Source organism: Streptomyces sp. NPDC046977 (assembly GCF_040644455.1).
In the GTDB taxonomy this organism is placed as follows: domain Bacteria; phylum Actinomycetota; class Actinomycetes; order Streptomycetales; family Streptomycetaceae; genus Actinacidiphila.
On the sequence record NZ_JBEYWO010000013.1, the window covers coordinates 55,446 to 111,934 of the forward strand.

At 70.8% G+C, this 56,489-nt stretch carries 53 protein-coding genes (2 of these 53 cut by a window edge); 21 read left to right on the forward strand and 32 right to left on the reverse strand.

The features are described 5' to 3' along the window. Positions 1–72, reverse strand: partial view of a M56 family metallopeptidase gene (locus tag ABZ883_RS20740; RefSeq protein ID WP_360907966.1) — the beginning only. Its footprint begins 888 nt before the window's first position; the window shows 72 of its 960 coding nt (coding positions 1–72); it begins with the start codon at positions 70–72; its stop codon lies off the left edge, out of view. Next, on the reverse strand, positions 69–440 hold the full coding sequence (locus ABZ883_RS20745) for a BlaI/MecI/CopY family transcriptional regulator (RefSeq protein ID WP_360907968.1): 372 nt from the start codon (positions 438–440) through the stop codon (positions 69–71). Before ABZ883_RS20745 ends, ABZ883_RS20740 begins: the two co-directional genes overlap by 4 nt. Before the next feature lie 106 nt (positions 441–546). Between ABZ883_RS20745 and ABZ883_RS20750 the strand changes: the two genes are divergently transcribed. Together ABZ883_RS20750 and ABZ883_RS20755 are read left to right on the forward strand one after the other, a co-directional pair. Next, entirely contained in the window at positions 547–1,221 is a 675-nt protein-coding gene (locus ABZ883_RS20750; RefSeq protein ID WP_360907970.1) for a DedA family protein, read from the forward strand. Then, positions 1,218–1,976, forward strand: a complete 759-nt coding sequence (locus ABZ883_RS20755) for a phosphatase PAP2 family protein (RefSeq protein ID WP_360907972.1) — start codon at positions 1,218–1,220, stop codon at positions 1,974–1,976. The genes ABZ883_RS20750 and ABZ883_RS20755 overlap by 4 nt, the downstream gene beginning before the upstream one ends. 13 nt (positions 1,977–1,989) lie before the next feature. Here ABZ883_RS20755 and ABZ883_RS20760 read toward each other — a convergent pair whose 3' ends face one another. The 3 genes from ABZ883_RS20760 to ABZ883_RS20770 form a co-directional block, all read right to left on the reverse strand. Continuing rightward, positions 1,990–4,128: a bifunctional polysaccharide deacetylase/glycosyltransferase family 2 protein gene (locus tag ABZ883_RS20760; RefSeq protein WP_360907974.1), complete on the reverse strand. Its 2,139-nt coding sequence runs from the start codon at positions 4,126–4,128 to the stop codon at positions 1,990–1,992. Continuing rightward, on the reverse strand, positions 4,125–4,364 hold the full coding sequence (locus ABZ883_RS20765) for a hypothetical protein (RefSeq protein ID WP_360907976.1): 240 nt from the start codon (positions 4,362–4,364) through the stop codon (positions 4,125–4,127). Before ABZ883_RS20765 ends, ABZ883_RS20760 begins: the two co-directional genes overlap by 4 nt. A gap of 238 nt (positions 4,365–4,602) precedes the next feature. Beyond that, positions 4,603–5,349, reverse strand: coding sequence for a hypothetical protein (locus ABZ883_RS20770; protein WP_360907978.1), 747 nt, complete (start codon positions 5,347–5,349; stop codon positions 4,603–4,605). Positions 5,350–5,561: 212 nt separating this feature from the next. On the opposite strand from ABZ883_RS20770, the gene ABZ883_RS20775 reads away from it, so the two are divergent. Next, the gene (locus tag ABZ883_RS20775) at positions 5,562–6,806 is read left to right on the forward strand and encodes a hypothetical protein (RefSeq protein WP_360907980.1); all 1,245 of its coding nucleotides are present in this window, start codon (positions 5,562–5,564) and stop codon (positions 6,804–6,806) included. A 185-nt stretch (positions 6,807–6,991) separates the two neighbouring features. Here the strand turns inward: ABZ883_RS20775 and ABZ883_RS20780 are convergent, their stop codons facing one another. The 6 genes from ABZ883_RS20780 to ABZ883_RS20805 form a co-directional block, all read right to left on the reverse strand. Further along, a complete protein-coding gene (locus ABZ883_RS20780) occupies positions 6,992–7,534 on the reverse strand; it encodes a hypothetical protein (RefSeq protein WP_360907983.1) in 543 nt (180 codons plus the stop codon). Between the two features lie 77 nt (positions 7,535–7,611). Then, complete coding sequence (locus ABZ883_RS20785) at positions 7,612–8,121, reverse strand: helix-turn-helix domain-containing protein (RefSeq protein WP_360907986.1); 510 nt, start codon at positions 8,119–8,121, stop codon at positions 7,612–7,614. Between the two features lie 91 nt (positions 8,122–8,212). Then, positions 8,213–9,619: an amidase gene (locus ABZ883_RS20790; protein ID WP_360907988.1), complete on the reverse strand. Its 1,407-nt coding sequence runs from the start codon at positions 9,617–9,619 to the stop codon at positions 8,213–8,215. A 276-nt stretch (positions 9,620–9,895) separates the two neighbouring features. Continuing rightward, positions 9,896–11,089: a hypothetical protein gene (locus ABZ883_RS20795; RefSeq protein ID WP_360907990.1), complete on the reverse strand. Its 1,194-nt coding sequence runs from the start codon at positions 11,087–11,089 to the stop codon at positions 9,896–9,898. A 343-nt stretch (positions 11,090–11,432) separates the two neighbouring features. Continuing rightward, positions 11,433–12,383 (reverse strand): SDR family NAD(P)-dependent oxidoreductase, encoded by a 951-nt coding sequence (locus ABZ883_RS20800; RefSeq protein WP_360907992.1) that lies wholly within the window; start codon positions 12,381–12,383, stop codon positions 11,433–11,435. Between the two features lie 56 nt (positions 12,384–12,439). Beyond that, on the reverse strand, positions 12,440–13,288 hold the full coding sequence (locus ABZ883_RS20805; RefSeq protein ID WP_360907994.1) for an SDR family NAD(P)-dependent oxidoreductase: 849 nt from the start codon (positions 13,286–13,288) through the stop codon (positions 12,440–12,442). Positions 13,289–13,432: 144 nt separating this feature from the next. Between ABZ883_RS20805 and ABZ883_RS20810 the strand changes: the two genes are divergently transcribed. From ABZ883_RS20810 to ABZ883_RS20835, 6 genes are all read left to right on the forward strand, one after another. Next, a complete protein-coding gene (locus ABZ883_RS20810; RefSeq protein WP_360907996.1) occupies positions 13,433–14,278 on the forward strand; it encodes a helix-turn-helix transcriptional regulator in 846 nt (281 codons plus the stop codon). Positions 14,279–14,346: 68 nt separating this feature from the next. Beyond that, complete coding sequence (locus tag ABZ883_RS20815) at positions 14,347–14,526, forward strand: hypothetical protein (RefSeq protein ID WP_360907998.1); 180 nt, start codon at positions 14,347–14,349, stop codon at positions 14,524–14,526. Between the two features lie 206 nt (positions 14,527–14,732). Further along, the gene (locus tag ABZ883_RS20820) at positions 14,733–15,752 is read left to right on the forward strand and encodes a DUF4331 family protein (RefSeq protein WP_360908001.1); all 1,020 of its coding nucleotides are present in this window, start codon (positions 14,733–14,735) and stop codon (positions 15,750–15,752) included. Between the two features lie 77 nt (positions 15,753–15,829). Then, positions 15,830–16,549, forward strand: coding sequence for a hypothetical protein (locus ABZ883_RS20825; RefSeq protein WP_360908003.1), 720 nt, complete (start codon positions 15,830–15,832; stop codon positions 16,547–16,549). 88 nt (positions 16,550–16,637) lie between these two features. Then, positions 16,638–17,357 (forward strand): SMI1/KNR4 family protein, encoded by a 720-nt coding sequence (locus ABZ883_RS20830; protein WP_360908005.1) that lies wholly within the window; start codon positions 16,638–16,640, stop codon positions 17,355–17,357. Between the two features lie 144 nt (positions 17,358–17,501). Beyond that, positions 17,502–18,176 (forward strand): class I SAM-dependent methyltransferase, encoded by a 675-nt coding sequence (locus ABZ883_RS20835; protein ID WP_360908007.1) that lies wholly within the window; start codon positions 17,502–17,504, stop codon positions 18,174–18,176. 30 nt (positions 18,177–18,206) lie between these two features. Here ABZ883_RS20835 and ABZ883_RS20840 read toward each other — a convergent pair whose 3' ends face one another. From ABZ883_RS20840 to ABZ883_RS20855, 4 genes are all read right to left on the reverse strand, one after another. Continuing rightward, entirely contained in the window at positions 18,207–19,373 is a 1,167-nt protein-coding gene (locus tag ABZ883_RS20840; RefSeq protein ID WP_360908009.1) for an ROK family protein, read from the reverse strand. A 285-nt stretch (positions 19,374–19,658) separates the two neighbouring features. Beyond that, entirely contained in the window at positions 19,659–22,955 is a 3,297-nt protein-coding gene (locus tag ABZ883_RS20845; protein ID WP_360908011.1) for a PQQ-dependent sugar dehydrogenase, read from the reverse strand. A gap of 140 nt (positions 22,956–23,095) precedes the next feature. Continuing rightward, positions 23,096–24,064: a sugar phosphate isomerase/epimerase gene (locus ABZ883_RS20850; RefSeq protein WP_360908013.1), complete on the reverse strand. Its 969-nt coding sequence runs from the start codon at positions 24,062–24,064 to the stop codon at positions 23,096–23,098. Between the two features lie 94 nt (positions 24,065–24,158). Next, complete coding sequence (locus ABZ883_RS20855) at positions 24,159–25,109, reverse strand: hypothetical protein (RefSeq protein WP_360908015.1); 951 nt, start codon at positions 25,107–25,109, stop codon at positions 24,159–24,161. A gap of 502 nt (positions 25,110–25,611) precedes the next feature. Here ABZ883_RS20855 and ABZ883_RS20860 point away from each other — a divergent pair. The 3 genes from ABZ883_RS20860 to ABZ883_RS20870 are packed head-to-tail and all read left to right on the forward strand — an operon-like array spanning position 25,612 to position 26,622. Beyond that, positions 25,612–25,977: a metalloregulator ArsR/SmtB family transcription factor gene (locus tag ABZ883_RS20860; protein WP_360908017.1), complete on the forward strand. Its 366-nt coding sequence runs from the start codon at positions 25,612–25,614 to the stop codon at positions 25,975–25,977. Beyond that, the gene (locus ABZ883_RS20865; RefSeq protein ID WP_360908020.1) at positions 25,958–26,461 is read left to right on the forward strand and encodes an SRPBCC family protein; all 504 of its coding nucleotides are present in this window, start codon (positions 25,958–25,960) and stop codon (positions 26,459–26,461) included. Before ABZ883_RS20860 ends, ABZ883_RS20865 begins: the two co-directional genes overlap by 20 nt. Positions 26,462–26,484: 23 nt before the next feature. Further along, positions 26,485–26,622, forward strand: a complete 138-nt coding sequence (locus ABZ883_RS20870) for a hypothetical protein (RefSeq protein ID WP_360908022.1) — start codon at positions 26,485–26,487, stop codon at positions 26,620–26,622. Here ABZ883_RS20870 and ABZ883_RS20875 read toward each other — a convergent pair. Beyond that, a complete protein-coding gene (locus ABZ883_RS20875) occupies positions 26,606–27,232 on the reverse strand; it encodes a hypothetical protein (RefSeq protein ID WP_360908024.1) in 627 nt (208 codons plus the stop codon). The genes ABZ883_RS20870 and ABZ883_RS20875 overlap by 17 nt on opposite strands. Before the next feature lie 243 nt (positions 27,233–27,475). Here ABZ883_RS20875 and ABZ883_RS20880 point away from each other — a divergent pair, with 243 nt between their 5' ends. The 3 genes from ABZ883_RS20880 (at position 27,476) to ABZ883_RS20890 (ending at position 31,441) form a co-directional block, all read left to right on the forward strand. Then, on the forward strand, positions 27,476–28,153 hold the full coding sequence (locus tag ABZ883_RS20880) for a helix-turn-helix domain-containing protein (protein WP_360908026.1): 678 nt from the start codon (positions 27,476–27,478) through the stop codon (positions 28,151–28,153). 172 nt (positions 28,154–28,325) lie between these two features. Beyond that, positions 28,326–29,849, forward strand: coding sequence for a GMC family oxidoreductase N-terminal domain-containing protein (locus ABZ883_RS20885; RefSeq protein WP_360908028.1), 1,524 nt, complete (start codon positions 28,326–28,328; stop codon positions 29,847–29,849). A gap of 110 nt (positions 29,850–29,959) precedes the next feature. After that, positions 29,960–31,441, forward strand: a complete 1,482-nt coding sequence (locus ABZ883_RS20890) for an aldehyde dehydrogenase family protein (protein WP_360908030.1) — start codon at positions 29,960–29,962, stop codon at positions 31,439–31,441. A 71-nt stretch (positions 31,442–31,512) separates the two neighbouring features. On the opposite strand, the gene ABZ883_RS20895 is transcribed toward ABZ883_RS20890, so the two are convergent. From ABZ883_RS20895 to ABZ883_RS20905, 3 genes are all read right to left on the reverse strand, one after another. Then, positions 31,513–32,019 (reverse strand): hypothetical protein, encoded by a 507-nt coding sequence (locus tag ABZ883_RS20895; protein WP_360908032.1) that lies wholly within the window; start codon positions 32,017–32,019, stop codon positions 31,513–31,515. A 341-nt stretch (positions 32,020–32,360) separates the two neighbouring features. Next, the gene (locus ABZ883_RS20900; RefSeq protein ID WP_360908034.1) at positions 32,361–32,720 is read right to left on the reverse strand and encodes a DoxX family protein; all 360 of its coding nucleotides are present in this window, start codon (positions 32,718–32,720) and stop codon (positions 32,361–32,363) included. A 22-nt stretch (positions 32,721–32,742) separates the two neighbouring features. Next, a complete protein-coding gene (locus ABZ883_RS20905) occupies positions 32,743–33,225 on the reverse strand; it encodes a cupin domain-containing protein (RefSeq protein ID WP_360908036.1) in 483 nt (160 codons plus the stop codon). Between the two features lie 81 nt (positions 33,226–33,306). Between ABZ883_RS20905 and ABZ883_RS20910 the strand changes: the two genes are divergently transcribed. Continuing rightward, entirely contained in the window at positions 33,307–34,194 is an 888-nt protein-coding gene (locus ABZ883_RS20910) for a LysR substrate-binding domain-containing protein (protein WP_360908038.1), read from the forward strand. A 67-nt stretch (positions 34,195–34,261) separates the two neighbouring features. After that, the gene (locus tag ABZ883_RS20915; RefSeq protein ID WP_360908040.1) at positions 34,262–35,560 is read left to right on the forward strand and encodes an amidohydrolase family protein; all 1,299 of its coding nucleotides are present in this window, start codon (positions 34,262–34,264) and stop codon (positions 35,558–35,560) included. Here the strand turns inward: ABZ883_RS20915 and ABZ883_RS20920 are convergent. The 5 genes from ABZ883_RS20920 to ABZ883_RS20940 all read right to left on the reverse strand — a co-directional run bounded on the left by ABZ883_RS20920 (position 35,533) and on the right by ABZ883_RS20940 (position 41,489). Beyond that, on the reverse strand, positions 35,533–38,304 hold the full coding sequence (locus ABZ883_RS20920; protein WP_360908042.1) for an AAA family ATPase: 2,772 nt from the start codon (positions 38,302–38,304) through the stop codon (positions 35,533–35,535). The two genes, ABZ883_RS20915 and ABZ883_RS20920, sit on opposite strands and share 28 nt — an antisense overlap. Before the next feature lie 108 nt (positions 38,305–38,412). Continuing rightward, positions 38,413–39,069: a YoaK family protein gene (locus ABZ883_RS20925; RefSeq protein WP_360908044.1), complete on the reverse strand. Its 657-nt coding sequence runs from the start codon at positions 39,067–39,069 to the stop codon at positions 38,413–38,415. A 37-nt stretch (positions 39,070–39,106) separates the two neighbouring features. Next, positions 39,107–39,943 (reverse strand): fumarylacetoacetate hydrolase family protein, encoded by an 837-nt coding sequence (locus ABZ883_RS20930; RefSeq protein ID WP_360908047.1) that lies wholly within the window; start codon positions 39,941–39,943, stop codon positions 39,107–39,109. 110 nt (positions 39,944–40,053) lie between these two features. Continuing rightward, positions 40,054–40,617 (reverse strand): GNAT family N-acetyltransferase, encoded by a 564-nt coding sequence (locus ABZ883_RS20935; protein ID WP_360908049.1) that lies wholly within the window; start codon positions 40,615–40,617, stop codon positions 40,054–40,056. Positions 40,618–40,781: 164 nt separating this feature from the next. Next, on the reverse strand, positions 40,782–41,489 hold the full coding sequence (locus tag ABZ883_RS20940) for an SMI1/KNR4 family protein (RefSeq protein ID WP_360908051.1): 708 nt from the start codon (positions 41,487–41,489) through the stop codon (positions 40,782–40,784). Between the two features lie 268 nt (positions 41,490–41,757). Between ABZ883_RS20940 and alsS the strand changes: the two genes are divergently transcribed. Both alsS and ABZ883_RS20950 read left to right on the forward strand, forming a co-directional pair. Then, positions 41,758–43,443, forward strand: a complete 1,686-nt coding sequence (alsS, locus tag ABZ883_RS20945; protein WP_360908053.1) for an acetolactate synthase AlsS — start codon at positions 41,758–41,760, stop codon at positions 43,441–43,443. An 83-nt stretch (positions 43,444–43,526) separates the two neighbouring features. Further along, positions 43,527–44,582, forward strand: coding sequence for an NAD(P)/FAD-dependent oxidoreductase (locus ABZ883_RS20950; protein WP_360908056.1), 1,056 nt, complete (start codon positions 43,527–43,529; stop codon positions 44,580–44,582). A 73-nt stretch (positions 44,583–44,655) separates the two neighbouring features. On the opposite strand, the gene ABZ883_RS20955 is transcribed toward ABZ883_RS20950, so the two are convergent. The 6 genes from ABZ883_RS20955 to mmsA all read right to left on the reverse strand — a co-directional run bounded on the left by ABZ883_RS20955 (position 44,656) and on the right by mmsA (position 53,464). Next, complete coding sequence (locus ABZ883_RS20955; protein ID WP_360908058.1) at positions 44,656–48,135, reverse strand: phosphodiester glycosidase family protein; 3,480 nt, start codon at positions 48,133–48,135, stop codon at positions 44,656–44,658. A gap of 235 nt (positions 48,136–48,370) precedes the next feature. Continuing rightward, positions 48,371–48,799 carry a pyridoxamine 5'-phosphate oxidase family protein gene (locus ABZ883_RS20960; protein ID WP_360908060.1) on the reverse strand — a complete coding sequence of 143 codons (429 nt, stop codon included), beginning with the start codon at positions 48,797–48,799 and terminating at the stop codon, positions 48,371–48,373. A gap of 133 nt (positions 48,800–48,932) precedes the next feature. Then, positions 48,933–49,316, reverse strand: coding sequence for a VOC family protein (locus ABZ883_RS20965; RefSeq protein WP_360908062.1), 384 nt, complete (start codon positions 49,314–49,316; stop codon positions 48,933–48,935). Between the two features lie 109 nt (positions 49,317–49,425). Continuing rightward, positions 49,426–50,541 (reverse strand): sugar-binding protein, encoded by a 1,116-nt coding sequence (locus tag ABZ883_RS20970; RefSeq protein WP_360908064.1) that lies wholly within the window; start codon positions 50,539–50,541, stop codon positions 49,426–49,428. 80 nt (positions 50,542–50,621) lie between these two features. Further along, positions 50,622–51,920, reverse strand: coding sequence for a multiple monosaccharide ABC transporter permease (gene mmsB / locus ABZ883_RS20975; protein ID WP_360908066.1), 1,299 nt, complete (start codon positions 51,918–51,920; stop codon positions 50,622–50,624). After that, positions 51,917–53,464 carry a multiple monosaccharide ABC transporter ATP-binding protein gene (mmsA, locus tag ABZ883_RS20980; RefSeq protein ID WP_360908068.1) on the reverse strand — a complete coding sequence of 516 codons (1,548 nt, stop codon included), beginning with the start codon at positions 53,462–53,464 and terminating at the stop codon, positions 51,917–51,919. The genes mmsB and mmsA overlap by 4 nt, the downstream gene beginning before the upstream one ends. A 268-nt stretch (positions 53,465–53,732) precedes the next feature. Here mmsA and ABZ883_RS20985 point away from each other — a divergent pair, with 268 nt between their 5' ends. Then, positions 53,733–54,929, forward strand: a complete 1,197-nt coding sequence (locus ABZ883_RS20985; protein WP_360908070.1) for an ROK family transcriptional regulator — start codon at positions 53,733–53,735, stop codon at positions 54,927–54,929. 163 nt (positions 54,930–55,092) lie between these two features. Beyond that, positions 55,093–55,314 carry a hypothetical protein gene (locus ABZ883_RS20990; protein ID WP_360908072.1) on the forward strand — a complete coding sequence of 74 codons (222 nt, stop codon included), beginning with the start codon at positions 55,093–55,095 and terminating at the stop codon, positions 55,312–55,314. Between the two features lie 228 nt (positions 55,315–55,542). Here ABZ883_RS20990 and ABZ883_RS20995 read toward each other — a convergent pair whose 3' ends face one another. Further along, positions 55,543–55,821 carry a VOC family protein gene (locus ABZ883_RS20995; protein WP_360908075.1) on the reverse strand — a complete coding sequence of 93 codons (279 nt, stop codon included), beginning with the start codon at positions 55,819–55,821 and terminating at the stop codon, positions 55,543–55,545. Between the two features lie 82 nt (positions 55,822–55,903). Beyond that, on the reverse strand, positions 55,904–56,489 hold the 3' portion of the coding sequence (locus ABZ883_RS21000; RefSeq protein ID WP_360908077.1) for a nucleotidyl transferase AbiEii/AbiGii toxin family protein. The gene runs 419 nt beyond the window's last position; only the last 586 of its 1,005 coding nucleotides appear in the window; its start codon lies off the right edge, out of view; it ends in the stop codon at positions 55,904–55,906.

Genomic DNA, 56,489 nt, shown 5'->3' on the forward strand with positions numbered 1-56,489 from the left:
GAGCACGGCCCGCCGTGCCAGCGGCAGCAGGGCAAACGGAAGTACCAGCGGAATCAGCAGCAGCGAGATCACCGGTCGCCCTCCTCGAGCAGCCTGCGGAGCTCGGCCTCGTCCGCCGGGCTGAGGCCTTCCACGAACCGGGCCAGCACCCGGCCGTGGTCCTTGTCCTGGTCGAGCTCCCGGTGCATCCGGCGAGCGGTGAGGCCGTGGGAGTCCTCCACCGGGAAGTAGGCGAATCCGCGTCCCCCCGGGCTGCGGTCGACTACTCCCTTCTCGTGAAGGCGCGCCAGCAGGGTCGCCACCGTGGTGCGGGCGAGCTCCTGCGGGATCGCCTCTCTGACCTGGGCCGCCGTCTGCGGTTTTCCCGCCGCCCACAGTGCCGCGAGCACGCTGGCCTCCAACTCGCCGGCCGGTCGCCGCTCGCTGTCCGCGTCCGCCATGCAACTGCCCTCTCCCCAGGATCGTCTACAGTGCTGTAGACGACTACTTCTTTGTAGACGCACGTGTGTTGCCGCCCCGACGCCATTATCAAAGGGACCCGCACCGATGATCCTTCACCATCCCGCTTCACCGCAGGCAATGGACCTGGCCGTGAACGTGCTGGACGCCCAGTCCCTCCTCGCCGCCTTCGGCACGCTCGGCATCGCGATCGTCCTGTTCGCCGAGACCGGCCTGCTCGTCGGATTCTTCCTGCCCGGCGACTCGCTGCTGTTCACCGCCGGGCTGCTGTGCGCCGGTTCCGCGACCACCCCGGGGCACCTCTCGCTGCCCTGGGTCCTCGCCGCCGCCGCGGCCGGGGCACTCACCGGAGCCCAGACCGGATACCTCCTCGGACGGCGCGCCGGGCCGGCCTTCCTGAACCGCGTGAAGTCCCGCAAGATCCACGAAGGAGCCGACAGGGCCGGGGAGATCCTCCAGCGCTACGGCTACGCGAAGGCGATCGTCCTCGCGCGCTTCCTCCCGATCGTACGCACGGTCCTCAACCCGCTTGCCGGCATCCTCGACGTCCCCGCACGCACCTTCGCCCTCTGGCAGATCCTCGGCGGCCTGCTGTGGACCGTCGGCCTGGTCCTCGGCGGCTGGGCGCTCGGCGCGTCCGTCCCGAACGTCGACCGCTACCTCCTGCCGATCATCGCCGTCATCGTCGTGATCTCGCTGATCCCCGTCGGCCTGGAGCTGACCCGCTCCCGGCGCACCCGCCGCGCCGAAGGCGGTGCATGAGCCGTCCCATGACCGGCCGCACCAACCCCACCCCCGCACTGAGCGATGCAGAACCGGCCGCATCCGGCAGGCCGGTTCTCCGCTACGGCGTCACGGCGGCGACCGCCTTCGCGGCACTCGCCGCAACCGTCCTGATCTCCGGCGCCCGAGCGCTCCCCGCGGATCTGGACGTTCACCGGTTCCTGCTGGAACACCGCACCACACCGGTCGTGACGGCTCTGCGCGCCGTGACCGCCACCGGCACCGGCGGCTGGCCCTACCTGCCGGCCGCGGCCGGTGGCCTGCTGGCGGCACCTGCCGTACGTCTTCCGGTCTCGCGCGGGCGAGCGGTGCGGACCCTGCTGCTCTGCCTCGCCCTCACCGGGTGGCTGGCTCTCGGGCAGACGGTGAGGTTCGCCCTCATGACGGCCATCGCCCGGCCGCGGCCCCCCGGTGAGGACTGGGTCACCCATGCCTCCCGCTGGTCCTTCCCCTCCGGGCACGCCACCACATCGGCGATGGCGGCAGGACTCCTTGTAGCCGCGCTCGCCGTCCGCCGCCCACCCGCCTGGCGGCAGTGGGCCATCCTGCCGCTGTGCTGGGCCGTTGTGGTCGGGATCAGCCGCTTGTGGCTCGGCGTGCACTGGGCCAGCGACGTGGTGGGCGGATGGCTGCTGGCGACCGCGTGGGTTCTCCTCGGCGTCGCGATCGCGGCAGCCTTGGGCCTCCTGACCACACGAACGCGGGGCCGCGGTGACGAACAGGGCGAGAGCTGATCGCCACGGTTTCTCAGACCGCGGCCAGCGGTGATTCCACGGCGCCGGTGCGGCGGAGTTTCTGCCAGCGCAGGCGGCCGCCGGTCAGCGCCGTGATCCAGGACTGCAGCAGGACCAGGTACATCAACTGCCGGTACAGGATCTGCTGCAGCGGCAGCCACACGAGGTGGCGCGGCGACTCGCGGTCCAGCCGGAAGGCGTACGCCGCGCAGCCCGCCTGGAGGACGAGCATGAGGCACCACGCCGCCGCGGTGCGCAGGGTGGGCCCGAACACCAGCCCGTAGAGGAGGAAGATGTCGACCAGCGGCGCCAGCAGCGGGGCGACGACCATGAACAGCGACACCAGCGGCAGACCGAGCCGCCCGAAACGCCCCGAGTGCCCGCCCTCCCGGACGGCCCGGCGGTGCTTCCAGATCGCCTGCATGGTGCCGTAGCTCCAGCGGTAGCGCTGCGACCACAACTGCCGCACGGTCTCGGGGACTTCGGTCCACGCGCGGGCGTCCTCCGCGTACACCACACGCCACCCCGCCCGGTGCAGGGCGATGGTGACGTCGGTGTCCTCGGCGAGCGTGTCGTCGCTCATGCCCCCGACGTCGCGCAGCGCCGCACGGCGGAAGGCGCCGACCGCCCCGGGGATGGTCGGCATGCAGCCGAGCACGTCGTACATGCGGCGGTCGAGGTTGAACCCCATGACGTACTCGATGTGCTGCCAGGCGCCGAGCACGGTCCCGCGGTTGCCGACCTTGGCGTTGCCCGCCACGGCCCCCACGGCGGGGTCTGTGAACGGCTGCACCAGGGCGCGGACGGTGCCGGGTTCGAAGACCGTGTCCCCGTCCATCATCACCACGATGTCGCCGGAGGCGTGCGCCACCCCGTTGTCGAGCGCCACGGGCTTGCCCCCGTTGGACTGCCGGATCACCCGCACCCCGGGCAGCGCGAGGTCCTCCACGATCCCGGCCGTCCCGTCGGACGATCCGTCGTCGACGACCACGATCTCCAGCGGATAGTCGCTCGCCACCAGCGAGCGCACCGTGTTGGCGATGCACGCCGCCTCGTTGTAGGCCGGCACGACGACGGTGACGGGCTCGGTGAACTCCTCGGTCCGCCGCGCGTCGCGCTTCCGCGCGCGCCGGGCGTGGACGGCCGAGAGCAGCACCATCAGCCCGAACCGCGCCAGGACGAGCACACCCACCGCGGCCAGGAGGACCGTGAGCACGCCCATGGTGTGCTCGGAGAGCGTGACGGCCAGGACGAAGGCCTTGCCCTCCCACAGGCGCGGTCCACTGACCGGGATGTTCGCGCTCGGCGCGCTCAGTGCCTGCGTGAGGGTGGGGAACGCGTACCCCTGGGCGGCCATCTCCGGCAGCAGCCGGTCCAGTGCCGCCACGGTCTGAGAACGGTCGCCGCCCGCGTCGTGCAGGAGGACGATCTCCCCGGCGCCCGGTTCGGCGGGCTCGGCCGCGCGCACGATGGCGTCGACCCCGGGGCGTGCCCAGTCCTCGGTGTCGGCGTCGATGAACACCGTGAGGTATCCGCGCTCGCCCACGTATCTGGTCACGGGCCACGACAGGTCGTCCAGCGCGTTCGCCGTCGACGAGTACGGGGGGCGGAACAGGGAGGAGTGGATGCCGGCGGCGCCGGCCAGGGCCAGCTGGTTCGCGGCGAGTTCGTGGTCGACGCGGTCCTTCGACTGGTACACCAGGTCAGGGTGGTCGAAGGTGTGCAGGCCGACCTCGTGGCCCTCGGCGACGATCCGGCGGACGAGGTCCGGGTGGCGCGAGGCCATGGTGCCCGTCACGAAGAACACCGCATGGGCGTGGTATTCGGCGAGTTTGTCGAGGACCTCCGGTGTCCACCGCGGGTCGGGCCCGTCGTCGAACGTGAGGACCATGGTGCCGCGCGGGACGGACAGGGTCCGCGGCACGGCACCGCGGGCGTCGACGATCGGGCCGCCGTCAAGGACGGACTCCGGCACCCGGGCGGTGGCGACGGGCGGGTGGACCCGGTGGTCGGCGCCGATCTCGCTGTGGACCACACCGCGCAGGACCAGCATGCCGAGCACCGTCGCCAGCAACAGGGCCGGCAGGACGAACCGCAGCGGGACCGCTGTACGACGCCTTGGCCGAGGCGTTGCGGCCGGGGCGCCGGTCACCCGCCGCCTCCGGTCGTACCGGGGGAGGGGGCAGGTCGCACCGGATGGCCTTCGGCCGGGATCGTGAGCCGGGGAGCACGGGGGTCCGCGTCGGCCAGGCCGATCGCCAGCGTCACGGCGCAGCCGGCCCACAGCCCGCCGACGACCCAGCCGATGCCGCGCAGCGCACGGCGCCGCCGCCCGCTGGGGTCGACGAACACCGGCCGGTCCGTGGCTTCGGGTGTACGTGATTGCACCGCTTCTGGCCTTTCCGCGCGAAGCAACCTGACTGCGCGGAAGGGGACATGCGTGAGCAGTGGTCCGCCGGACGGCGGACCACGAACCCCCGTCGGTGGATCACCTGAGCGCTCTTGGAGCGGTGAATCTACCGGATCCTTGGCCAATTGTGTGCGGCCGGTGAACGATACGTGGGTTAACTGTGGTGCTCTGTCCGGCGTGGCTGCGTGGCTGCGTGTCTGCGTGCGGCGACGCGGCTTATGCGCGCGCGGCGGACGATTCCGGTGCGTCGGCCGGCTCGGGCACCCGCTGGACGTCCTGGACGTCCGCCTTGGTCACCGCCAGGTAGCCGACCACCAGGACGATCAGGGTCAGCAGGACCAGGGTCACCGGCCCGTCGCCGAGGCCGAGGCCCCCGACGGAGCGGGGCTTGCCCAGGCCGTCCGCGATCGACGCGCCGAGCGGGCGCGTGATCACGTAGGCGGACCAGAAGCAGAACACGGGATCCCAGCGCAGCAGCCGGTAGCCGGCGGCCGGAACGAGGATCAGCACCGCGAAGACGAGTGCGGAGGTGAAGTAACCCAGGTGCAGCGTGAAGGCGGTGAAGTCGCCGAGCGCGGTACCCATGGCGAACGTGGCGACGACGGTCGCCCAGTAGAACGCCTCGCGGCGCGGGGAGTCGATGGTGTGGATGGACAAAGTGCCCTCGGTGCGCCGCCACAGCCAGAACACGGCCAGCAGCAGTGCTCCGTACAGCAGGCTGGAGAGGGTGTACGGCACGCCGATGGCGACGTGCATCACGTCGGCCGCCATCGTCCCGAAGACACCGACCATGGCGACGGCGAACCAGTAGGTCCAGGCCCGGTAGCGGGCCTGGCGGAACTGGAGCATCAGCGCGAGGAGGAATCCGGCGAATCCGAGTACGACCGCGAGTTCAGGCGCCATGGCCTGGACGAGATAGTCCGAGGCGCCCTCGCCCAGCGCCGTCGACAACCCCTTTCCCACCCAGAAGGCCGTGACGATCGCGGGAACGCGAACCGCGCTTGAGGAGACGCTTGCGGCAGTGCCGCCTGAATGAGCATGACGCGCTGTCGAAATCACGTGAGCACCCTAGGGATCAAGACCGCGCTTGTCTACACGGGTGTAGATGGTCTAGCGTTCCGCGGACGAGAGGGATGCCCTCTTCGTACCGTTACCCGTTGTACGTGAGGGGTTCCATGACGACCACGACGACGCCGGAACATCGGACGCCCGCCCGGGAACTGCTGAACAAGGTTCCCGAGGTCACCGTCTGGTTCTGGGTGATCAAGATCCTGTGCACCACGGTCGGCGAGAGCTTCGCCGACTGGATCAACATGAACCTCGGTGTCGGGCTGATCAACACCGCGCTGATCTTCACCGCCGTTCTGGCCGGCGTCCTGTGCTGGCAGCTCGGCGCCACACGCTACATCCCGTTCGTGTACTGGCTCACCGTGGTGGTGGTGAGCGTGACGGGCACGCTCTACACCGACATCCTCACCGACAGCCAGGGTGTCCCCCTCGCGCTGAGCAGCAGTGTGTTCGCCTGCGTTCTCGCTCTCGTCTTCGGGATCTGGTTCGCCCGCGAGCGGACCCTGTCGGTGCACACCATCACCACCCGGCCCCGGGAACTGTTCTACTGGCTCGCGGTCCTGGTGACCTTCGCGCTGGGCACCGCGACCGGTGACTGGACCCTGGAACTGACCGGCTGGACCCCGGACGTCTCCGTGCTGCTCCCGCTCGGGCTGATCGTCGCGATCGTCCTCGCGTGGCGCCTCGGCGCCAACGCGGTGCTCTCCTTCTGGCTGGCGTACATCCTCACCCGCCCGCTCGGCGCCAACCTCGGTGACTGGCTCGGCTCACCCAGCGGCGATGGCGGACTGGGCCTGGGGACCGCGGCGACCAGCGTGATCTTCCTGGCCGCGATCCTCGCCACGGTGCTGTACCTCACGTTCAGCCGCAGCGACGTCATCGAGAAAACCGACCCGACGCCGCGCGCGGCGGACCCGGTGCGTGAGCGGATGATGCTCGGCTACTACGCCGTCGTGGCGGTCGCGGCCGGGGCGCTGCTCGTCTGGGCACACCAGCAGCCCCACGCCGCCGTGGCCGGCGAGGGCGACGCCCCGGCTCCCACGACCGTCCATCTCACCCCGGCGCAGGCGACGTCGTCCTTCCCTCCGGCCGAGATCGCGAAGTTCCGTACCGTCGCGTCGGACACGTTGGCGAAGCTCAACTCGGGTGACCAGGCGGCCGCGACCACCCGGGTGAGCGACCTCGAGACCGCGTGGGACGACGACCAGGCCACCCTGGAGCCCAAGAACGAGCAGGCCTGGGGCTTCCTCGACAGTGAGATCGACCAGGTCCTGACCGCGCTGCGTGATCCCCACCCGGACAAGGCCACCGAGGTCAAGGCACTCGACACGCTGCTCACGTCGCTCAACTGACCCGGCCACCCGGGTCGCTTGTCCCGAGGCCGGCACGCGGTGGCGGTGAAGGCGTGCCGCGGCCGGTCCCGGAGGCCGTCGGACCGGACGAGTCGGGCCGCCGCCTCCTGGGACGCCGCCGCGGCGACCAGGACGTTCACGCAGGTCCGCTGAGGTCACCGGCTCGTGCTGAAGTAACGCCCAGGTCAGGTCAGTTCGTCGGGCACGGGGACGCCGAGGTGTGCGAGAAGCGCGCCGACCTTGCGGTCGAGCTCGCGTCCGACGTCCGTGATCTCCGGCCGGCCGAGCACGGAGACCGTGTCGCTCGGGCGGTCGATCGCGAACACCGCCTCGCCGTACGGGGCTTCGTGGATCGTGACGCGCAGCGGGGCGTACATCAGGGCCCCGGCGTCGTGCCGGTACATGCGCTCGGCGATGGTGTGATTGCCCATCAGGTACTCGGTGCACCGGGCCTGATCGTCGGCCATGCCGAACAGCGGCTGGGCGTCGAACTTCCAATAGATCATGAAGCCCAGTGGGGCGTTCTCGTCCGCGAGCGCGAGTACGGCGCTCCACGGAGCGTGCTCGGTGACCAGCTCGAAGGTGCGCTGGTAGTCCAGCGGGGGGACGGCCTGCTCGAAGCGGGCGCGGAACTGCTCGTAGTCCGCTCCGACCGGGATCTCCAGTCGTGTGACGGAACGGGGGAGTGCGTGGATCGCGGGGTGCGTCGTCGTGGTGTGGTGGGCCATGACCTGCTCCCTTCTGGCTTGCCTTACAAGAGCCAGTCTAGGACGCGAAACGAACATTTGTCGCGGAAGCGTGCATATCAGACATGGGCGGTTGTGGCGGTGCCCAGCATCTGGGCGAGGTCGCTCTGCCAGGGCCTCACCCAGGCGGCCTCGGAGCGCGGTACCCGCCTGCGGCAACGCGGGCATCGGCGGCCGGGTTCGAACGACTCCCCGCAGGTCGTGTGCACCAGGCGCATCGGCTGCGTCGGTGACGCGGACGCGCTGTGCGTGTTGCCCCACACCATCAGGGCGTGCAGGACGGGAAGCAGGTCCTCACCTGCGCTGGTCAGCCGGTACTCGTCACGGGTTCGCCCGCCGCCCTCCGGCCGGTACGCGACCCGTGCGAGCAGCCCCGCCTCGACGAGCTGCCGCAGACGGCCGGAGAGGACGTTGTCCGCGATGTCCAGTCCGGCCTTGAACTCGTCGAAGCGCGTCATCCCGACGGTGGCGTTGCGCATGATCAGCAAGGTCCACCGGTCGCCGAGGATGTCGGCGGCCCGTCCGATCGGACACGGTCCGTCGGCGGTTCCGCGGCGGGGCCCTGGCATGTCGTACCTCCAGGCTTGCTCAACGCAAGCCTACGTCCGGCGCCGCCGGCCGGGTGACGGAGGTGGCCGGGCCCGCGTCGTCGTGGGCGCGTCAGAGGGCAGGGTGCTGGTCGCGCACCTCGCTCAGTGTCTCCAGCAGCGAGGCGAGGTGCAGGATCGTCGACTCCGCGTGCCAGGCGGCGACCAGTTGGACGCCGATGGGCATGCCGTCGCGGGTCGTGCCGAACCGCATGGACAAGGCCGGGAGCCCCGTCAGGCTGAACGGGACGGTCGTCGAGCTGACGTGGAACGGGCCCACCGTCCGGCCGTCGAGGACGAAGTCCCCGAGCCCGTGGTCGTGGGCGGGGATCGTCGTCACCGGCAGCAGCAGCGCGTCATGCCGCTGGAAGTACTCCGCGAAGCCGTCCCTGAGCCGCTCGACACCCTGCTCGGCCCGGACGTAGTCCGCCACGGACGTGTCGGGTGTGCCGAGCAGCGTCTTGGAGTAGGTGAACATCTGGTCCTCGTGACCTGCGGTGACCTCGCGGACGGCAGGCTTCATCTCCATGACGTGCTGCCGTGCGAAGAGGTCCAGGGGGTTGTCCCGTTCCAGGGCCGGGACGCTGACCGCCTCGACCCGGACCCCCGCACCCTGCAGGGCGTCGGCGGCCTTCCGCACGGTCGCCGCGACCTCGGCGTCGACCGGGCCGAGCCCCGAGTCGACCAGCCAGCCGAGCCGTACGGGCCGGTCCGGCGACGCGCCCAGCCCGGAGTCGAACCCGGGCGGGACCACGGAGAAACCGTCGGCGCCGTCCGGACCGGCCAGCAGCGAATACGCCAGCGCGACGTCCCGGACGGTGCGGGCCATGGGTCCGGCGTGCCAGTCACGGCGCGGGGCCCGCGGCCAGAACCCCGTCATCGGGATGCGCCCGTGCGTCGGCTTGAGGGACGTGATGCCGGTGTCGGCGGCCGGACCGCGCACCGAGATGGACAGGTCGCTGCCAAGACCGAGCGGCGACATGCCGGCCGCGATGGCGGCGGACTCCCCGCCGCTCGAACCGCCGGCCGAGCGGTTGAGGTCCCAGGGGTTGTTCGTCCTGCCGGTGAGGAGGTTGTCGGACTCGACCCAGTACGAGAACTCCGGAAGGTTGGTCTTCGCCAGAAGGATCCCGCCGGCCTTCTTCAAGCGCGCCACGGCGGTGGCGTCCGTGTCCGGGATGCGCCCGGCGAAGATCGGCGAACCGCGCTGGGTGAGCACACCCGCGGTGTCGTAGGCGTCCTTGACCGTGAAGGGCACGCCGTGCAGCGGCCCCACGTCCCCGCCCGCCGCGAGTTTCCCGTCCGCCGCCCGCGCGGCCTCCAGCGCACCGTCGGCGAGCGTGACGACGGCGTTGATCCTCGGGTTGGTGGCCTCGACGCGGTCGAGGTGCGCCTGAACCACCTCGACGGAGGACACCTTCCCGGTCCGGATCAGCTCGGCCAGTTCGCTCGCGTCGGCGTGAATGAGATCGGTGGGCATGGTGACTCCTGTCCTGGACCGGTCCACTGCTCGGGGTGCTGCCCGGCCTCGGTGACCCCGGGGGCAGCGGGGGGCGGGGCTCGTCAGACGTGCGGTCGTCTGTGGCGGCCGCCCGGGAGTCGCCGTCGGCCGCGACGCACACGGCCCGTGACAGGACGGAGATCTCCGCACCCAGTGTGACGACCGGACATCCGCCTGGGCGGTTCTCCGCGGCCTGCGTGTCGCGGAAGCGGTGTCAGGGAGTGCGGGCGGGGGCGTGACGACCCGGCGTTTCCCTTACTGGAGTACGACCGTGACGCCGTACTCGCGGAGGAGGTTCACGGTCACCTCGAAGTAGGACAGGCCGCCGAGGTGGTACATGATGTGTCCGGCGAGGGCGCGGCGGGCGATGTCGGCGTGGTGCCAGACGAGGGTGAACGGGGGGACGACCGAGGGGCCGCCGGCCAGGCAGTCCGTCACCGAGTCAAGGCAAGTCCCATAGTTCGCACCGGGGCCGAGCAGTGCCTCGCCGAGCGCCAGCAGCATGCTGGTCCTGCCGGTGACGTGCCGTCCGTCCAGGTCGTACGTCCCGCCGGAGAGGCCGCCCGGCCCGTATGAGCCGATGCGGGTGAGGTCCAGCCACTCGGACTGGCCCTTGGCGTCGAACTGGGCCCACTGGTTGCGCAGGTCGGGAACGCCGTCGGACCAGATCTCCCAGACGGGGCGGGCGGCCGGGGTGGGGCGGTCGTCCCCGGGGTCGGAGAGGGTGATGTCGATCAGGATTCCGCCGAGGACGGACGGCCGAGCCTCGACGATGTCCAGGTCGAGGCGGTGCCAGGCCATCGTTCGGCCATGGCGGTCGAGGCGCCGGAGCGCGATCGGATCACCCGTCTGCGGAAGGGGACGGCGCAGCAGAGCCAGCAGCGGTTCGGCCGGTTCGCAGCCGATCAGGTGCACGGGCTCGCCCGGCCGCCGGGGGCGCGGGGTGAGCAGGCCGGAAATGGAGCGGCAGTTGCCCGAAGGACCGTTTTCCAACAGCGACGGGAGCCACAGCTCGAACCGAGGGCTCGCAGGCAGCTGCTTGCTGCCCGAGAAGTCGTCCTCCCTGACGCCGGTGCCTACGACGATGTCCACACACTTGGGATCGCCGGGCGTGGGCCAGTGGGCCAGGACGGCCGCGTCCTCCAGGTCCCAGATCCGGAACGGCCCGCCGCCCGCGGGGTCCGTCGGCTCGATCGAGAGCGTCCCGTTCCCCAGCAGCCGCGCAGGCTGAGCGCTGTCCGTAACGGCCTGGGCCAGCAGGCTCTCACGCGGGCAGCCGCGAAGCGTCAGAACCTCTCGCGACGGCGGAGGCGGGTCCACGAACAGACCCTCGGCCTCCGCGCACCGCCCCCACAACACGCCCTCCTCCTCGTCGCCGATGTCTCCCTGCACCAGGAGATACCGGACCGGGAAGTCCCGCTTCCACCCCACATGTTGCTCAGACCGCACACTTCTCCCTTGTGGCCAGGCTGCCTTGGCGCGCCAACCCTACGGCTCGCCGACACCGAAGCCCCTCCGAATACCCTGCGCAGGTCCTTCCCCAGTGTTTCCCGGAGGCGGCGGACTGCCGGCCCGGGGTGCCGCAGGACCGTTGTCCTTGCTTCAGCCAGGGCCGGGCGAGTTCCCCCCGCGCGGCGACACCGTCCTGTGGGCAATGCCTGCTCCCAGGCGTGCCTCGACGCTCTGCCACCAGCGGCGAAGGGCTACATCCCGGCACCCCGTCGGGGCGGTGCGATCGAGCAGCCTCCGCCGCGCTGAGCGCACCTGCCCGCCGGGCCGGTACCGCGATACCTCAGCGCAGGGCGCCCTCCACCACGGGGAGCGCGAGATCCCAGAGGCGGTCCGCGGCCTCGGGGTCGGCTGACCATTCGGCGACGCCCGTGGCGGGCTCGGGGCCGCCCTGGACGACCGGCTGCTCCTGGTTGTCCTCGAAGTAGCCGCCCGTCACGCCTTCCAAGAGCGGGGACGCGGCCAGCAGCACGGTGGTCGCGGCTCCCTGCTCGGGGGTCTTGGCGTAGTCGGGGATGATCAGGTTGCCGTCCGCGTCCATCACACCGATGGCTTTGAGGACTTCGGGCGGAATGTGCCGCCCGAGGTTCGTGTACGGGATGGCGCCGGGCGCGCAGGAGGTCGCCGCGATGCCCGCATCGCCCCAGTGACGGGACATGCCCACCGCCAGAAGCACATCGGCGGCCTTGGACTGCGCGTACGCGGTGAACGGATCGTAGGGCCGGCGCTCGAACTGGGGGTCCGCGAAGTCGACACCGGCACGGAGCTGGGCGCCGGAGCTGACGACGACGACCCGGGACCGGCCTGCCGCCGCCAGCGCGGGCCGCAATCCCACGGCCAGCGCGAAATGACCGAGGTAGTTGGTGGCCAGCTGCATCTCCCAGCCCTGGGCGTTGCGCTGAAGGGTGGGCAGCATCATGATCCCGGCGTTGGCGACGAGCATGTCCAACGGGCCCTCCCAGGCCCGGCAGAACGCCCGCACCGACGCCAGGTCGGCGAGATCCATCGGCACCGCGTCGACCTGGGGGAACGAACCAGTGATCTCCTTCGCCGTGCCCGGGTCACGCGTCGCGATCGTGACCCGGGCGCCCGCCGCGGCCAGCGCCCGGACCGTCTCCGCGCCGAGCCCGGAAGCACCGCCGGTGACGATCGCACGCCGTCCCGTGAGGTCGACGCCCGCGATCACCTCCATGGCGGTGGCCCGCGGTCCGAACGGTGTGGTGATGAGTGACATGCCAATGCCTTTCGTAGGGGGGTGAAAAGAACGCCGCCCCGATGGGGCGGGCCTTTTCACGAGCCGCTGGGCTTGCCCTGCGCGAGGCGCGAGAGGTGGTCCCACTGCTCCAGCCCGGCGAGCCGGCCGGCGTACTCGGTGCGCAGGGCCTCCAGACCACCCGTCCCGAACAGGACCCGCAGGGGCGGCTCGGGCGCATCCACGATCGCGAGGAGTGCCTCGGATGTCGCCGCGGGGTCGCCGGGCGTGAATCCGGCGGCTTCCGCCCCCGCGTACAGCGCCTGCCGGGCGTGGGCGTACGCCGGGTCCTGCGCGACCTGCGGGGACGCGGCCGCCAGGTCGGTGGGGAACATGATCGGCTCGATCAAGGTGACGTGGATGCCGTGGGCCGCCACTTCGGCGGCGAGTGATTCGCTCATCGCCTCCAGGGCCCACTTGGTGGCCTGGTAGATGCCGAGCGCCGGATAGGCGACCAGGCCCCCGAGTGAGGAGACCTGCAGGATCCGGCCCGCACGGCGCTCGCGCATCCCGGGCAGCACGGCCCGGGTGGCGGCCAGCGCTCCGAAGTAGTTCACGTCCATCTGGGCCCGTGCCTGTTCCTCCTCGACCTCCTCGACGGCGCCGACCAGCATGTGACCCGCGTTGTTGACCAGCACGTCGATCCCACCGAACGTCGCCTCGGTGCTCCGTACGGCGTCGCGGACGGCCGCGGTGTCGGAGACGTCGAGTCGCAGGGGCAGGAAGTGGTCGCCGTAGCGCTCGGACAGCGGCGCCAGCGCCGCGATGTCGCGGGCGGTCGCCGCGAGCCGGTCACCGCGGGCGAGGACCGCCTCGGCCCAGTGGGCGCCCAGCCCGCGGGACGCTCCGGTGAGGAACCAGGTCCGGGGAGTCATTGCCTTGCTCATGGGGGTCTTCTCCGTCGTCGTTCGACCGGGCGGTTCCCGGTCCGGGGACCAGCGTTCCGCCGATCGGAGCCGGCAGGCAGAGTCGCCTTAACCAGGGATCGGCAGTCTCTGGCTGCCGGTCCGGCCGTGACGCAGACTCGAAGGGTGGACACCAAGGAGTTGGCCGATTTCCTGCGGGTGCGCAGGGAGGCGCTCGACCCCGGGGACGTCGGCCTTCCCGGCACGGGGCGCCGACGCACCCCCGGGCTGCGGCGTGAGGAGGTCGCGCGGCTGGCCGACATCTCCACGGACTACTACACCCGGCTGGAGCAGGACCGCGCGCCGCAGCCGTCGCCGGGTGTGCTGCGGGCGATCACCAGGGCACTGCGTCTGACGCTGGACGAGCGTGACCATCTCTTCCGGCTGGCCGGGCACCGTCCGCCGGACCGCATGCGGTCGGACGAACATGTCGCGCCGAGCCTCCTTGCCGTGCTGGACCGCCTTTCCGACGTCCCGGCCCAGGTGATGACCGACCTCGGTGTCACTCTCGTGCAGAACGACCTGGCACGGGCCGTCTTCGGCGATCTCACCCGGCTGCGCGGTGCCGCGGGCACGGTGGTGTACCGCTGGTTCACCGATCCCCGCGTCCGGGCCGGATATCCGGTCCGGGATCACGCGACGGAGTCCCGGGCACTCGTCGCCGACCTGCGCGCCGCGGTCTTCCGCCGCGACGACGCGCAGGCGAGGGACCTTGTCGAACGGCTGCTGGAGGCGAGTACGGAGTTCGCGGCGCTGTGGCGTCTGCACGCGGTGGGGGTGATGCGCGACAGGCGCAAACGGATCCAGCACCCCGAGGTGGGCCTGCTGGAATTCGACTGCCAGATGCTCCTCGACGAGGAGCGCACCCAGATCCTCGCCCTGTTCTCGCCGGCGGCGGGCACGCCCACGGCGGAGCGTCTCGCGCTGCTCGCTTCCCTGGGACCGCTCGCCGCCCAGCGCTCTTCCCGGTGAGCCCGTACGCCGGGGGGCCGGCCGCGCCGTGGCGGTATTGTCGTCCGCTGCGGACCTCGGAGGAGCGGATGGACGACATACTCGGCGCGATCATGCGCCCCATCGTTCGCGGCATCGCGTCGCTGATCATGGACCTGGTCGGCGAGGCGGTGCTGGAGCGCCTGATCAAGATCGTCAAGCGCACATTCAGGTCGCTCCGGCGGCGTCGGGTGCCGTCCGCGTCCGAGGTCTCGCTGGAGAAGCCGTAAGGGGCCGAACGGGGAATCGCGGGGCATGGACCCGGCCCCCGTGCGTGGCCCATTCGAGGGGTGTTCGCCACTGCCGCTTGTCCGATAACCGGTCGGACTCGTGCGGCGGGCTAGCGTGACTTCGCACCGCCCGGGCACCGCAGGATCTGCGTGACGGCCGAGGCGCCCCGGCGGTCCTTCACCGTGCGAGCAGAGGAAGGACCCACATGTCCAACCACTTCACCGGCCTCAGCCTTGGACCGCCGCTCGGCGACCAGCGTCTCGATCTGTGCGACCTCTTCGCCTTCGCGGCCCCCGGCGATCCCAGCAGGACCGTACTGATCCTCGACGCCAATCCCAACGCGGACGCCCTCCACCCCGACGCCGTCTACCGGCTGAACATCGACAACGACGGCGACTACCTGACCGACATCGCCTTCAGCTGGGTCTTCAGCCCGCCGGGAGCGGACGGCTCGCAGACCTACAGCGTGTTCATGGCGACCGGCGCCGAGTCCCGCAAGCCGGAGGCGGTCGGCACCGAGATCGTCTCGGACGCCGCGGTCTCCTTCCGCCAGGAGGCCAACGTGGTGACCAGCGGTGACTACAAGGTGGCCGCGGGCAGCCGCAGTGATCCCTTCTTCTTCGACTTCGACGGCATCAAGAATCTGTTCGACACCAGCGGCAAGAAGAATTTCACGGCACCGCATCTGGGCGGGAAGTCCCCGTGGACCGGCGTCGACTCCAACACCACGGCCAATATCTTCTCCATGGCCGTCGAACTCCCGACCGCGGAGCTTGCTCCCAAGCCCGTACTCCACATCTGGGGCCGGTGCAGCGTGCGGCGCGACGGTGAACTCGTCCACGCGGACCGGGCCGGACACCCGTCGGTGAGCAGCTTCTTCAACACCGACGACACCAAGGAGGAGTACAACGCGAGCGAGCCGGTCGACGACCGTGCCCGGTGGACGGACCAGTTCGTCCACCTCCTCGGCCACACCGGCGGTTACACGTCCGAAGAAGCGGTCGCCGCGCTCGACGAACACGGCATCCTGCCGGACGTGCTCACCTTCGACCCCGCCAAACCCGCCGCGTACCCCAACGGCCGGACCTTCACCGAGGACGTCATCGATATCCGCGTCGCATTCCTCACCAAGAACGAGGCGCCCCCCACCGGCCTGACCCCGCACACGGACACCCTCGACCGCTTCCCCTACCTCGGCAACCCGCATCCGGCCGCGTCCTCCTGACGGATACGTGGGGCGTCCGTCCTGTGGCTGACGGAAACCCTTCGACAGACCGGGACGGGACGGGCCATGATGCGCCCGTGACGGCGACGAAGCAGTTCGTGATCCGGGCCGCGGCCCGCAACAACGCCGAATGGTGCGCGGCGGTGTGCCGATCGCACGGTCTGGCGGGCGAGTTCGGGTCGCAGGCCTGGGCCGTCCCGTCCCGGCCGCCCCTGTACTACCCCGACGCGGTGACACTGGCGCCGGGGACCGATGCCGCGCTGGTGGACCGGATCGACACCGCCGCCCCTGGCGCCTCCGTCAAGGACAGTTTCGCCGACCTCGATCTGACGGGGGCCGGCTTCAAGGTGCTGTTCGAGGCGCAGTGGATCCACCGCCCGGCGGGCGCGCCGCACACCTCCCCGGATCTCGCCTGGGAGGTGGTCAGCAGCCCGGACACGCTGCGGGCCTGGGCCCTTGCCTGGGACGACGGGGGCGGCAACGCGGACCTCTTCCGGCCAGAACTGCTCGACGACCCGGCCACGTCCGTGCTCGCCGGACACTCGGCCGACGGCCGGGTGACCGCTGGAGCGGTGGCGAGCCGCAACGACCATGTGGTCGGCATCTCCAACGTCTTCGCGGTGGACGGCGGCGGCCCTGACCGGGCCTGGCCGGTGGTGCTGGACGCAGTGCACCGGCTGTTCCCGGCCCTGCCCGTGGTCGGCTACGAGCACGGCGCGGACCTGGACATCGCCGTCCGCCATGGCTTCGAGGCCGTCGGTCCGCTACGGGTCTGGCTTCACGGCCCCTGGGGTTGAACCATGTCGGCCGTTTGGACCGCCGGCCGGGCCGCCACAGGGAAAGCTCTCCGATGGAGTGTCGTGGGCAGCGGCTAGGGTCTGCGCCATGACGCAGATGTTCGATCTTCGCGAAGGCTTGGAGCATGCACGAGCGGACCGTGAAGCCTCGTGGCGGTTCATCCGCGACTTCGCGCTCGCATGGGTGGAGCCGCTCACCGACGGCGACGGGTTCACCGCGGAGGACCTGGCAGCGGCGGAGGAACGGCTGGGCGTGAGCCTGCCGACCGCCCTCGGCGAGATGTACCGGCTGCTCGGGCGGCGCAGGGACCTGACGAGCAACCACGATCAGCTGCTGCACCCGGACCGGCTGTACATCGACGCCCGCGCCGAAGCGCTGGTCTTCCGGGAGGAGAACCAGGGAGCCGGCTCCTGGGGGGTGCTGCTCAAGGATCTCGACCAGGCCGATCCGGGGGTCCATGTGCTGTCGGACCTGGCAGACCGGCAGGCCCAGCGGTGGGAGCCGTGGATGGAGCACCTGTCCTGGATGGCCGTTGAGATGGTGCTGGCGGAGTGTCTGCACGCACCGGAGCACCTGAGCGACTTCCTGTACGAGCCCGACCCCGGATATACGCAGGTCATCAAACGCAGCTACGTAGAGCTGCCGTTTCCGGCCTATCCAGCAGAAGGTTTCGAGGGCACCCGCTGGTTCCTCGGCGCGGACGTGCTGCTGCGGGACGAAGTGGGCTGCGTGCCCGTGAGGGCTCGGACCGAGGAAGCACTCGAAGCAGTCCGGGCCCTGCTCCCGGGGTTCTGGCTCAACGGGTAGTCAATGTGTCCGCGTGTGAGGACCGTTGGACCATCGTCCGGGGTACGGCTGCGCGGCCGCCCACGCCCACGACGGCGCCGTCACGCGCACGGGGGTGCCGGCGCGCGGAGAGGTGGTGTCAGTGGGCCCGTCTAGATTCGGTGTGTGACTGAGCATGCCTACCTCGCCGCGGTCCGGGAGTCGTACGACACCGTGGCCGAGGACTACGCCCTCCTCGTCAGTGCCCCCTCCGAGCTGGACCCGATGTCGCGCTCGGCGTTGACGGCGTTCGCCGAACTGGTGCGGGCATCCGGCCGGGGGCTGGTGGCGGACGTGGGCTGCGGACCGGGAAAGGTCACGGCGCACCTGGCCGGACTCGGATTGACCCCCGTCGGCATCGACGTGTCGCCGAAGATGATCGAGCTGGCTCGAAAGGCCCACCCGGACCTGCGCTTCTCCGTGGGTTCCATGACCGCGCTCGACATCGAGGACGGCACACTCGACGGCATCCTGGCCTACTACTCCACCCACCACACGCCGCTGGAACTGCTGCCGGTCGTGTTCTCCGAGTTCCACCGCAGCCTGGCGCCGGGCGGGCACCTGCTCGTCGTCGGTCATGTGGGCGCGGGCGAGCACCGCCGTCCGACACAGGCCTACGGCGGACACCCCGTGTCCTACGCGTCCTACCGCCGGCCCGCGGACCAGCTCGTGGAGCTCATGCGGCAGGCCGGATTGACCCTCACCGCGCAGTTGATGCAGGAGCCCGACGAGGAACTCACCTGGCGGATCGGCAGCTTCTTCGCCCGCAAGCCCGCTGCCGCCGACGGCAGTCGCCCCTGAGCGCGTTCGTCCCGGTGGGGGCCGTGGTCGTCAGAGATGGCTCTCGAAGTCGAGTTCGCTGGCCAGCAGCGCCGCGCCGGCCACTCCGGCGCGCGGGCCGAGTTCCGACAGCACGATCTGCAGGTTCCCGGTGGCGAGCGGGAGCGAGCCCTTGTAGACGACGCTGCGGATCTCGGCGAGCAGCAGGTGGCCGAGCCCGGAGACGCCGCCGCCGATCACGATCATCGACGGGTTGATGAAGCTGACCAGCGTGGCGAGGACCTGCCCCACCCGGTGGCCGCCGTCCCGGATCAGGTTGACGCACGTGACGTCCCCGCCGGCCGCGCACTCGGCCACGTCCACCGCGGTGAGGGCACCCTCCGCGGCGAGGCGTTCGGCCAGCGCCGGCGACCGCCCCGAACGGGCGGCGGCGGTGGCGTCCCGGGCCAGGGCCACGCCGCCGAAGAAGGCCTCCAGGCAGCCGGTCTTGCCGCACGAGCAGGCCGGTCCCTCGGTCTCGACCTGAATGTGGCCGATGTCGCCCGCGGACCCTTCCGAGCCGCGGTAGATCTGGCCGTGGACCTGGACCCCGCAGCCTATGCCGCTGCCGATCTTGACGAACAGCAGGTTGTCGACGGCCTTGGCGACCCCCGCGTACCGTTCGCCGAGGGCCATCACGTTCACGTCGTTGTCCACCACGACCGGGCAGCCGTGGGCGCGGGTGAGGGTGTCCCGGACGGGGAAGCGGTCCCAGCCCGGCATGATCGGCGGGGAGACCGAGATCCCCTCCTTGAAGCTGACCGGCCCCGGCAGCCCGATGCCTATGGAGTTGAACCGCGCGCACCCGGCCTGGTCCGCCATTTTGTTCAGGAGTTCGTTGACCCTGTCCAGGACGGCACGGGGACCTTTGCGGATATCGGCTGCCTCGGCATAGGAGGCAATCGGCTTCAGCCCTCCGTCGGTGATCTCGATGTCGATCGAGCTGGCCCCGAGGTCCACCGCCGCGAACCGTATGTCGGGATCGAGTTGGACGAGAGTGGAAGGGCGGCCGCCGCGAGAAGTGGCCCGCCCCGCCTCGAGCACCTTTCCGTCGGCGATCAGGCGATCGAGTTCAGCCAGCAGCCTCGGCCTCGCCACTTCCAGCTCGTCGGACAGCTGTGCGCGCGACAGCGGCCCGAGGTCGCGCAACAGGCTCAGCACGCGGTACTGGATGCTCACGGGCTCACTTCCTGGGTATCGGCCGAATGTGTGACAAAACGTTAGGGGCGTTGATTCACGAGCGTCAATGGCTTTCCCGCGAATCGTCGAAAGTTAAATTCGAAACGAAGAAAGCATCAGTGGGTCGCAAAGTTACCCGACGCGATTCCGAGGTCGGGAGCGCCGGGACATGTGGATGAACTCCAGGGCGGGCGGCCGCCCTTCCGGGGCGGCCGCTGATGAGCCCTGGAGCCACCGGCGGGGTGCTGCCCGCCGCCGTGGGACGGACGGGCAGCACCCCTCACATCAGCCGGCGAGGCCTCCCTTCACGGCGAGGGCGTCGCGGGCCAGCGCGGTCCGCGCGGTCGCGTCGGTCACCAGCTTGGTGTCCGCGGCCAGTTGGGCGACCTGGTCCAGGACGGCGGCCGCCTGGTTGGTGCGCCCCGCGTCGGCGTGCGCCCGGGCCTGGTCGAGCCGGACCGTCAGACGCTGCCGGCCCTGTTCGGTCAGCCGGTTCTCCGCGCGCAGCTGGGTGATCAGGGTGTCCAGCTCGTCGAAGGAGGTGGTGGTGGTGAAGTGCACGGTGCGCGTGGTGGTGTTGCCCGCCGCGTCACGACCCGTGACCACCAGGTCGTGGCCGCCCAGCGGCAACCGCCACAGCAGCAGGGGCTGCCCCGGGGTGACCGCCGTACCGTCCAGCAGCGCGGTCGCGGTCGGCCCTCCGGAGACGGCGTCCGTGACCGTGACCACCGGCGTCGGGCGCTGGGAGTCCCCGTAGGCGGTGTCGGCCGTCACCCCGGTGACCGTCACCGCGGGTCCGGTCTTGTCGATCCGCACGGCGATGGTGCCCACCGCGGAGATGTTGTTGGCCGTGTCCGTCGCCCGGTACCGGATGGAACTCATGCCCTCCGTGGAGAGGGTGACCGCGCTGTTCGCGCTCAGCCAGGTCGTTCCGCCGTTGAGCGAGTACTCCCGGCTCTTGATGGCCCCGTTGTCGGTGGCGCTGACGGTCAGCGACACGTTGCCGGTGTACCAGCCGTTGCTGCCGTTGGGCTGTGCCGGGTTGAGGGCGGCCGTCACCGTCGGCGGGGTCCTGTCGGCGACACCGGACCCCTGGAAGGTGAAGGAGTCCACGTCGACACCGCCCGAGGACGTGATGTAGAGCTGACCGCTGCCGGTGGGAGCCGAAGCCAGCGCCGTGTTGACCGTCTGCCAGCCGTCGCCGGCCGGGACCGTGATCGTGGCGAACGGGTCGGACCTCGGCGTGCCCCAGCGCAGCGACAGGGTTCCGGCGCCGGTGGCGCGGGTCTGGACCCCGGTGATGCCGGCGAAGGACACCGGGTCGTAGCCGATCCAGTCGCCGGCGTCGAAGGCGGTCAGCTTGCGCTGTCCGGAGGCGGTGGTGTCATCGGTGATCGTGACGCCCTGGGCCGAGTCGTAGTGCTCGCCCTGCATGAGCGCGGGGTTGAGGACGACCTGGGCGTCGCTGGTGGCCGGGGGCACACTGCCGGCGCCGCGGTCGGTGTAGGTGAGACCGAGGACGCCGAAGACGTTCTCCGTGTCACCGTGACCCGCGTCGGTCGGGGTGGTGATGGCCCCCGAGCAACCGGTCCCGCTGCTCACCGGGTGACCGTGCTGGTTGTGGCCGAGGCCGAGGGTCCAGGCGGCCTTGGTGCAGTCGATGTTGGTGCCGTCCTCCGGATCGTCGATCCGGGTGGCGTACGGCACCACGTCGCCCCAGGTGAAGAAGCCGCCGTTGGGCGGGGAGGTGAACGCCACCGTCGGAGCGGTGTTGCCCACGGTGATCTGCTTGCTGGTCAGGCCGGTCTTGCCCTCGGGGTCGGTGACCTTGAGGCGGGCCTGGAGCTGGCCGTTGTCGGGATACGTGCGACTGGCCGTCGGGCCGGTGGTCTCGAACGTGCCGTTGCCGTCGAGGTCCCACTGGTAGGTGAGGGCGGAACCTTCCGGGTCGCTGGAGCCCGTGGCGCTGAAGGAGACGGTCAGCGGAGCCTGGCCCGAGGAGGGACTGGCGCTGATCACCGCGGTGGGGGCCTTGTTGCCCTCCGCGTAGTCGATCCGGTAGAGGCCCGCGTCCGGGTTCTGCCGGAAGAAGCCGTCACCGTAGTCGAGGACGTAGAGCGCGCCGTCGGGGCCGAACTCCAGGTCCATCGGGTTGTCCCACGGCGGGATGCCGTTGCCGGAACGGTCGCTGTTGGGCAGGACGTTCTCCAGCTTGGTGACGGGTCCGTCCGGGCCGGCCAGGGTCAGGGCGGCCACGTAGTCCTGGGAGAACTCGCCGAAGAAGGCCTTGCCGTCCCAGTACGCGGGGAACTTGCCCGGAGCCGGATTGGACGCGTCGTAGTGGTAGACCGGGCCGCCCATCGGGGCCTGGCCGCCGGGGCCGCCGGGACCGCGGAAGGCGGTCAGTTCCGGCCAGGGCTGGTCGGTGTCGCGGTCGCCGTACCACAAGGTGGCCGCTCTCGCCGGGGGCAGCTCGGTGAGGCCGGTGTTCCAGCGGGAGTCGTTGACCGGCGCGGCGCAGTCGAAGGCGGGGCCGGGAGTGAGGGTGGCGAAGTCGAAGTCCCGGTAGGGACGGGTGTTGTCACCGGTGCAGAACGGCCAGCCGCTGTTCATGGCGGTGGTGGTGGTGTCCCACTCGACGTAGCCCATCGGCCCGCGGTTGGGGTCGGCGTTGCCGGCGTCGGGGCCGTAGTCGCCCCACATCACGGCGCCCGTGGCCTTGTCCACCGTCATCCGGTACGGATTGCGCAGGCCCATCACGAAGATCTCGGGACGGGTCTTGGGCGTACCGACCGGGAACAGGTTGCCCGACGGGATGGTGTAGCTCCCGTCGTCCTGGACGTGGATGCGCAGGATCTTGCCGCGCAGGTCGTTGGTGTTGCCGGAGCCGCGGCGCTCGTCGAGGCCGGGGTTGTAGGTGGCCGCGTCGTTGATCGGCGTGTAGCCGTTCACGTTCGGCCCGGAGGCGGGCGTGTTGCCGCCGGTGGACAGGAAGAGGTTGCCCTGCGCGTCGAAGTCGACGTCGCCGGCGACGTGGCAGCACTGACCGCGGTTGGTGGTGACGCGGATGATCTCCTGGGCGGTGGACAGATCGAGCTGGTCGCCCGTCCACTTGAAGCGGGTGAGGGTGTCGTACCCCTCCCACTGCTTCCAGTACGCGTCGGTCTGCCCGGCCGGCAGCCGCTCGGGGGCCGAACCGGTGGGAGTGCTCAGCGGCGGCGAGTAGTAGAGGTAGACCCAGTGGTTGGTGGCGAAGTCCGGGTCGAGGGTGACGGTCTGCAGACCCATCTCTGAGTTCTGGTAGACGTCGAGGTGGTTCACCACCTTGGTGATCCCGGTGCCGGGGTCGGTCATCCGCAGATCGCCGTTGCGGGCGGTGTGCAGGACGCGCAGATCGGGCAGCACGGCGAGGTCGATCGGCTCGCCGGTGTTCTTGCTGAGCGTGACCTTCTCGTAGTTCGACCAGTCCACGGCGGGGTCGGCGGCCGCGGTCGCGTGGGCGTCGTCCGGGTGCGCCTGCGCGGCCGGTGCTAAGGCGAGACCGCTCAGCATGGGCAGCGATGCGAGGAGCACCCCGGCCATGAGGCCTCTCAGGGTACGGTACACAGTGATGCGTCTCCTTGGTCTGTTCCGGTCAGGAGGTGCGCAGCCGGGCCGGCCCGCCGGTTGCGCCGTGGCAGCGGTACGCCAACGGCGGGCCAGGCCCGGTGGGATGCCTGCGATCAGGCCAGCAGCTGCTTCAGCGCCGTGAAGCTGCGCTGCGCGGCGCCGAACGAACCCGGCGGGTTCGGCTGGGTGTTGGGCGCGGTGTCCTGCTCCCAGATGCCGACGTGGCTGCCGCGGGCACCGATGTCCCGGATGAACTGCTGGTACGGCAGGACGCCGGCGCCGAACTCGACGATGGAGTAGCCGTCCGCGCTCGAGTTGGCGGCGCCGTCCTTCATGTGGAACAGCGGGTAGCGGTAGGGCTGGTTGCGCACGTAGGCCGCGGGGTCGAAGCCCGGCCAGCGGTGCTGCCCGACGTACGCCCAGTACACGTCCATCTCCAAGTAGACGTAGCGCGGGTCGGTGTTGCGAAGGAAGACGTCGTACAGCCGGACCGACGGCTGGTCGGTGGCGAAGGCGAACTCGCCGGCGTGGTTGTGCTGGTACAGCTTCAGACCGCGGGCGGCGGCCGCCTGGCCCCAGGTGTTGAACTCCTCCGCGGCGGCGAGGTAGCCGGAGACCGTGTTGGAGTTCGACGGCGCGTTGGCGGTACCGACATGCGGCATGCCCAGGATCTGCGCCGCGTCGAGCTGGCCCTGGAGGTTGGAGCGGAAGTCCCCGATGCCGACGTGGCTGCCGATCGCCTTCAGGCCGTTGTCGTCGAGCAGCTTGCGGATCTCCTGGAGCGTGATCTGCCGGCCGAGGATCGAGGTGTTCTGGGTGTAGCCCGCGAACTCGATCTCCTTGTAGCCGATGCGTGCCATCTCCTCCAGGACGACCCGGAAGCCGAGCGACGTGACCTTGTCACGGACGCTGTAGAGCTGCAGGGAGATGCGGTCCTTCGGGATGGACAGGATGCTGGGCGCGGCGGAGGCGGACGATGCCGTCGCGGCGCCGACGACGGAGGCGGCGGCGACCGCCACGGTGGCACCGGCGGTGGCCCGCAGGAAGTCTCTGCGGTCGAAGGATTTGTCCAGGTGGCCCACGGTCACTCCTTGGTGGATGCGGCGAAGAAGAGTGCGGTGCGAGGTGCGCGGTGCTGACGGTGCGGAGCGGTTGTCGCCCGTGGACGGGCCGGGATCACAGCCCGGTGCCCGCTGCGGCCGCTGCGGCCTCCGCCTGCGCGGTACGCTCCGCCACCTTCGCGGCGAGGTCGGCGCCGCGGTCCTGCGAGGCGGCCTTGGCGGCCCGGGCGAGCGACGCCGCGGGGGCGGTGGTGGTCGCGGTGATGCCGCCGCGTACGCGGGCCAGCGGGCCCACCTGGAGTGCGGGGCTGTTGTCGCTGGCGGTGAGCTTGCCGCGGACGATGGTGTTGTCCAGGACCGCGTTCGCGTTGTTGCCGGTGACCGCGAGGTCGCCGCCGAGGTAGGTCGCCCCCGCGCAGGAGCTGAGCGGGCCGTCGCCGCCGAGCTGCAGGTTGTCGGAGTTGTTCTGGTACACCGTGTCGCCCTCGACCTCGCTGGCGCACAGGACGCCGCCGAGCGTGTTGCCGCTCACCGTGAGCGTCTTGCCGACCGTGGTGTCGTAGACGTCGGTGTAGAGGTTCGCGTCGCCGGCGACGGCGCCGGAGACCGTGGTGCCCGAGATGTACAGCTCGCCCGAGGAGGCTCTGACGTCCCCCCTGACCGTGGAGTCGACGCTGTACAGGAAGCCGTCGACAGCCGAAATGCCGCCGCTCGCCGCGGTGTTCTGCACGTGCACGCCGAAGGCGCCCTGCTCGGTCACCGCGCCCTTGACGCTGCTGTCGGTGATGTCCAGGTAGGCGTTGTTCCCGACGGCGACGGTGCTGCTGAAGGTGACGCCCTTCGCCACGAGGTCGGCGCCGGCCTCGATCGTCACCGCGCCCTTGACCTTCGTACCGGTCAGCGTGCACGACGCGCCGGCCGGCACCACGAGGGTGCCGTTCACGGTGACGGCCCCGCCTTCTCCCACGCAGGTGGTCGTGAGCGCCGCCTGCGCGGGCGCCGCAATCGTGACCAGCCCGCCCGAGGCCACCAACGAGGCTGCAACAAGGTAGGAACGGATCTTCATGGGGCTTCCCTTTCTGCTGCGGTTACGGCCGCGGCGGCATGCCGCGGCCGGGAACCCCCGCCAGGGCGGGGTGCTGCGGAGTGCGGGACATCTGTGACGAGGAACAGCCGCCGCTCGCGGGCGGGTGGAGGTCGGCTTCTCGTCGGCGGTGAGGACGCGTCGCATACGGCCCCGGCGTGCGGGGCGGGTGGGTTGCAAGGCCGCACTGGCGTTACATCGACGCAACATCGTGTCGATCGGCTGGAACGCTAATCGGGGTCCCCAGTGGTGTCCAGAGCTTTGGACGGAGTCATCAAAATCTTTTTGGCGAACCGTCAAAAGATCGTCGTCATCCGTGAATTGAATCCAACGAAAGGTGGGATAGCGCCTTGACAGGGGTGACGCTCTGCCGCACGCTCGTGACGCTTCGCCACCCGCTCGGCGGTTCCGCGCGCCATCGTCATCCCTGACGGGAGTGCTCATGCCGGATTGACGCATGCCGATATGGGCATATGATGGTGCCATGGCACGAGCGGCGACGACCTCGGACACGTTCAACGCGATCGCCGAGCCGCAGCGGCGGGAGATCCTCATGCTGCTGCGGGCCGGCGAGCGACCCGTGACCGCACTGGCACGGGACCTCGGGATGAGCCAGCCGCAGGCGTCCAAGCACCTGCGGGTGCTCCGCGAGGTCGGCCTGGTGCGCGTCCGCGAGGCGGGCAAGCAGCGCCTGTACGGCCTGGACGCCCGGGGGCTGCGGCCGGTCCATGAGTGGGTGGGCGGCTTCGAGGAGTTCTGGAACGGGACCTTCGACCGGCTGGACGCGTTCGTGCGGGACCTGGAGCAGGAACGGCAGGAGGAACCACCGGATGACGACGACCAGCAGTGACCGCGAGCCCGGCCGTGCGACCGCGGACCGCGAGATCGTGATCTCCCGGGCGATCGGCGCCCCAAGGGAGCTGGTGTTCCAGGCGTTCACGGAAGTGCGGCACCTGTCGCGGTGGTGGGGACCGGACGGTTTCACCACCACGACGCGGTCCTTCGAGTTCCGCCCGGGCGGGGTCTGGGCCTTCGTCATGCACGGGCCGGACGGGACCGACTACCAGGAGTGGATCACCTGGACCGAGATCGTCCCGCCGGAGCGGATCGCGCTGGTGCACGGCGAGTCCCGCGACGACCCCGACGCCTTCGAGTCGGTCCTGACGTTCGAGCCGGCGGGGGAGGGGACCCGGATCGAGATGCGCACGGTGTTCCCTACGAAGGAACTGCGCGACGAGGCGGCGGCGAAGTACCACGCGGTCGAGGGCGGCGAGCAGACGCTGCGCAACCTGGCGGCCTACGTCGACGAGCTCACGAGGAAAGCCGAGGGGTGATCGCCGGGAAGGTGTTCTCCCGCGTGACGATGTCGCTCGACGGCTCGACGGCTCGACGGCTCGACGGCTCCACGGCTCCGGAGGCCGTGCCCGTCGAGGACGTCTTCTCGCCCGAGTGGGCCGCGGCGACCCCAGGAGGTGCCGTCAGTACCAGAGCGTGAGCCCGACAGCGCCTGATCCCGTGCGCGCCGCGTAACGCAGCACCCGCAGCGGGCCGTCGATGAGCTCGTCGATGTCGCGGCTCGGGTCGTCCGCCGTCTCGTCCAGCCACAGCCGGACCCGGGCGGCCACGTGCGCCCGACGCGGCAGCGGAACGGCGAGCGCCTGCTCGGCGGCTGGGAGCGCGGCCCGCACGTGGGCGGCATCGAGCAGGAACTCCCCGCAGCAGCCGGGAAGTCGGAGTGTCGCGTCGAGGCCGAGCCCCCACATGAGCGCCGCCGCGCCGTCACCCCTGGGTACGGCGGCGCAGAACATGTCCTCGCCCTCCTGCTGCGGGACCGTCTGCAGCAGATGGTCCTGGAACGCGTCCACCTCTGTCGCGCTGTTCCGGACTTCGCCGACCGCGTCGGCGAAGCGCGCGATCTCATGGACGCGCGACGGCTGCCCGGCCGTCACCTCGAACGTCCCCACGGGCCCGAGGCGCTCGCACCACGTGCTCCGGTCGTCGAACGGTTCCGGCCAGGCGCCGTGGGCCCGTGCCGCGTCGGGGAACCGGCGACGCGCCTCCGCCAGGGCATCGTCCGTCACGACGCCGACGACCCAGACCCCCATCACGCTCATCATCGCCCCTTGGCATCCACGTCGCTCATGTGCGGCGAGGGAAAAGTTAGCGCTGTGGCCGAGGGTGAACGCACCTGGGGCCGTGCTACCCAGTGCTCCACGGTGACTTCGTTGAGTGTCCACCTCGTGCCGCGAGCCACCCGCGGCGGAACGCGCGAGGGGGGACACCGTCCTACGATCGATGAAGGGTGAGATGTGCGGCCGGCGCCCTCCCGGCGCGGGAAAGAGCGGACGATGATGGACGACTTCGCCTCGGAGAGCGTCCCGGCATCGGGACGCGCGGGCCAGAACGACGGCGTCGTGCGCAGTGCCTTCGCGCTCATCCGGGTCCTCGCCCGGGCCCGGCGTCCGATGGGCGTCACGAGTCTCGCGGCGGCGGTGGGCCTGCCCAAGACGACGGCACACCGGATCCTGGAGCAGCTGGCCCGTGAGGGTGTCGTGACCCGTCGCGACCACGCATGGGCCCTGGGCGCGGGGCTGGGCGACCTGTCGCAGGCCCCCTACCGAGCCGATCTGGCGGGTGTGGCGCACGTGCGCATGCATGCCCTGACCCGCGCCACGGGGGCGACGCTCTTCCTGTACGTGCAGGCCCCGGGACAACCGCTCAACGCGCTCTCCCGGACCTACGGAGCACGAGTACGTGGCGCCGTGACCGCCCCCGAGCAGCGACGCGCCGCCGAGCATCCGGCCTCGGCCATCTGGTGCGCCCTCGAGCGGGGACAACTGGCGGCCGAGTACGGTGAGGCACACCCGGAGATCGACTGCATCGCCACGGCCATGACCGTTCCCTGCGGCGACACGGCGATCCTCACCCTGGCCGAGCCCAGCGGCGTGGACCTGGAACCGTTCAAACGCCCCCTGGACCGGACCATCGCCCTGATCCTCTCCGACCTGCGCCGCCTGGAGCACTGAAAGATCCTGCGCGAGCCCTGCTCGCCGCCCTTCCGCGCCGCCAAGGGGTACTCGCCGTCCCGTTTCGCTGAGCGGAACGAAAATCCCGCCGCCCGCTCTTCCGCGTTACCCCGGTAGGAGCGCACGTGAGTGCCCAGACCTCTGAGGGACGATTTCGACGGTGGGAGAGACCATGCCAACCACGACCGACGGGTTCGACTACATCGTTGTCGGCGGCGGGACGGCCGGCTGTGTGATCGCCGCGCGGTTGTCCGAGGACGACGACTCGCGGGTCCTGCTGCTGGAAGCGGGCCTGGCGCGGACCCCGGCTGCCAAGGCCGCGCCTCCGGCGTGGCCGACGCTGCTGCAGACGTCCGCGAACTGGGGGGATGTGACGGTCCCGCAGCGGACCACCGGCACCAGGATCCCCATCGGGAACGGGCGGGTGCTGGGCGGTGGGTCGGCCATCAACGCGATGAACTACGTCCGGGGTCATCGCAGCAGCTACGACGCGTGGGCGAAGGCGGGCCTCACGACATGGGGGTTCGAGGACCTGCTGCCCTACTTCATGCGCAGCGAGACCACCGTGGGACGGAATCCGGAACTGCGCGGCACGAGTGGGCCGTTGAGGGTGGGACCCCCTGATCCTCCGAACCCGGTCGTGACGGCCATGCTGGAGGCGGCGGCGGAGTCCGGCCATCTCCGCGCGGTCGACATCAGCGGGGGAGCGGAGGAGGGGTTCGGCTGGTCCGATCTGAACATCGTCGACGGAAAACGGCAGAGCGCGGCTGATGCCTATCTGGCCCCCGCGATGGGCCGGCGCAATCTGACGGTGGTGACCCAGGCACTGGTCCACCGGTTGCGGATCAGCGGCGGCCGGTGCACAGGAGTGGAGTACAACACCGGGGGCGAAACCGTCTCGGCCGGCTGTACGGGCGAGGTGGTCCTCGCGGCCGGCAGCATCGGGTCGCCGCAGTTGCTGATGCTCTCCGGGGTCGGTCCGGCAAGGCACCTGCGGCAGGCGGGCGTCGGCGTTGCCGTGGACCTGCCGGATGTGGGGGAGAACCTCCACGACCACCCGATGTCCGACGTCGTGTACCGGGCGGCACGTCATGTCCCGGCGGCGATGAACAATCACGGCGAGGCGTTCGGCCTGGTGCGCAGCCGGCCAGGGCTCGACGGACCCGACCTGCAAATACTCTTCATCGACGTGCCCGGCCACATCCCGGATGCCGACGTGCCGGAAACGGGGCGGGGCTACACGATCGCTGTCGCCCCGATGCTGCCGCAGAGCCGGGGCACCGTCCGGCTGGCGAGCGCCGATCCGGGCGTGCGGCCGTTGGTGAACCCCAACTACTTCGGCGACGACCGGGACATGGAAGCGGTCGTGCGGGGACTGCGCCTGGCACGTGAGATCGGCGAGGCGCGCGCGCTCGGCGAATGGCGTGACCGTGAGGTGCAGCCGGGGCCGAGGGTGACGGACGACGCCGATCTGCGGCGGTTCGTGCTCACCACCCTCACTACCTACAACCACCCGGTGGGCACCTGCCGGATGGGTGTCGATCCTCGGGCTGTCGTCGACGAGCGGCTGCGCGTGCGAGGTGTCGAGCGTCTGCGGGTCGCCGACGCCTCGGTCATCCCGTTCATCCCCTCGGCCAACACCAACGCCACCGTCTGCGCCATCGCGGAGCGGGCCGCCGAACTGCTGCGCTCCTGACGGCTTTTGCCCGCAGCGCCACGCACCGGCCGGAGACCACGGCCCCCACCCCACCTTCGGACGTCGCCGTCCCCGTACGCCACGACGCCCCCGAGCACGGAGAACCACCCATGACGCTCACCGCCGAGAACACCTTCCAGCACCTGCTGATCGACGGCATCTGGCAGCACGCCTCCCACGCGCGTACCTACGCGGCACGCGACCCGTTCACCGGCCGCGTCGCCTCCCAGGCCGCGGCGGCCGCTCCCGAGGACGTCGTGCACGCGGTCGACGCCGCCGAGCGGGCCTTTCCCGCCTGGGCGGCGCTGGCACCGGGCGAGCGCCGCCGCGTCCTGTGGACGGCGGCCGAAACGATCGAGGCCCGATCGGACGAGATCTCCCGGGCGATCACCGCCGAGATGGGCGGCACCGCCGGCTGGGGCCACTTCAACACCACGGTTCTCGCCGACAACTTCCGCTACGCGGCGGGTTCCGTCCACGAGGCCCTCACCGGCGAGATCATCCCCTCCGACACACCGGGCCGTACCTCGATCGCGATCAGGAAGCCCGCCGGTGTGGTGGCCTGCATCGTCCCGTGGAACGCGCCGGCGCTGCTCGTCGGCAACTCGGTGCCCCATGCGCTGGCCGCGGGCAACACCGTGGTGATGAAGGCGTCGGAGCAGACTCCGCGCACCCACGGTCTGATCGCCGAATGCATCACCGAGGCCGGGCCTTCGGACGGGGTCTACAACCTCGTCACCAACGCCCCTCAGGACGGCCCCACCGTGGTGGACGCCCTGATCGCTCACCCGGCCGTACGGCGCGTGCACTTCACCGGGTCCTCCCGGGTGGGCCGCATCATCGCGGAGAAGGCCGCCGCGCACCTCAAGCGGGTCATCCTCGAACTCGGTGGCAAGGCGCCCGTTCTGGTCCTCGCCGACGCCGACCTCGACCAGGCCGTCAGCGCCGTCGCCTTCGGCTCGTTCGCCAACTCCGGCCAGGGCTGCATCACCACAGAACGCATCATCGTCGACCGCACCGTCGCCGACGAGTTCACGCGGCGCCTGACCGCCCTCGCCGCCATCCTCACCTACGGTGACGGCCGCGATCCGCGCACGGTACTCGGCCCCCTCGTCGGACCGGACAGCATCAGGCGGCTGTCCGACATGGTCCACGACGCCGTGGCGGGTGGCGCACGGCTGCTGACGGGCGGCACAGCCGATGGTGCGTGCTACGCGCCCACCGTGCTGGCCGATGTCACGCCGGCCATGCGGGTCTGGCGTGAGGAGTCCTTCGGGCCGATCGTCGGAGTCGCCGTCGCCGACGGACCGGAGGAGGCCGTGCGCATGGCCAACGACAGCGACTACGGGCTCTCCGCGGCCATCTTCACTCGCGACATCCCCCTCGCGCTGGACCTCGCCAAGCGCATCGACGCCGGCATGTGCCACATCAACGGCACCACCCTCGACGACGAACCCCAGATGCCCTTCGGCGGGGTCAAGGGCAGCGGCTACGGAAAGTCCGGTGGGCGCGCCGGCATGCAGGAGTTCACGGAACTCCAGTGGGTCACCATCGAAGGCTCCCCGCCGCCGCGCTACCCCATCGCCGAATGATCGTTTCCCGGGAAGGGACACATGCCCCTCGGAGGCCGACTCCGAGGGGCATGTCCAACCATTCGGCACGGTCAACGGGCCGACGCCGGCGGCCACTGACCGCGGGACAGGTCGTGATCGAGCAGCCGCTGACCGACGTCGCCCTGGTAGAACAGGTCCGGCCCGAACTCGTCACCGAAGTGCTTCGCCAGCAGGGACGAGAACAGCAGGGCGGCCGATTGCGGCCGGTGGTTCATGACGAGCTGACTGGTCTCGCCCGCCTCGTTGAAGTACACGACGACGAAGTTGTAGATTTCGATTCCGCCGGGGCGGTAGTTCTCGCTGCCGCGGATGGTGGAGCGGTAGTCCTCCAGGAAGAGTTCGCCACGCGGGCCGTAGAAGCGGAAGTCCTGGAAAGCGTAGATGCTCCGCGCGAAGCCCAGCAGCTTGGCCACCTTTTCCTTGCCGAGCACCTCGCCATTGGCGAAATTGCCCTGGAGAATGACGTCGTCGGCAAGATTGTCGAGCCAGTGCGGGTAGTAGTCGAGATGTGGTGCCTGGTTGATCGACCCGTGCGTGGACTCGTTCGGTGTGGTCACGGCAGGTGTCTCCTCGTTCCCGGTGGTGAGCAGCTATTCCGAAGAAAAGAATCACTCCGTGCGGCGACGGCTGTCCAACGCACGTTCGAGATTGCCTCGATCTCTCTGAGAGATTGCGCGAGGTTCGCTCACCACCCGCAATTCTGGCCATGGCGCCAGGAGACGTAGTCGAGCGGAAAAGTGGCCGTACCCTCACGTTCCCGGTGGGAATTCCTCCGGAACGTTATTACCAGCTCAAGCCCTTGCCCGGTCAACGTGCTGCACGCCGGAACCGGCGTGCGGCACAGATGGATCTCTCGGCGCTCGGCCGGGCTGGGCCGGGCGGCCGCGGTGGGGCTCGGTCACAACCCGGTGGACAGCCAGACGGCCACGGCCGCGGCGACCGTGAGCCCGAGGTTGAGGGCGATCCGGCGGTCCCCGCCCGTCAGGTGGACGGCGATCGCACCGGCCTGCAGGAGGACGAAACCGATGGCCGCGACCCCTGCCAGGAAGGGCGCGATGCCGGTCAGGGGCGGCAGGACCAGGCCGGCCGCGCCGAGTACTTCGAGCGTTCCGAGGGTCCTGACGACGGGCAGGGGCACGCGGTAGACCCAGGCCATCATGGGCCGGAGCTGATCGCGGTCGCGGATCACCTTGAGGGTGCCGGCGTAGAGGTAGAACGAGGCGAGCAGTCCCGCCACGATCCAGTAGGCGCTGTCCATGTTCTCCGTTCGCCCCCGGGCTTCAGGCGGGGTCGGTCGCGTAGCGGCTCATCGCGTCGACGTTGGCCTCTCGCGTCAGTGGGCGGCCGCCGGCGAGCACCTCCTGGAGGTCCCGGAAGTACTGCACGTACAGGTCGGGGGTGAAGGTACTGAGCATGACGGCGGGTTGGTCGGTCGGGTTGGCGAACGTGTGAGGCGTGCCGGGCGGAATCATCACGAGCGTGCCCGCCGTGGCGTCGTGGTCCTGGTCCCCGACGGTGAAGCGGACGGTGCCGGAGAGGACGTAGAAGCCCTCGTCGTGCCGGCCGTGGCGGTGCTGGGGCGGTCCCTGGGTGTGCGGCGCGAGGACGGACTCGGCGATCGCGAGGCGGTGCCCGGTGTGGCTGCCGTCCTCCAGAACGCGCATGCGTGTGGTGCCCAGAACGATCACCTCGCCGTCACCGGGACCCACCACCGACACGGCGGGGTATGCCTGCTGCTCACTGGTCCTGGGCTCTTCGCTCATGCCTACGAGTGCACCGCCGAGGCCCTGCCGGTGTCCAAGACCAGTCCCGCGACTGCGATACCTCGTGGGTATCATCGCAGCGTGGAGCTTCGTACCCTGCGCTACTTCGTGGCGGTCGCCGAGGAACTCCACTTCGGCCGCGCCGCCACCCGACTGCACATGAGCCAGCCGCCGCTGAGCCGGGCGATCAAGCAGTTGGAGGCCGAGGTCGGGGCCCCGCTCTTCGTCCGCTCGCCGGCCGGCGTCACGCTCACCCCGGTGGGCACGGTGCTGCTCGACGAGGCGCGCGCCCTGCTGGAGCATGCCGACCGTCTCCGCATACGCGTGAGCGCGGCCGCCGGCGTCGCCACCATCACCGTCGGCATCCTGGGCGACGGCACCGACCCGGGGATGACCCGGCTGGCGGCCGCCTACCGGCAGCGGCATCCCGGCGTCGACATCCGCATCCGGGACACCGATCTGACCGACCCGACGTGCGGGCTGCGCGCCGGGCTGGTCGACATCGCCCTGACCCGGGCACCGTTCGACGAGAGCGCACTGACGGTGCGTACGCTGCGCGCGGATTCGGTCGGCGTGGTCCTGCGCGCCGACGACCCGCTGGCCGGTCGCACCGAGCTGCGGCTGGCCGAACTGGGCGACCGCCACTGGTTCCAGTTCCCGCAGGGCACCGACCCCCTCTGGCAGGCGTACTGGAACGGCGGCCGGCCCCGCCGGGGCCCCGTCGTGCGCGCCGTCCAGGAATGCCTCCAAGCCGTGCTCTGGAACGGCACGGTCGGCCTCGCCCCGCTCGGACACGACCTCCCCGCGGAACTGGCCGTTGTGCCGCTGACCGACATGGCGCCGAGCCGGGTGGTCGCGGTGTGGAACGAGGGCGACACCAATCCGTTGATCCGGTCCTTCGCCGAGATCGCGACAGCCGCGTACCGTCCCCGGGCACCGATGGGCCGGCGGACGGCCGAGGAGAGTTGACCTCACGTTGCGTGACGCCCTAGCGTCCCGCCCTGACCATCAAGCGCATCCGTCCGGGAGGGGTCTCGTGCCCAAGGCAACGGCGATCGTCAACGCGAGAGTGTTCGACGGCACCCGGCTGCGGGACTGGACGTCCGTCCGGTTCGCCGACGGCGTCATCACCGACTGCGCCACCGGTCCCGCCTCCCTGGACGGCGACGAGGTGATCGACGCCAAGGGCGGCACCCTCCTGCCCGGGCTGATCGACTCGCACATCCACCTGGTGCCGGGCGCCCTGGCGCAGGGGCTCACCTTCGGTGTGACCACCGCACTGGACATGTTCAGCCTGGCCGACGTGATGGCCGCGGCCAAGCAGCAGGCCGGCGCCCGGCCGGATGTGGCCGACGTACGATCCGCGGGCATCGGTGCCACGGCGCCGGGCGGGCATCCCTCGATGCTGTACGAGCCGTTCCCGACCCTGACCGGCCCGGAGGAGGCCGAGCGGTTCGTCGCGGACCGGGTCTCCGAGGGCTCGGACCACCTGAAGATCTTCGGTCCCTCGGGTGCGGCGGGTCCGTGGGCGGCGCCGTCCCTCGGCCTGGAGACGATCACCGCGTTGACCGAGGCGGCGCATCGCCGCGGGCTCGTGGTCGTCGCGCACATCCATTCCGTTGCCGGGATGCGCGAGGTCGCCGCTGCGGGCGTCGACGTCCTGGCGCATGTGCCCGTGGACGGCGAACTGGACAGGGACCTGGCCGAGCGGATCGCCGAGGCCGGGATCGCGGTCGGCCCGACGCTGGCGACCCTCGAGAACGTCCTGGGCGAACCGGGCGGGGCCGCCGTGGCCGCGGACCCGCGACTGGCCGGGGCGCTCGGTGACGCGCAGGTTCGGCGGCTGACCTCCGGCGCGTCAGGGCGCCATGGGCGGGGAGGGCCGGCCTTCTCCCGCGCGGTGGAGAACGTCGGCCGCCTGGTCGGCGCGGGTGTCACGATCCTGGCCGGCACCGACGCCCCGAACCCGGGGACGGTGTTCGGGGCGAGTCTGCACCGTGAGCTGGAACTGCTCGTCCGCTGCGGCCTCACGCCCGCTCAGGCACTGCACGCCGCGACGTCCGCCCCGGCACGCGTGTTCCGTCTCGCCGACCGCGGGACCGTCGCACCCGGTCGGCGCGCGGACCTCGTGCTCGTGTCCGGCGACCCGATGACGGACATCACCGCGACCCGGGCCGTCGAAGGGATCTGGCGGGCAGGCGTCCCGTGCGAGCGGCGTGTGTTCGTCGCCGACGCGGCCGAGGCCGCCGAACTCGCGGCCTTCGACGCCCGGGTCGCCGAGGTCGTCGCGGCCGTCCGTGAACGCCGTTACGGGTCCGGCCCGATGGACCGCTGACCCCAGGACGTGGGGAGCCGCCGGGCGAGTTGGGTGCGCGTGGTGACATCGAGCTTCCGGAACACCTTGCGCAGGTGGTAGTCCACCGTGCTCGCGCTGATGAACAGCCGTGAGGCAATGGCGGCGTTGGTGGCTCCCTCGGCGGCCAGGACGGCCACGCGCCGTTCCTGCGCCGTGAGTTGTCCGTCGGGCGCGGGCCGGTGCGTACGAGTCCGCTCGCCCGCCGCCGACAGTTCGCTGCGGCTGCGCTCCGCGAAGCCGTCCATGCCGAAGCGGAGGAACATCTCGTGGGCCTGCCGAAGGTGTTCCCGTGCCCGCACGAGCCGGCGCCGGCGCCGCAGCCATTCCCCGTACAGCAGATGGGTACGGGCCAGCTCGGCGTGCACGCCCGTGTGCCGAAGCCGGTCGAGGGCCGTGCGGTACAGGTCTTCGGCCTGCGGGTCGGCGGCGAGCAGGGCCCGGCAGCGCGCCTCGACACCCGCGGCCCAGCCGGTGGAGCAGGAACGGGTCGTCCGGCACAGCGCGTGCAGCGCCTCCTGCGCCGTGTCGCGCTGCCCCGCGCGCACGGCCGCCTCGACCAACTCGGCAAGGGCCCAGTTGCCGAACCGCTGCGCGCCGGCCTCGGCACCGGCCTGCCGGGCGGACTCGAGCGCCTGGTCGTAGCGGCCCGTGCCGTTGTGGAGCACGGCGGCGGCCCACTGCAGGAACGTCAGTGCCACGCCTTCCCCGCGGCCCGTCGCGTCGCGGGTCGCGGTACGGATCGCGGCTGTCGCCGCGTCCTGCTGACCGCGGAAGGCGGCGAGCCCCACTTCGGCGTAGGGGGCCAGGCCGGCTCCGGTCATCGCGGTGACGTCTGCCGCGGTCTCCGCCAGGGACGCGGCCTGCTGAAGTTCGCCGGCGAGCAGGTGCAGTCCGGCGCGGGTGGCCGCCGCCATCGGCAGGATGCTCAGCGCCCCGCGCTCCTCACAGGAACGCAGCAACCGCGTGGCCAGCACTTGCCACGCGTGGTCGTCCCACAGCAGCCCGGCGGCGTGGCCCGCCAGCCACAGCCAGCGCATTTCCTCCTCGGAGGTCAGGTCCTCACTGGTGAACGCCGCGACAGCGGTGCGCAGCGCGGGCACGCCGGCGTCGTGCCCCTCGGCGACGAGGAGCGTCAGCCCGTCCAGCAACAGGTCGGGCGCGCGCGGGACCGGTGCCGCGGGGGCACGGCGGGCGGCCCGGGCGACCTCGGCGATCCCGCAGTCCCCGCCCAGCCGGCCGGCCAGCAACGCCGCGGCCAGGGCCTGCAGATGGACATCCCTGGCCCGGGACACGTCGATCGGCTCGAAGCGGCGCGCCGCCCGGAGCAGCGCCGGTGCCGCGCCGCTGCCGAAGCTGCGGGCGAAGGCGATCTGCCCGCGCAGCAGTTCGCTGTTGGCGGCCCGCAGCTCATCGGCGGGCCCCCGCTCGGCGAGAGCGAGAAGGCGCAGGGCGCTGTCGTGCGCGCCCGCCTGCTGCTTGGCGCGCGCCGCGGCCAGGGCGCGCTCCGCACGGACGGCGGGGTCGGGGCTCAGCGCCGCCGATCGTTCCATGAACGCCGCCGCGGCGGCGATGCCGCCACGTGCCTGGGCCCGGTGGGCCGACCGTTCCAGCTCCGCCGCGGTCGCCCCGTCGAGGCCGGTGGCGGCCTGGGCACGGTGCCAGGCACGCCGGTCGGGATCGGCGGGACCGGTGACCTCGGCCAGTGCCCGGTGCACCGCCCGGCGCTGCGCCGGTGTCGCCGCCCGGTAGACGGCCGACCGCACCAAAGGGTGGCGGAAGACGACCTGGGTGCCGATCGACAGCAGCCCGTCGGCCTCGGCCGGCACCGCGGCGGCGGCCTTGATCGCCAGCTGCCCGGCCGCCCGCCACAGGAGCGCGGAGTCGCCCGTCGGCTCCGCCGCGGCCACCAGCAGCAATGTGCGGGTGTCCGGCGGCAGGCGGAGGACCCGGCTGCGGAAACTGTGCTCGATGCGCCCGGGCAGCGCCTCGGTGTCCCAGGGGTCGAACCCGCCCGCGAACGCGGCGGCGGTCATGGCCCGCGGCAGTTCGAGCAGGGCCAGCGGATTGCCCCGGGCCTCCACCGCGATCCGCTCGGCCACCGCCTCGTCCAACGGCACATGCAGAGCCGAGTGCAGCAAGGCGCGGGCGTCGCCAGGGCCGAGCCCGGTCAGCTCCAGCTCCGGCACACCACGCGGCCCGTCCTCGGCGCGGCGGGTGGCGAACACCAGGCCCAGGGGTTCTGCCCCGATGTGGTGCGCCACGAACGCCAGAGCCTGGGCGGAACCCGGGTCGAGCCACTGGGCGTCGTCGATCACGCAGATGAGCGGCCGACTGCCGGCCGTCTCGGACAACAGGCCGAGCACGGCGAGTCCGACCATGAAGCGGTCGGGAACCGCCCCCGCCCGCAGCCCGAAGGCGACGGCCAGGGCGTCCTGCTGCGGTTGCGGAAGGTGCTCCAGCGCGGCGAGCGCCGGTGTGCACACCTGATGCAGCACCCCGAAGGGCAGATCCGTTTCCGCCTCGACCGCCGCGGCCCGTACGACACGGAAGCCGGCCGCCGTCGCGACCACGTGGTCGAGGAGCGCGGACTTGCCGATGCCGGGTTCCCCGCGGACGACGAGCGCGCCGCCCCGCCCGGAACGGACCGTGTCCTGCCAGCGATCGAACAGCGCACATTCGGCACGCCGACCCAGAAACACCGCGGGACGCCCCGGCGTCAGCATGACCCCAATTTACCCGCCCCGATCGGTGCTTGCCTTCCCGTGAGCCGTCGGAGGCGGAAGCGTACTTCTGGTCTGCGGAAGTGCGACGGGAGCGCGGGCGGAGCCCCTTCAGCGTCCGGTGACCGCCGCCGCCACCGCGACGAACAGCGCGCAGCCGGCGGCCGCCGCGATGCCGGCCGCGGGGCCCGAGTGCAGGACGACGAGGGCGCCGGCGACGGCCCCGGCGATCAGGGCCAGGACGCTCAGCACCTGGTGCACGGCGAGCGGGGACGGGTGCCTGCCGATGCCGCTGAGCAGGCCGACCAGGGTGCGGGTCATGACGGTGGTGGTCAGGCCGCCGACGTCCAGCCGCCCGACCATCCCGTTCTGCAAGCCCAGTGCGATGGCGCAGACGGCGACGAGCACATCGTGCGGAGCACCCCACGCCGCCGACGCGGCCGCCGCGCCGAGCAGCGCCGTCTCGCAGACCGCACCGGCACGGATCAGTGCCAGGGGCGGGTGCAGCCGGCCGGCGGTGGCCCGGCACAGAAGGACGCCGACGACGAATCCGCCCAGGGCGACCAGCGGCGTGAGGAGCGAGAAGCCGGACACGCCTGCCAGGCCCAGGCTGACGAAGACGAGGTTGCCCGTCATGTTGGCCACGAAGACGTGCCCCGGTCCGATGACGCTCACGGCGTCGATCATTCCGCTGAGCACGGTGAGGACGAGCAGCAGCACGGGTACCAGGTGCGCCGCCTCGGTGCCGGGTCCGCCGACCGTACTCACCTGCGCTGGTCGGGCGCGGAGCGTCGCCGAGTCCGCGTCAGGTGAAGGTCTGGTGGAGTTCACCGATGCCCTCGATCCAGGTGTCGAGCCGGTCTCCGGACTGCAGGAAGACCTGGGGCCGGCGACCGTAGCCGACACCCGGGGGAGTGCCGGTCCAGATGAGGTCACCGGGGTGCAGCGGCATGATGCCGGTGACGAAGGCCAGCAGCGCGGGCACGCTGAAGATCATGTCGCTGGTGCGTGCCTTCTGCCGGATGTCCCCGTTGACCTGGCAGCCGATCTCCAGATCTCCGGGGTCGGAGAACTCGTCCAAGGTGACCACGGCGGGGCCCATCGGGCCGAAGTCCGGGTGGGACTTGGCGATCGACCACTGCGGGGACGGCCCGGCGAACTGCAAGGTGCGTTCGGACAGGTCCTGGCCCGCGGTCAGCCCGGCCACGTACGACCACGCGTCGTGCGGCGACACGTGCCGGGCCTCCCGCCCCATGACGACAACGAGTTCGGCCTCCCAGTCGATCGTGCCCTCCGGCAGCGCGACCGGGCCCTCCGGCCCGGTGAAGCACGAGCGGAACTTGGTGAACACGTCCGGGTCGTGCACTTCGGCGAGATGGGTCTCCTCGCGGTGCCCCTGGTAGTTCAGGCCGATGGCCACCACCTGGACGGGTTCGGGGACGGGCGCACCCAGCTCCCGGGAGGCACAGGGGACGGCCGCCGACGCGGTGTCGGTGCCCCCGGCCCAGTCGGAGAACGCGTCCCAGTCGTCGTACAGGCTCTGCGGGCCGGGGCCGAAGCGGCCCCCACTGGCGGTGGCGATGTCCGTGGCGCCGGCACCGTCCAGCAGGACGGCGCGGCCGGAAAGGTTGGCGATACGCATGGATCCGCTCCTCTGCGTGCGTGTCCGGTACGAGAGAGTGCGGCCGCACTGAGTTGCTGTCGCCACCGTAGGCACGCACCGCCGGCCGGCGGCACCACGTAAACGCGTAGTCAGGCCCGATCTGCCTGCCACTCGCGGGCGAGCGTCGCGTAGACGTACTCGCTGCCCCAGCGCGCCTCGTCGAGGTCGTTCTCGACAAGGTGCGCTTCCCGGCGCATACCGAGGCGCTCGCACACACCCACCGATCGGGTGTTGAGCACGTCGAGCCGGGCGAAGAGCCGGTGGACGCCCAACGCGGCGAAGGCCAGGCCGGCCGTCGCACGCGCCGCCTCGGTCGCGTAACCCCGCCCAGCGTAAGCCGGGTTGAGGACCCAGCCGATCTCGGCCTGGCGTGCCCGCGCACTCGCCAGTTTCAGGACGACCTCGCCGACCACCTTCGCCTCTCCGAGCGGGCAGACGGCGAGCACCAGGTCGTCGCCGTCCTCGGCCCACGCCGATCCGGCCGCGCGCCGCGTGAGGCTCTCCACGCACTGCTCACGGGTGAGCGGCTGCCGGTAGAGGTAGCGAGCGACCTCGGGGAGGCCTTGATACGCGGACAAGTCGTCGAGGTCACCCGGGGTGAACAGCCGCAACAGAAGCCGTTCGGTGGTGATGGGCAGCGGGAACGTCGTCATCGATCAGGTGGTCCTCTCCCGAGGGGCGTCCCGCCGGACCGAATGACCGGACTGCGAAGCCCTCAAAGACGTGTCCTGGGCAACAACGCCGTTCTGGATCACGGGCCGTGAGCCGCGCAATCGCAATTCGCCGGGGACTCCCCCCCCCACGCGCACGCCGCGGGTCAGGCGGGCTGCCCCAGCCCGGCGTGTCCGGTGTCCGGGACGAGGCCGCAGGCGGCCTCGGCGGCCGTGAGCCACCCGAGATACCAGGCGGCGAAGTCCAGAGGCGAGCCGTCGGCGTTCCGCAGCGGATGCAGCTCCATGCCGTCGCTGCGCGGGTCACGCCACATGCGTCCGCGCTCCGGGCCCGTCACGACCAGCCATACCGTCAGTCCGCAGCCCTCGTCGCACAGGCAGAGCGCCCCGGCGGTGAAGCGCGGATCGTACTGGACCTCCGCCAGACGCTCCTCCCACACCTCCAGGGCCGCGTCGAGGTCCGCGAGGTCGTCGAACGCCTCCGGCGACGGCTGCTCGGCCAGGATCCTTGTCGCCGCCGCCGGATCCGCCCCTCCCGGGAACAGCTCGGCGAGCTCGCTGGGCTCGACCTCCTCGGGGGCGTCCCCGATCCACCGCCAGCGCCCGGCATCCTCCTGCCGCACCGGAAAGACACCGTAGGCCGGGCCGGCACCCCCCGCTCCGACGTGCAGCAGGAACAAGCGGTAGTCGTCGGGCAGCTCAACGCCCGTCCACGCCTCGAGATCCGCCACCTCGGATGCCGTCATGGGCGCATCGAGCGCGAAGGCGTGCCCCATCGCCCCGAACACCTTGTCGCTGCCCGGCGCCAGGGCCAGTGCCAGAACCCGCTCGCGCACCCCGGTCCAGTCGGTCATGGCGCCCGACACTACCGGCCGCCGCCGACACTCCTGCCCGGCACCCTCCCCGCGCGTGAACGGACTACGCGTTCACGTGGTGCCGACAGGCGGTACCGCGTGCCTACCGTGAACAGTGATCCGGCGCCTGACGACCGCGCCGCACCACACACCGCGGAATGCCGGTGACCGCCATGATCACGCACTCGTTCACACCCGCATCCGTCGCCCCCTCCCATGAGGCGTTCCGCCAGTGGGCGTGCCTTCTGCCTGAAAGGTGGCGAGAGTCATGACGAACGTGTCCGTCCGCGCGGCCCAGCGTGTGGTCGAGACCCTGTCGCAGTACGGGGTGCCCTACGTCTTCGGCGTCCCCGGGGCCAAGATCGACGCCGTCTACGACGCCCTGGTCGACGGCGGTCCCGAGCTGGTGGTGTGCCGCCACGAACAGAACGCGGCCCTCATGGCCGCCGCCGTCGGGCTGCTGACCGGGACGCCCGGCGCTGCCCTGGTCACCTCGGGACCCGGCACCACCAACCTGATGACCGGCCTCGTCACCGCGACGACCGAGCAGTACCCCATGATCGCGCTGTGCGGAGCCGTCCCCCGCCGGGACCGGCTCAAGCGCACCCATCAGTCGATGGACGCGGTGGCCGCACTGCGGCCGGTCACCACCTGGGCCGGCGAGGTCAACGACGCCGACAACGTCCCTGAGGCCGTCGCCAACGCGCTCCGCGCCGCGGTCACCGAGCCCCGGGGCGCCGCCGCCGTGGTGCTGCCCGCCGACGTCGTCGGCGCCCCCACCGCCACGGCCGTCGTCCGGCCGCCCAGGCCCCCCGTCCTGGGCCCCGCGCCGGCCGCGTCCGTCCACCGGGCCGCGCAGATGATCCGCGCCGCACGGCGGCCCGTGCTGCTGGTCGGGCTGCGCGGTGCCGAACCCGAGGCGTGCGCGGCGCTGCGCGGCCTGATCGCCGCCACGGGCCTGCCCGTCGTGGAGACCTTCCAGGCCGCCGGTGTCGTTCCGCGCGAACTGGAGGAGCAGTACGCCGGCCGGGTCGGCCTCTTCCGCAACCAGCCGGGGGACGTGCTCATCGCGCACGCCGACGTCCTGATCACCGTCGGCTTCGATCCGGTCGAGTACGACCCGGGCCTGTGGAACACCGACCCCGCCCGCCCGCTCGTCCACATCGACACGATGCCCGCCGCCCTCGACAACCACTACCAGCCCGCGCTCGAACTGCGCGGCGACGTGGCCGCGACGGTCGGCGAGCTGACCGGGCAGCTGTCCGGGCTCGACGTGGGGGACCGGGCCCGCGCCGCGCTGGCCGAGCAGCGTGCCGAGCTGGCCCGTATCGACGAGGAAGCCCGGTCGGCCCCGCCCACCGCTGCCGGGCTCAACCCCGCCGCGGTCGTCCTGGCGATCCGCGACGCGGTGAACGACGCCGCGACCGTGGTGTCGGACGTCGGCTCGCACTACATCTACATGGCCCGCCACTTCCGCGGGTACCAGCCGCGGCACGTGCTGTTCTCCAACGGGCAGCAGACGCTGGGCGTCGCCCTGCCGTGGGCGATGACCGCCGCGCTGCTGCGGCCGGGAACACAGATCGTGTCGGTGTCCGGGGACGGCGGATTCCTCTTCAGCGCCCAGGAGTTGGAGACCGCCACCCGGCTCGGCCTGCGCCTCACGCATGTGATCATGCGGGACAACAGCTACGACATGGTGGCCTTCCAGGAACTCCTCAAGTACGGCAGGACCTCGGGCGTCCGGCTGGGCGACTACGACATCGCCCAGTACGCCGGCGCGTTCGGCGCGCGGGGAGTACGGGCCGACACGATGGACGCCTTCGAGGCCGAACTGCGCACATCCCTCGCCCCGGACACCCTCTGTGCCCCAGGAGTCACGGTCATCGACGTCCCGGTCGACTACACGCACAACACCGAACTGTTCGCCCGCCTCCACGAAGGCGTCCTGGAATAGACGGCCCCGGCCGCCGGAGGCGCTTTTTGCCGAAACAGCAGAAAACTTTGCCGGACGCCGACGGGCCGGGCGATCGTGCGGGCATGGACGAGAAGAGCAGCATGGAGATATCGGGTGGCGTGTGGGACGTCGTGGTCGTCGGGGGTGGCGCCGCGGGTCTGTCCGCCGCGCTGACCCTGGCGCGGGTGCGGCGGTCGGTGCTGGTGATCGACGCGGGCGAGCCCCGCAACGCCCCGGCCGCCGCCGCGCACGGCCTGCTGGGACGCGACGGCATCGCCCCGCTGGAGCTGTTGCGCAAGGGGCGGGAGGAGGTCGCGTCCTACGGCGGTCGCGTCGTCCGCGGCAGCGTCGCGGCGATCCATCGCGACGGCGGCCGCTTCACCGTGGTGTGCGGGGACGGACGCCGGGTGGTGGCGCGGCGCCTGCTGGTGGCCTCGGGGCTCGTCGACGAGCTGCCGGACGTGCCGGGGCTCGGGGAGCGATGGGGCAGGGACGTGGTGCACTGCGTGTTCTGCCACGGCTGGGAGGCACGGGACACCGCGATCGGGGTACTGGGCAACTTCCACCAGGCCCTGATGTTCCGGCAGTTGTCGCGGGACGTGACGCTGTTCCTCAACGAAGGAGCCGACCTGACGGCCGATCAGTGGGAGCAGCTCGCCGGCTTGGGCGTCGGCGTGGTCGAGGGCGCCGTCGGCGGACTGGAGATCGACGACGCGGACCGGCTGGCAGGGGTGCGCCTGGCGTCCGGACACGTGGTGCCCGTCCGTCTGCTCGTGGTCGCCCCGCGCTTCACCGCGCGGGCGTCCTTCCTCGGCGACCTCGGGCTCGCCGTGCGCGAGCATCCCGGGGGCTTCGGGGAGCAGCTGCCGGTGGACGCCTTCGGCTTCACCGGCGTCGACGGGGTGTGGGCCGCGGGGAACGTCAGCGACCTGATGGCGGGCGTTCCGGCAGCGGCGGCGGCCGGGACGACGGCGGCGGCAGCCGTCGTCATGGACCTGCTGGCGGCCGATGCCCGCGCCGCCGCCCGGGCCCGCGAGGTCGGTGCCGCGGACGTGTTCAGCGGGCCGATGGAGGCTGAGGTGTCACGGCGGGTCCTCGGCGTCCGGGCACACGGGCTGGACCTGCCGCCGCACCCGTGAACGGCACCGAGGGCGAGCACGTGGTGTGTGCTCGCCCTCGGTCACGCGGTTGCGTGGGTGATGCGGGTGTGGGTCAGCCCTGCGGGACGACCTGGATGGTCTTGGAGGTCGTGATCGGCGCGAGCGACGCGTCGTCGGTGTAGGGACGCATGGAGTCGTTCGTGACGGTGACGGTCACCGTGCCGGGGTTGAGCGCGGTGAGGAGGCGGGTCTGCGGGTCGAGGATGGCGGTCTTGCCCTTGCGGCGGGCGTCGTTGACCGCGTCCTGGCCGGTACCGATGGCCAGGTTCGACGAACCGGTCCAGTTCACCGACATCGGGTAGCGCAGCGGCACGACACGCGAGCCGGTCGCCGCGCCCTGCGGCTGCACGATGCTGCCGGAGATCTGCGCGGTCTCGCCGGCCTTGACGGTCTCGGGGGTGTTGAGGGTGATGGACTGGGCGAAGGCGCGCACGTCGGCCTGGATCCACTGCTGGCGCGCGTTGCGGTGCGAGTCGACGGACCAGTCGACCCAGCCGGTGAAGCCACCGCGGTCCGGGGTGCCGTAGGGGTCCTTGCCCGAGGAGGGCAGGACCATGTAGGGGACGCCTTCGACGTGGTGGACGTTGGCGATCTGCGCGTGCGAGCCGACCATGACGGCGCCCTTGCCGGAGTCGTCACGGAAGTCGGTCAGCAGGCTCTCCACGAGCGCGACCTCGTCGCGGTCACCGAGCTGGCTGGACTTGGTCTCCGCCGGGTCGTCCACGGGGTGGTGGGCGAACACCGCGACATTGTCGATCGACTTGTCGTCCTTGGCGTCGGCCAGGGCCTGCTGGAGCATCGGGAGCTGGTCCCAGGCGGTGCTGCGCAGCGAGCCGAGGGAGCTGGCGAGCAGGATGAAGCGGGTGCCCTTGTGGTCGAAGGTGCGGTAGGGCTTGCCGAACTCGGCGGTGAAGTTCGTCAGGTCCGACTGCACGTTGTTCAGGCCGTAGGACTCGTGGTTGCCCGGCACGTAGTAGCAGGGGATGGACCCGGCGGCGGGGTCGGGGGTGCTGTCCGCGGCGGGTTCCTGGCCGACCGGGATCAGGTCGCAGCCGGCGTCGGTGAGGACCTGGTGGGCGAGCTTGAGGTCCTGCGGCAGACCGCGGTCGGTGATGTCGCCGTTGAGGACGAGCAGGTCCGGGTGGGTCGTGCGGATCTTGTGGATCGCGGCGGTGGCCACCTGGGTGAGCGCCGGGCTGTCGGCGGTGAACTGCACGTCGGACAGGGTCGCGAACTGCCAGGTGCTGCTGCCCTTGAGGAGCGAGCCGTCGTCGGAGACCAGCGGGTCCGGCTTCAAGTCCGCCTGCGCCGGCAGGTCCATCGACGTCGGGACGTCCGCCTCGATCCGGTCCAGGACGAACGTGCCCGCCTTCTGCTGGGCCACGCTGGTGTTGATGCCCTGGAAGCTCGAGATCGAGATCGGGAACTTCGTACCGGCCGGAACATCGAAGTTCGCGTACTGCCAGTTGTCACTCGCGGACAGACCCGTGCCGTAGATGCCGACGCTCTTGCCGGACGAGTCGGTGTAGTTCATGTAGGTCAGGCCGTTGGGCACGCTGATGCTGGACTTGATCCGCATCCGCAGACGCAGCGGCTGGCCCTCCACGGGGATGCGCGTGCTGGAGCTGGCGCCCACGTTGCGCATGGCGTTGAAGTCGATCCGCAGGCCCTCGGGGGCCTTCGAGAACGTCGTGGCCGCGGTGCTGTTGTTGCGCCAGCGGGCCAACACGTCGTCGTCGAAGTCGTAGACCGTCTTCGTCTGCACACCGATCGTGATCGGCAGCTGCGCCGTCTGGCCGCCGGCCGAGATCTTCAGGATCGTGCTCGCGTTGGCCAGCGGGGTGATCCGCAGCTTGCCGTCCACGGCCTTGATGTCGACCACGTCGTGGTCGTAGTCGAGCGAGAGGTCCTGCGGGTCGATCGGGGCGGTGTAGCCCTCGGCGTCGCGGCCGGTCACGGAGACGGTGGTCGCGTCGGCGGGGGTGGGGGAGGCGATCGACAGCAGCTGGGAGGAGGGCTCCACGCTGGCCAGCGGGCCGAGGACGGAGACCGTCGCGTGCCCCTGGACGTTGCCGACCTTCGCGTCGATGGTCACCGGGCCGTGGGCCTGAGGGCCCGTGACCGTGGCGCCGTCGACGGACGCCTCGCGGGCCGACCACTGCACGGACGACGGGTCGACCGTCACCGGCGTCTGGTGGCTGTCGACACCGACCGCGGTGAGCGTGCGGTGCAGGCCGGGGAAGACCTTCACCTCACCGTCGGCGGACGCCGCACCGGCCGCGGGCTTGACGAGCAGCTGGTTCAGCTTGCCGTCGCCCTTCGTCACGAACACGCCGACACCATTGGTGTTGCTGCGCTCCTGGCCGTCGGACGGGGTGTTGCGAATGGTCACCCGGTCCTCGCCGAGCGGGCGGGCGACCATCTCGCTGGAGCCGCCGCTGTCGAGGACGACCGCGGTCTGCACACCCAGCGCGGCCATGTCGTGGGCCATCTTGTCGAGGCCGACGCCGCCCTTGCCGGTGCCGCCCGGGCCGTTCCACTCGCCGAGCACGAGCGTGTGCCCGCCGTCCTTGAAGCCGAAGGACGTGCGCGGGGAGATCGAGGTGTCCAGGTTGGCGCGAGGCTTGCCGTTGGAGACGATGATGCCCTCGGCGTTGCCGCCGTGGCCGAGCGCGAACTTCATGGTCTTGGCGACCGGGTCGGCCAGCTCCCAGTTCAGCTTCACCGGGTCACCGGGCTGCAGCGCGCGGATCGCGGTCGCCGCGGCGTCGCGTCCGACCAGGTAGAAGCCGTCGTCCGGGATCGTTCCCGAGCCCGCGGGACCGTTCGGGGTGACCTTGACAACCTTGTCATTCTGGACCAGGACCTCGGCGAGGTTGCTGTCCACACCGATGAACGGGCGGTTGCGGCTGTAGGTGCCCCATGCGGAGGTGAACGCGACCATGCCGTCGGCCGGAACCGGGTGCGGCTCGGGGTCCGCGGCGTTGACCGACAGGAGCTTGTGGTCCGTGCCCGCGAAGGTCGCGGACGCGTTGACCATCGCGTTCACGAGCTGCGCGATGCCGTCCTTGCTGACGCCGACGTGCGGCTGCGCCTGGGCGGCCTCCGGGCCTCCGAGGTTGGAGGTCTTGAGCAGCTTCCCGTTCTGGATCTCGGCACCGTGTGCCGCGGTCGAGTTGCCCAGGTCGTAGAAGTCGCCGTTGACGCCCGCGACGGCGCCCGCCTTGTCGGCGGCCACGGTGAGCGCGCCGCCGGAGGCGACCGGTCCGGCGGTCAGCAGGTCCGTGTCGACCGCGCTGTTGGACAGGTCCACCGTCAGGAACCGCGCGTCGTACCAGCCCTTCTGGTCGAGCGCCTGCACGTGCTGCAGGTTGATCCCCGGCCCGATCTTCTCGGACGTGTTGATCAGCGGGATGCCGCCGGTGACGGGCGCGGGCACGGTGCTGTCCGCGTACGCCACGGCCGGTGCGGCCGCCAGCGCGGTCGCCGTGGCGAGCACCACGAGCACAGACCTCGAGCGCCGATGGTTCACGACCATCAATTTCATGGGAACCTCGCGTCGGAAGGGACACGGAGGCACGCCTCCGCTGTGCCCATGTCGATCATGGGTACAGAACCGATTAGAGGTTTTCAGTGCGGAATACACATGACGTCTTCGCGATCGCCCAATGAACCCTGGTTGTGGCCTTGTGTCTCCGGGCCCCTGGGGGTGTGACGTCCCCTCAGGAGGCGTGGGCATGTGGTGTGTGGCGGACGGCAGGACGCGGTTACGCCGACGAGCCCAGATCGGCGGTGAACCAGCGCTGCGGCCTCATGCGGACCACGACGTGATCGGCGAGTTCCGCCTCGGCCATGGCCACGAACCGCTCAAGCGCTTCACCCGAGAGGTACCGGGCGGCCATCTCGCGGTGCAGGGCGGCGGTCCCTTCGGTGATGTCGGCGACCGGTCCTTCGACCGACACGTACCGGGGCGTCGGCTCCGTCCGCTGGACCAGCAGGCTGAACCGGCCCGCCGCCCTGATCAGCTTCATCTTCGCGGAGCGCGCGCCGGTGAGGATCCACGGCAGACCGCCGGGCTCGTAGGCGTACCAGATCGGGATCACCAGCGGCCCGCGGTCGGCGCCGGCTGCGACGCCCAGCGCGGCGACGCGCGGTTCGGCCAGAAAACTCTCGCGTTCCCCACGTGACAGTTCCATGCCCCGACTGTAGGCCCGGTCACCGGTTGTGCGGGTGGACAGCGCACGGGAGTTCCGTCGGCGGTCGGCCGTCTTGCACCGTCTCGTGGAGCGTCCGGCCGCACCGCCGGCACGAATATCGTGGTGCGAGCTCTCAGGAATCCGTCGCGGCTCGGTCGGACTCGCTGCGCAGGACGCAGAACTCGTTGCCCTCGGGGTCGGCGAGGACGGCCCAGCCGGAGCCGTCGGGGTTGCGGTGGTCGGCGACGAAGGTGGCGCCGATCGCGAGCAGGCGTTCCACCTCCTGGTCGCGCGAGGTCTCGGGACGCAGGCACAGATGGATCCGGTTCTTGAGCCGCTTCGGCTCGGGCACCTGGTTGAAGTGCAGCACCGGGCCCTCCGGCAGGAGGACCTGGGTCTCCTGATGGCCCGGTCCGTCCTCCGGATGCAGTGGACGGCCGGTCACCCTGCTCCAGAACAGCGCCAGTTCATAGGCGTCCACACAGTCGATCGCCACGTTCTGCACCACCGAGACCATGTGCGTCAGCCTTCCCGACTTCCGTTCCGGACGCCACCGAATTTGCGCTCAGCGCCCCGTGTGCGTGGGGGCGGGGCCGCGTCCGGCCCCGCCCCCACCAAGCCGCGGACTACTTCGTCAGCGGCGACAGCTTGGGGTCGTTGGCGTACGCCTCGGCCGCGTTCTCCTTGGTGACGATGATCGGCGGGAGCAGGTAGGCCGGAACCACCTTGGTGCCGTTGTTGTACGACTTCGTGTCGTTGATCTGCGGCTTCTCACCCTTCTGCAGCGACTGGACCATCTTGATGGTCTCCGCGACGAGCTTGCGGGTGTCCTTGTTGATGGTCGAGTACTGCACGCCGGCCATGATGGACTTGACCGACTCAACCTCGGAGTCCTGGCCGGTGACGACCGGGACCGGCTTGCCGGAGCCCTGCACCGAGGTGATGATCGCACGGGCGAGGGTGTCGTTCGGGGACAGGACGCCGTCCAGCTTCTTGCCGCCGTTGTACGTCGACGTCAGCAGGGAGTCCATGCGCGACTGGGCGTTCTCCGCCTTCCAGCCCTGGATGGCGGTCTGCTTGATGTCGGTCTGGCCCGACCCGACAACGATGTCCTTCTTGTCGATCAGCGGCTTGAGGACCTCCATCGCGCCGTCGAAGAAGACCTTGGAGTTGTTGTCGTCCGGTGAGCCGGAGAACAGCTCGATCGTCCAGGGGCCCTTCGGCTTCTTCGCCTTCATGCCGTCGATGAGGGCCTGGCCCTGCAGCTGGCCGACCTTGAAGTTGTCGAACGCGATGTAGTAGTCGACGTCCGGGGTGTTCGTGATGAGCCGGTCGTAGGCGATGACGGTGGCTCCGGCCTGCCGGGCCTGTTCGACCTGGGTGGAGAGCTGCGAGGCGTCGGTCGCACCGATGACGATCACCTTCGCGCCCTTGGTGACCATTGAGGAGATCTGCGCCTGCTGGTCAGCGACGGTGGTCGAGGCACCCGCGTACTGGACGTCGGCCTTGAAGCCCGCGTCCTTGAGGCCGTTGGTGAACAGGTCGCCGGCGAGCACCCAGTTCTCCGACGTCTTCGCGGGGAGGGCGACACCGACGAGCGAGTCCTGCGCGAACCCCGCCGTGGCGTCACCACTGGCCTTGGCGGACGTGGAGCCCTCGCGGTCGTTGGAGCAGGCCGTGCCCAGGAACAGAAGCGTGGTGGCGCCGATCGCGGCGATACCTCTGGTGATGGTTGTACGCATGGTGGGATGAGCCTTTCCTGACGATGGGGGAAGAGTCGTGCACCCCGCGGATGCGGCACCTTGCTGTTGTGTCCGGTCGGTCATCCTGCGACCGAGGTCTTGTCGGGATCGGCGGCCGCCTTCGGCGACTGGGCGGCCGTGCTCGTGTCGCCGGAACGCAGCGGGCGCGTGAGCGTCCCGATGATGGAGAAGCGTCCCTGGCTCTTGCTGTAGACGTCGAAGGCGACGGCGAGGAGCAGCACCAGACCCTTGATGATCTGGACCATGTCCGAGCCGACGCCCTCCAGTTGGAGGCCGTTGTTGAGCAGCGCCATCACCAGGCCGCCGACGATGGAGCCGCTGATGGTGCCGAGGCCGCCGGTGACCGCCGCACCGCCGATGAAGACGGCCGCGATGGCGTCGAGTTCCCAGCTCAGACCGTCCTGCGGGCCGGACGCCGCCGAGCGTGCCACGAAGATCATGCCGGCGAGCGCGGCCAGGACGGACATGTTCGTCATGACGAGGAAGTTGACCCGCCGCAGCTTCACGCCCGAGAGTTCCGCCGCGCGCGAATTGCCACCGACGGCGTAGATGTGCCGGCCGCCGATCGTGTTGCGCGTGTAGTACGAGTACGCGAGCACCAGGGCGATCAGGATGATGCCCGAGATGGGCAGGCTGGTGCCGATCCGGCCGCCGGCGAAGCGCAGCGTCGCGAAGATGACGATGGTGAGCATCACGGCGAGCCGTATCCCCGTCACCCACAGCGGCGCGGCGTCCGCGTGCATCGCGCGGCGGGTCTGCCGCGACCGCCACTCGCGCCACACCACACCCGCGCAGGCGGCCAGGCCGAGGAGCAGCGTCAGGTTGTTGTAGCCGGTGTCCGGGCCGACCTCGGGCAGGAATCCGGCGCCGATGTCGCGGAAGCCCTCGGGGACCGGCACGGTGTCGGCGTTGCCGATGAACTGGTTGCCGCCGCGGAACAGGAGCATCCCGGCCAGGGTGACGATGAACGCGGGCACCCCCACATAGGCGACCCAGAAGCCCTGCCAGGCACCGATCACGGCGCCGACGAGCAGGCCGAGCAGGATGCCCAGGGGCCAGGGGATCGAGTACTCCTGCATCGCCTTGGCGACGACGATCCCGGTGAAGGCCGCCACCGAGCCGACCGACAGGTCGATGTGCCCGGCGACGATCACCATCAGCATGCCGATGGCCAGGATCAGGATGTAGGAGTACTGGCTGACCACGGCGATGAGATTGCCGGAGGTCAGCGTCAGCCCTCCTGTCCAGATCTGGAAGAGCAGCACGATCGCGACCAGTGTGGCGATCATGCCGAACTGGCGGGCGTTGGAGGTCGTGCCTCCGAAGAGGTTCTTCTGAAGGTCTGTGATACGGCTCATGGGCTCGGCGTCTTCTTCGTAGAGGTCATCTGTTTCATGAGGCGTTCCGGGTTCGCGTCACGGCGCGTCACCTCACCGGTGACGGCGCCTTCGAAGACGGTGTAGATGCGGTCGCACAGTCCGATGAGCTCGGGCAGCTCCGAGGAGATGACGATGACGCCCTTGCCCTGGCCGACGAGCCGCTGGATGATCCCGTAGATCTCGTACTTGGCGCCCACGTCGATGCCCCGCGTGGGCTCGTCGAGGATCAGCAGGTCCGGGTCGGTGAACATCCACTTGGCCAGGACGACCTTCTGCTGGTTGCCGCCCGAGAGCTTCACGACCCCCTCGTCGACGCTGGGGGTCTTGATCCGCAGGCTCTGGCGGTACTCCTCGGCGATCCGGTGCTCGCGGACCGGGTCGACGACCTGGCGGCGGGCGACCTTGGAGAGCTTGGCCGCCACCATCGAGGTCTTGACGTCGTCCAGCAGGTTGAGGCCGATCGTCTTGCGGTCCTCGCTGACGTAGGCCAGGCCGTGCCGGATGGCGTCCGACACCGACTTCAGCTGGATCTGCCTGCCGTCCTTGAAGACCTGGCCGGACAGGAACGTGCCGTACGAGCGGCCGAACAGGCTCATGGCCAACTCGGTGCGCCCGGCGCCCATGAGCCCGGCGAAGCCGACGATCTCGCCGCGCCGCACGGTGAAGCTGGACCCCTTGCAGACGAGCCGTTCGTCGGAGGCCGGGTGCCGGACCGTCCAGTCGCGGACCTCGAAGAACACCTCGCCGATGTCCGGCGTGTGGTCGGGGAAGCGGCTGTCGAGCTCCCGGCCGACCATGCCGCGCACGATGCGGTCCTCGTTGACGCCGTCGGCCTGGACGTCCAGGCTCTCGATCGTCCGGCCGTCGCGCAGGATGGTGATGGTGTCGGCGACCGCCTCGATCTCGTTCAGCTTGTGCGAGATCATGATCGAGGTGATGCCCTGCTCACGGAACCCGCGCAGCAGGTCCAGCAGATGCCGGGAGTCCGTCTCGTTGAGCGCCGCGGTCGGCTCGTCGAGGATGAGCAGTTTCACGTCCTTGGCGAAGGCCTTGGCGATCTCGACCAGTTGCTGCTTGCCGACACCGATGTCCTTGACCAGCGTGTCCGGGTCCTCCCGCAGACCCACCTGCTGCATCAGCTCCAGGGCCCGGCGCTGCGCGGCCTTCCAGTCGATGCCGCCGCGCCGCCGCGGCTCGTTGCCGAGGAAGATGTTCTCGGTGATCGACATGCCGGGGACGAGCGCCAGTTCCTGGTGGATGATGACGATGCCGGCCTGCTCGCTGGCCCGGATGTCGGGGAACCGGACCGCCTCGCCCCGGTAGACGATCTCGCCCGCGTACGTCCCGTGCGGGTGCACCCCGCTGAGCACCTTCACCAAAGTGGACTTGCCGGCGCCGTTCTCGCCGCAGATGGCGTGGATCTCGCCTTCCCTCACCACCAGGTTGACGTCCTCCAGGGCCGTCACACCGGGGAACGTCTTGGTGATGGAACGCATCTCCAGCAGGATCCGGTCCGTGATCATGCGCGGAGCTCCGTACGGCGGGCACCGTCACGGTCGCGTGGCTCCGCCGCGCCTGGGACACGACGTTTCGTGGACATCAGGTTGCCTCCGATGACACTGCGCTGTGCCTTCACTTCCAGCCGGTTACGGCTGGGCACGGACTTTAAATCCATTTGTTTTACTAAGTCAACGCCCCGTACCACTACGATTGTTGCGGCTCTTCGAGAGAGGAACTCGTGTGCGGCAGGCAGGGACAAACCTTCCCAAGGTCGGACGCTACAACCGAGCGGTGGTCCTGGATCAGATCCAGCTCGCCGACGGCATCAGCCGGGTGGAGATCGCCCAGCGCACAGGGCTCACCCCGCAGACCGTCTCGGGCATCGTGCGCCGCCTGCTCGACGAGCAGATCGTGCGCGAGGACGGCGCCAGCCGGGTCGCCGGCGGAGGCAAGCCGCGGACCACACTGCGGGTCAACGCCGATGCCGGCAGCGCGGTCGGGCTTGTCCTCGACCCCCTCGAACTCACCTGCTCCGTCGTCGACCTGCTCGGCCGGCCGCTGGTGGTCAAACGGCGCCCCACCCCGCCCGGCACCGATCCGTCGCACGTGGTGGCGGCCATGGCCGAACTGGTCGCCGACGTGCTCGCGAAGGCGGGAGTACCGCGCGACAAGGTCCTCGGGCTCGGCCTGGTCACCCCCGGGCCCATCGACCAGCAGTCCGGCGTGATCGTCGCCCCGCCGCAGCTCGCGCACTGGACCCGGGTGCCCCTGCAGCAGATGCTCGGCGACGCCACCGGCCTGCCGGTGACGCTCGACAACGACGCCACCGCCGCGGCCGTCGGCGAGCGCTGGGCCGGCCGGGCCAAGGGCGTCGCCAACGTCGCCTACCTCTTCTTCGGCACCGGCATCGGCGGCGGACTGATCCTCAACCACCAGGTGTACCGAGGCGGTTCGCGCAACGCGGGCGAGTTCGGGCACTCCACCGTCCTGTCGGACGGCCCCGAGTGCTACTGCGGCAACCGGGGCTGCCTGGAACGACTGGTGAACCCGTCGGCGATCGTCGCGGAAACGCACCGAAGACTCGCCGAACGGTCCGGAACCGGCGGCAGCGCGCTGGCGCGGTCGTACGCCCAGGACCCGGCCCTGGTGGACCACGCCGCGATCCAGCGTGCGGCCGGAGCCGGCGACCCCGTGGCGACCGCCGTCGTCGACGAGGCCGCGCGGCACGTCGCCTCGGTCGCCGTGAGCATCGCCAACTTCATCGACGTCGACCTCATCATCCTCGGCGGCCAGGGCATCCAGCACGTGGAGTCGCGCTACGTCGAGGCCGTCGCCTCCGTCCTGGCCGCCCGGCCGCTCGCCCGGCACATCCGGGTCGTGGAGGTCGCAGCCTCCGCACTGGGCACGGACGCCGCCGTCGTGGGCAGCGCCGCGCTGGTCCTGCACGCCGCGTACTCACCGCAACTGTCGGAGCTCGTCTCGGCGTGAGGGCGGGGCTGTCGGGCGCGCATCGCCGGTCGGTTCGGGTCGGGGACGGTCGGATTGTGTCGGAGACGCGCTTTCGGAACGAGGCGATCACCGGTGCGGCTAGTCTCTTGCGCCAGATCGGCCACCGGCGCCGGTCGCACACGGCGAACGCAGGAGCGCTGACATGCCCGAGACCCGACTCAAGTGCCGCAGCGCCGCCTCCGCCGCGGCCGTCGTCGCCGCGAGCGCCGCTCCCGGCGACCCCCGGCACACCGTCCGCCAGGACGGCCGCCACGTCGTCATCGGCTACGAGGACAAGTGGTGGCCCCTGGACGTCGCCGAATGGGCCGCACTCGAAGGACACGCCCGCGACAAGGCCGTGGTGCGCATCATGACCTCTCTGTGACGGGCGCGCGCCGCATCCCGAGTCGCGGAGATCCCCAGCTCGGAGAGGCCGATCGACCGGCCGGACGACAGGGTGAGACGGCTCAAGGAGGGGCATGCCCGAACCCCAGCCGCGGACGCCGGTCCTGACGCTCCGTAAGGCGTGGCCCCTGCCCACTGCGATGCGGCGGTCACCCCGCGGGGGTGAGACGGCGGCGCAGTTCCTCCTCCGAGACGTCCTCGGTGTGGGTCAGGAAGACCCGGATGTGCCCCGAGGAGTCCTGGAGGACGACGGTGCGCCCTCCGCCTCCTCCGCGCTGGCGTCGCCCAGCATCAGTACCGACCGCCCGACGGTGATCTCGGCGTGCAGGATCCCGCCTCCCGGGGCGTCGACCCTGACGTCCTCACGGGCGCCGAAGGCCCGCTGGCAGAAGTCGACGGCCGCGGCGGCGTCGCCGACCATGATGTGAGGGATCACGGCGTAGCGGTAGCGGTCGGGGATCTCGTTGCCGTCTGAGCGCTCGGTCACGGAGGACCTTCCTGGGCGACAGCGCAGGCCAGTTGGTTCCTGCGGCTGTCGAAGAAGGCTGGAAACTCGAGTCCGGTTGAGGTCAACCGTCGCCCGGGGCATGGTCGAACGTCGGCGTCACGGCCCGCACCAGGCGGTCCGCGTACTCCTGCCCGGCGTCCCTGAACCGCGGGTACTCGGTGACGAAGTGGTTCCACTCCACGTACCCGACCGCCACCGTCACATCCTCGAGCAGGATCCTGTCGCGAGGGGAGCGCGGCCATTCGCCCGAGATCCGGAACACCTCGTGCAGCAGTTCGTAGCGCAGCGGATACCGCTCGGCGAGCAGCACCGCGTCGTACAGGTCCTTGCCCTGCGCGTGCGCATCGTTGATCAGCCACATCAGCTTCCAGGCCAGGGACAGTTCCGGTGTCGCCGCCTGCACGATGGTGCCGCCGGGCAGTTCGGCCGGCTCGGGCGCCCCGGGAAGGCGCTCGTTGAAGACGAAGTCGAGCTGGACGTGGCCGCCCGGCAGGCCGGGTGAGCCCCACGGCAGCAGCATGCGGCGGCCCGGCACCCGGTCGTAGGTCCAGATGTCCTCCACCACCGCGCCCCGCGCCGAGATCCCGACCTCGCGTCCGTGCGCGTCGGCCAGTGCCTGTGCCGCCTCGGCGATCCCGCGCAGCATC

Coding starts and splice junctions, on each gene's coding strand:
- ABZ883_RS20830 (WP_360908005.1), top strand. CDS start 16,638: ATGACGCAGATGTTCGATCTTCGCGAAGGCTTGGAGCATGCACGAGCG.
- ABZ883_RS20900 (WP_360908034.1), bottom strand. CDS start 32,720: ATGGACAGCGCCTACTGGATCGTGGCGGGACTGCTCGCCTCGTTCTAC.
- mmsB (WP_360908066.1), bottom strand. CDS start 51,920: ATGAGCCGTATCACAGACCTTCAGAAGAACCTCTTCGGAGGCACGACC.
- ABZ883_RS20745 (WP_360907968.1), bottom strand. CDS start 440: ATGGCGGACGCGGACAGCGAGCGGCGACCGGCCGGCGAGTTGGAGGCC.
- ABZ883_RS20845 (WP_360908011.1), bottom strand. CDS start 22,955: ATGGCCGGGGTGCTCCTCGCATCGCTGCCCATGCTGAGCGGTCTCGCC.
- alsS (WP_360908053.1), top strand. CDS start 41,758: ATGACGAACGTGTCCGTCCGCGCGGCCCAGCGTGTGGTCGAGACCCTG.
- mmsA (WP_360908068.1), bottom strand. CDS start 53,464: ATGATCACGGACCGGATCCTGCTGGAGATGCGTTCCATCACCAAGACG.
- ABZ883_RS20865 (WP_360908020.1), top strand. CDS start 25,958: ATGACGACGACCAGCAGTGACCGCGAGCCCGGCCGTGCGACCGCGGAC.
- ABZ883_RS20950 (WP_360908056.1), top strand. CDS start 43,527: ATGGACGAGAAGAGCAGCATGGAGATATCGGGTGGCGTGTGGGACGTC.
- ABZ883_RS20785 (WP_360907986.1), bottom strand. CDS start 8,121: ATGCCAGGGCCCCGCCGCGGAACCGCCGACGGACCGTGTCCGATCGGA.
- ABZ883_RS20905 (WP_360908036.1), bottom strand. CDS start 33,225: ATGAGCGAAGAGCCCAGGACCAGTGAGCAGCAGGCATACCCCGCCGTG.
- ABZ883_RS20930 (WP_360908047.1), bottom strand. CDS start 39,943: ATGCGTATCGCCAACCTTTCCGGCCGCGCCGTCCTGCTGGACGGTGCC.
- ABZ883_RS20790 (WP_360907988.1), bottom strand. CDS start 9,619: ATGCCCACCGATCTCATTCACGCCGACGCGAGCGAACTGGCCGAGCTG.
- ABZ883_RS20960 (WP_360908060.1), bottom strand. CDS start 48,799: ATGGAACTGTCACGTGGGGAACGCGAGAGTTTTCTGGCCGAACCGCGC.
- ABZ883_RS20935 (WP_360908049.1), bottom strand. CDS start 40,617: ATGACGACGTTCCCGCTGCCCATCACCACCGAACGGCTTCTGTTGCGG.
- ABZ883_RS20750 (WP_360907970.1), top strand. CDS start 547: ATGATCCTTCACCATCCCGCTTCACCGCAGGCAATGGACCTGGCCGTG.
- ABZ883_RS20775 (WP_360907980.1), top strand. CDS start 5,562: ATGACGACCACGACGACGCCGGAACATCGGACGCCCGCCCGGGAACTG.
- ABZ883_RS20940 (WP_360908051.1), bottom strand. CDS start 41,489: ATGACCGACTGGACCGGGGTGCGCGAGCGGGTTCTGGCACTGGCCCTG.
- ABZ883_RS20855 (WP_360908015.1), bottom strand. CDS start 25,109: ATGAAGATCCGTTCCTACCTTGTTGCAGCCTCGTTGGTGGCCTCGGGC.
- ABZ883_RS20800 (WP_360907992.1), bottom strand. CDS start 12,383: ATGTCACTCATCACCACACCGTTCGGACCGCGGGCCACCGCCATGGAG.
- ABZ883_RS20875 (WP_360908024.1), bottom strand. CDS start 27,232: ATGGGGGTCTGGGTCGTCGGCGTCGTGACGGACGATGCCCTGGCGGAG.
- ABZ883_RS20920 (WP_360908042.1), bottom strand. CDS start 38,304: ATGCTGACGCCGGGGCGTCCCGCGGTGTTTCTGGGTCGGCGTGCCGAA.
- ABZ883_RS20860 (WP_360908017.1), top strand. CDS start 25,612: ATGGCACGAGCGGCGACGACCTCGGACACGTTCAACGCGATCGCCGAG.
- ABZ883_RS20815 (WP_360907998.1), top strand. CDS start 14,347: ATGGACGACATACTCGGCGCGATCATGCGCCCCATCGTTCGCGGCATC.
- ABZ883_RS20880 (WP_360908026.1), top strand. CDS start 27,476: ATGATGGACGACTTCGCCTCGGAGAGCGTCCCGGCATCGGGACGCGCG.
- ABZ883_RS20805 (WP_360907994.1), bottom strand. CDS start 13,288: ATGAGCAAGGCAATGACTCCCCGGACCTGGTTCCTCACCGGAGCGTCC.
- ABZ883_RS20970 (WP_360908064.1), bottom strand. CDS start 50,541: ATGCGTACAACCATCACCAGAGGTATCGCCGCGATCGGCGCCACCACG.
- ABZ883_RS20755 (WP_360907972.1), top strand. CDS start 1,218: ATGAGCCGTCCCATGACCGGCCGCACCAACCCCACCCCCGCACTGAGC.
- ABZ883_RS20885 (WP_360908028.1), top strand. CDS start 28,326: ATGCCAACCACGACCGACGGGTTCGACTACATCGTTGTCGGCGGCGGG.
- ABZ883_RS20965 (WP_360908062.1), bottom strand. CDS start 49,316: ATGGTCTCGGTGGTGCAGAACGTGGCGATCGACTGTGTGGACGCCTAT.
- ABZ883_RS20780 (WP_360907983.1), bottom strand. CDS start 7,534: ATGGCCCACCACACCACGACGACGCACCCCGCGATCCACGCACTCCCC.
- ABZ883_RS20820 (WP_360908001.1), top strand. CDS start 14,733: ATGTCCAACCACTTCACCGGCCTCAGCCTTGGACCGCCGCTCGGCGAC.
- ABZ883_RS20890 (WP_360908030.1), top strand. CDS start 29,960: ATGACGCTCACCGCCGAGAACACCTTCCAGCACCTGCTGATCGACGGC.
- ABZ883_RS20990 (WP_360908072.1), top strand. CDS start 55,093: ATGCCCGAGACCCGACTCAAGTGCCGCAGCGCCGCCTCCGCCGCGGCC.